At 43.3% G+C, this 57,671-nt stretch carries 51 protein-coding genes and 1 tRNA gene (2 of these 52 cut by a window edge); 38 read left to right on the top strand and 14 right to left on the bottom strand.

Annotated elements, in window-relative coordinates:
* The 4 genes from RO21_RS04640 to RO21_RS04625 all read left to right on the top strand — a co-directional run.
* Positions 1 to 227 carry the 3' portion of a tagatose 1,6-diphosphate aldolase gene (locus RO21_RS04640; RefSeq protein WP_047976624.1) on the top strand. Its footprint begins 712 nt before the window's first position, so 227 of the gene's 939 nt are visible here — the last part of the coding sequence; its start codon lies beyond the left edge, outside the window; it ends in the stop codon at positions 225 to 227.
* Between the two features lie 81 nt (positions 228 to 308).
* A complete protein-coding gene (locus RO21_RS04635) occupies positions 309 to 758 on the top strand; it encodes a hypothetical protein (RefSeq protein WP_053067707.1) in 450 nt (149 codons plus the stop codon).
* Between the two features lie 356 nt (positions 759 to 1,114).
* Positions 1,115 to 2,377, top strand: a complete 1,263-nt coding sequence (gene glyA / locus RO21_RS04630; protein WP_047976623.1) for a serine hydroxymethyltransferase — start codon at positions 1,115 to 1,117, stop codon at positions 2,375 to 2,377.
* 84 nt (positions 2,378 to 2,461) lie between these two features.
* Complete coding sequence (locus tag RO21_RS04625; RefSeq protein WP_047976622.1) at positions 2,462 to 2,731, top strand: DUF1294 domain-containing protein; 270 nt, start codon at positions 2,462 to 2,464, stop codon at positions 2,729 to 2,731.
* A 253-nt stretch (positions 2,732 to 2,984) separates the two neighbouring features.
* On the opposite strand, the gene RO21_RS04620 is transcribed toward RO21_RS04625, so the two are convergent.
* Entirely contained in the window at positions 2,985 to 3,380 is a 396-nt protein-coding gene (locus RO21_RS04620; protein ID WP_047976621.1) for a ClpXP protease specificity-enhancing factor, read from the bottom strand.
* A complete protein-coding gene (locus tag RO21_RS04615) occupies positions 3,380 to 4,021 on the bottom strand; it encodes a glutathione S-transferase N-terminal domain-containing protein (protein ID WP_047976620.1) in 642 nt (213 codons plus the stop codon). The genes RO21_RS04620 and RO21_RS04615 overlap by 1 nt, the downstream gene beginning before the upstream one ends.
* A 207-nt stretch (positions 4,022 to 4,228) precedes the next feature.
* On the opposite strand from RO21_RS04615, the gene RO21_RS04610 reads away from it, so the two are divergent.
* Positions 4,229 to 4,552 (top strand): DUF496 family protein, encoded by a 324-nt coding sequence (locus RO21_RS04610; protein WP_047976619.1) that lies wholly within the window; start codon positions 4,229 to 4,231, stop codon positions 4,550 to 4,552.
* Between the two features lie 69 nt (positions 4,553 to 4,621).
* Here the strand turns inward: RO21_RS04610 and RO21_RS04605 are convergent, their stop codons facing one another.
* The 3 genes from RO21_RS04605 to znuC all read right to left on the bottom strand — a co-directional run bounded on the left by RO21_RS04605 (position 4,622) and on the right by znuC (position 7,128).
* Positions 4,622 to 5,419, bottom strand: coding sequence for a class II glutamine amidotransferase (locus RO21_RS04605; RefSeq protein WP_047976618.1), 798 nt, complete (start codon positions 5,417 to 5,419; stop codon positions 4,622 to 4,624).
* Between the two features lie 117 nt (positions 5,420 to 5,536).
* Positions 5,537 to 6,322 carry a zinc ABC transporter permease subunit ZnuB gene (znuB, locus tag RO21_RS04600; protein ID WP_047976617.1) on the bottom strand — a complete coding sequence of 262 codons (786 nt, stop codon included), beginning with the start codon at positions 6,320 to 6,322 and terminating at the stop codon, positions 5,537 to 5,539.
* Positions 6,323 to 6,336: 14 nt separating this feature from the next.
* Positions 6,337 to 7,128, bottom strand: a complete 792-nt coding sequence (znuC, locus tag RO21_RS04595; RefSeq protein WP_047976616.1) for a zinc ABC transporter ATP-binding protein ZnuC — start codon at positions 7,126 to 7,128, stop codon at positions 6,337 to 6,339.
* A gap of 219 nt (positions 7,129 to 7,347) precedes the next feature.
* Between znuC and mepM the strand changes: the two genes are divergently transcribed.
* The 11 genes from mepM (at position 7,348) to RO21_RS04540 (ending at position 18,939) form a co-directional block, all read left to right on the top strand.
* Positions 7,348 to 8,874, top strand: a complete 1,527-nt coding sequence (gene mepM, locus RO21_RS04590) for a murein DD-endopeptidase MepM (RefSeq protein ID WP_084724246.1) — start codon at positions 7,348 to 7,350, stop codon at positions 8,872 to 8,874.
* A 13-nt stretch (positions 8,875 to 8,887) separates the two neighbouring features.
* On the top strand, positions 8,888 to 9,574 hold the full coding sequence (gene dsbC, locus RO21_RS04585) for a bifunctional protein-disulfide isomerase/oxidoreductase DsbC (protein ID WP_047976614.1): 687 nt from the start codon (positions 8,888 to 8,890) through the stop codon (positions 9,572 to 9,574).
* A 90-nt stretch (positions 9,575 to 9,664) separates the two neighbouring features.
* Positions 9,665 to 11,380, top strand: coding sequence for a single-stranded-DNA-specific exonuclease RecJ (gene recJ, locus RO21_RS04580; RefSeq protein ID WP_047976642.1), 1,716 nt, complete (start codon positions 9,665 to 9,667; stop codon positions 11,378 to 11,380).
* 129 nt (positions 11,381 to 11,509) lie between these two features.
* Positions 11,510 to 12,358: an OmpA family protein gene (locus RO21_RS04575; protein WP_047976613.1), complete on the top strand. Its 849-nt coding sequence runs from the start codon at positions 11,510 to 11,512 to the stop codon at positions 12,356 to 12,358.
* A gap of 81 nt (positions 12,359 to 12,439) precedes the next feature.
* Entirely contained in the window at positions 12,440 to 13,261 is an 822-nt protein-coding gene (locus tag RO21_RS04570) for a pyridoxal phosphatase (protein WP_047976612.1), read from the top strand.
* A 3-nt stretch (positions 13,262 to 13,264) separates the two neighbouring features.
* The gene (locus RO21_RS04565) at positions 13,265 to 13,786 is read left to right on the top strand and encodes a GNAT family N-acetyltransferase (protein WP_047976611.1); all 522 of its coding nucleotides are present in this window, start codon (positions 13,265 to 13,267) and stop codon (positions 13,784 to 13,786) included.
* A gap of 103 nt (positions 13,787 to 13,889) precedes the next feature.
* Positions 13,890 to 14,783, top strand: coding sequence for a 4-hydroxy-tetrahydrodipicolinate synthase (gene dapA / locus RO21_RS04560; protein WP_047976610.1), 894 nt, complete (start codon positions 13,890 to 13,892; stop codon positions 14,781 to 14,783).
* 256 nt (positions 14,784 to 15,039) lie between these two features.
* Positions 15,040 to 15,687, top strand: a complete 648-nt coding sequence (locus tag RO21_RS04555; protein ID WP_047976609.1) for an OmpW/AlkL family protein — start codon at positions 15,040 to 15,042, stop codon at positions 15,685 to 15,687.
* A gap of 63 nt (positions 15,688 to 15,750) precedes the next feature.
* A complete protein-coding gene (locus tag RO21_RS04550; RefSeq protein ID WP_047976608.1) occupies positions 15,751 to 16,305 on the top strand; it encodes a methylated-DNA--[protein]-cysteine S-methyltransferase in 555 nt (184 codons plus the stop codon).
* A gap of 59 nt (positions 16,306 to 16,364) precedes the next feature.
* Positions 16,365 to 17,573, top strand: a complete 1,209-nt coding sequence (metC, locus tag RO21_RS04545; RefSeq protein WP_047976607.1) for a cystathionine beta-lyase — start codon at positions 16,365 to 16,367, stop codon at positions 17,571 to 17,573.
* Between the two features lie 52 nt (positions 17,574 to 17,625).
* Positions 17,626 to 18,939, top strand: coding sequence for an NCS2 family permease (locus tag RO21_RS04540; RefSeq protein WP_047976606.1), 1,314 nt, complete (start codon positions 17,626 to 17,628; stop codon positions 18,937 to 18,939).
* A 93-nt stretch (positions 18,940 to 19,032) separates the two neighbouring features.
* Here the strand turns inward: RO21_RS04540 and purK are convergent, their stop codons facing one another.
* From purK to purE, 3 genes are all read right to left on the bottom strand, one after another.
* Positions 19,033 to 20,121 carry a 5-(carboxyamino)imidazole ribonucleotide synthase gene (gene purK, locus RO21_RS04535; RefSeq protein ID WP_047976605.1) on the bottom strand — a complete coding sequence of 363 codons (1,089 nt, stop codon included), beginning with the start codon at positions 20,119 to 20,121 and terminating at the stop codon, positions 19,033 to 19,035.
* Positions 20,122 to 20,351: 230 nt separating this feature from the next.
* The gene (locus RO21_RS04530) at positions 20,352 to 21,317 is read right to left on the bottom strand and encodes an asparaginase (RefSeq protein ID WP_047976604.1); all 966 of its coding nucleotides are present in this window, start codon (positions 21,315 to 21,317) and stop codon (positions 20,352 to 20,354) included.
* 162 nt (positions 21,318 to 21,479) lie between these two features.
* Positions 21,480 to 21,974: a 5-(carboxyamino)imidazole ribonucleotide mutase gene (gene purE, locus RO21_RS04525; RefSeq protein ID WP_047976603.1), complete on the bottom strand. Its 495-nt coding sequence runs from the start codon at positions 21,972 to 21,974 to the stop codon at positions 21,480 to 21,482.
* A 380-nt stretch (positions 21,975 to 22,354) separates the two neighbouring features.
* Between purE and aceE the strand changes: the two genes are divergently transcribed.
* From aceE to lpdA, 3 genes are all read left to right on the top strand, one after another.
* Positions 22,355 to 25,012 (top strand): pyruvate dehydrogenase (acetyl-transferring), homodimeric type, encoded by a 2,658-nt coding sequence (aceE, locus tag RO21_RS04520; RefSeq protein ID WP_047976602.1) that lies wholly within the window; start codon positions 22,355 to 22,357, stop codon positions 25,010 to 25,012.
* Between the two features lie 56 nt (positions 25,013 to 25,068).
* Positions 25,069 to 26,967 carry a pyruvate dehydrogenase complex dihydrolipoyllysine-residue acetyltransferase gene (gene aceF, locus RO21_RS04515; RefSeq protein WP_047976601.1) on the top strand — a complete coding sequence of 633 codons (1,899 nt, stop codon included), beginning with the start codon at positions 25,069 to 25,071 and terminating at the stop codon, positions 26,965 to 26,967.
* 141 nt (positions 26,968 to 27,108) lie between these two features.
* On the top strand, positions 27,109 to 28,533 hold the full coding sequence (gene lpdA / locus RO21_RS04510) for a dihydrolipoyl dehydrogenase (protein ID WP_047976600.1): 1,425 nt from the start codon (positions 27,109 to 27,111) through the stop codon (positions 28,531 to 28,533).
* Positions 28,534 to 28,568: 35 nt separating this feature from the next.
* On the opposite strand, the gene RO21_RS04505 is transcribed toward lpdA, so the two are convergent.
* Positions 28,569 to 28,979, bottom strand: coding sequence for a hypothetical protein (locus RO21_RS04505; RefSeq protein ID WP_047976599.1), 411 nt, complete (start codon positions 28,977 to 28,979; stop codon positions 28,569 to 28,571).
* A gap of 38 nt (positions 28,980 to 29,017) precedes the next feature.
* Positions 29,018 to 30,691 carry a glutamine--tRNA ligase gene (gene glnS / locus RO21_RS04500; protein ID WP_047976598.1) on the bottom strand — a complete coding sequence of 558 codons (1,674 nt, stop codon included), beginning with the start codon at positions 30,689 to 30,691 and terminating at the stop codon, positions 29,018 to 29,020.
* Between the two features lie 190 nt (positions 30,692 to 30,881).
* Between glnS and glpX the strand changes: the two genes are divergently transcribed.
* From glpX to RO21_RS04415, 17 genes are all read left to right on the top strand, one after another.
* Entirely contained in the window at positions 30,882 to 31,901 is a 1,020-nt protein-coding gene (gene glpX, locus RO21_RS04495; RefSeq protein WP_047976597.1) for a class II fructose-bisphosphatase, read from the top strand.
* A 78-nt stretch (positions 31,902 to 31,979) separates the two neighbouring features.
* Positions 31,980 to 32,056 (top strand) — tRNA-Met (locus tag RO21_RS04490).
* A 194-nt stretch (positions 32,057 to 32,250) separates the two neighbouring features.
* A complete protein-coding gene (gene rimP, locus RO21_RS04485; RefSeq protein WP_047976641.1) occupies positions 32,251 to 32,712 on the top strand; it encodes a ribosome maturation factor RimP in 462 nt (153 codons plus the stop codon).
* Between the two features lie 13 nt (positions 32,713 to 32,725).
* Positions 32,726 to 34,252, top strand: a complete 1,527-nt coding sequence (gene nusA / locus RO21_RS04480; protein ID WP_047976596.1) for a transcription termination factor NusA — start codon at positions 32,726 to 32,728, stop codon at positions 34,250 to 34,252.
* A gap of 19 nt (positions 34,253 to 34,271) precedes the next feature.
* Complete coding sequence (gene infB, locus RO21_RS04475) at positions 34,272 to 36,860, top strand: translation initiation factor IF-2 (protein WP_047976595.1); 2,589 nt, start codon at positions 34,272 to 34,274, stop codon at positions 36,858 to 36,860.
* A gap of 559 nt (positions 36,861 to 37,419) precedes the next feature.
* The gene (gene citC / locus RO21_RS04470) at positions 37,420 to 38,514 is read left to right on the top strand and encodes a [citrate (pro-3S)-lyase] ligase (protein WP_084724245.1); all 1,095 of its coding nucleotides are present in this window, start codon (positions 37,420 to 37,422) and stop codon (positions 38,512 to 38,514) included.
* 33 nt (positions 38,515 to 38,547) lie between these two features.
* Entirely contained in the window at positions 38,548 to 38,835 is a 288-nt protein-coding gene (citD, locus tag RO21_RS04465) for a citrate lyase acyl carrier protein (protein WP_047976594.1), read from the top strand.
* Entirely contained in the window at positions 38,832 to 39,707 is an 876-nt protein-coding gene (gene citE / locus RO21_RS04460) for a citrate (pro-3S)-lyase subunit beta (RefSeq protein WP_173425295.1), read from the top strand. Before citD ends, citE begins: the two co-directional genes overlap by 4 nt.
* 5 nt (positions 39,708 to 39,712) lie before the next feature.
* Positions 39,713 to 41,224: a citrate lyase subunit alpha gene (gene citF, locus RO21_RS04455; protein ID WP_047976592.1), complete on the top strand. Its 1,512-nt coding sequence runs from the start codon at positions 39,713 to 39,715 to the stop codon at positions 41,222 to 41,224.
* A gap of 15 nt (positions 41,225 to 41,239) precedes the next feature.
* Positions 41,240 to 42,631, top strand: coding sequence for a triphosphoribosyl-dephospho-CoA synthase CitG (gene citG, locus RO21_RS04450; protein WP_047976591.1), 1,392 nt, complete (start codon positions 41,240 to 41,242; stop codon positions 42,629 to 42,631).
* A 10-nt stretch (positions 42,632 to 42,641) separates the two neighbouring features.
* On the top strand, positions 42,642 to 44,093 hold the full coding sequence (locus tag RO21_RS04445) for an anion permease (protein ID WP_047976590.1): 1,452 nt from the start codon (positions 42,642 to 42,644) through the stop codon (positions 44,091 to 44,093).
* Positions 44,094 to 44,236: 143 nt separating this feature from the next.
* Positions 44,237 to 46,384, top strand: coding sequence for a type VI secretion system tip protein TssI/VgrG (tssI, locus tag RO21_RS04440; RefSeq protein ID WP_053067706.1), 2,148 nt, complete (start codon positions 44,237 to 44,239; stop codon positions 46,382 to 46,384).
* Position 46,385: 1 nt separating this feature from the next.
* Positions 46,386 to 47,828: a hypothetical protein gene (locus RO21_RS04435; RefSeq protein ID WP_047976589.1), complete on the top strand. Its 1,443-nt coding sequence runs from the start codon at positions 46,386 to 46,388 to the stop codon at positions 47,826 to 47,828.
* A gap of 3 nt (positions 47,829 to 47,831) precedes the next feature.
* Complete coding sequence (locus RO21_RS04430) at positions 47,832 to 48,539, top strand: hypothetical protein (protein WP_047976588.1); 708 nt, start codon at positions 47,832 to 47,834, stop codon at positions 48,537 to 48,539.
* 615 nt (positions 48,540 to 49,154) lie between these two features.
* Positions 49,155 to 49,904: a hypothetical protein gene (locus tag RO21_RS04425; protein WP_157019625.1), complete on the top strand. Its 750-nt coding sequence runs from the start codon at positions 49,155 to 49,157 to the stop codon at positions 49,902 to 49,904.
* A gap of 186 nt (positions 49,905 to 50,090) precedes the next feature.
* A complete protein-coding gene (locus RO21_RS04420; protein ID WP_047976586.1) occupies positions 50,091 to 50,906 on the top strand; it encodes a hypothetical protein in 816 nt (271 codons plus the stop codon).
* The gene (locus RO21_RS04415; RefSeq protein WP_047976585.1) at positions 50,903 to 51,157 is read left to right on the top strand and encodes a hypothetical protein; all 255 of its coding nucleotides are present in this window, start codon (positions 50,903 to 50,905) and stop codon (positions 51,155 to 51,157) included. The genes RO21_RS04420 and RO21_RS04415 overlap by 4 nt, the downstream gene beginning before the upstream one ends.
* A 1,906-nt stretch (positions 51,158 to 53,063) precedes the next feature.
* Here RO21_RS04415 and RO21_RS04400 read toward each other — a convergent pair.
* The gene (locus RO21_RS04400) at positions 53,064 to 53,252 is read right to left on the bottom strand and encodes a hypothetical protein (RefSeq protein ID WP_047976582.1); all 189 of its coding nucleotides are present in this window, start codon (positions 53,250 to 53,252) and stop codon (positions 53,064 to 53,066) included.
* A 59-nt stretch (positions 53,253 to 53,311) separates the two neighbouring features.
* The gene (locus RO21_RS04395) at positions 53,312 to 54,502 is read right to left on the bottom strand and encodes an amino acid aminotransferase (RefSeq protein WP_173425296.1); all 1,191 of its coding nucleotides are present in this window, start codon (positions 54,500 to 54,502) and stop codon (positions 53,312 to 53,314) included.
* Positions 54,503 to 54,722: 220 nt separating this feature from the next.
* Between RO21_RS04395 and accD the strand changes: the two genes are divergently transcribed.
* Positions 54,723 to 55,631 (top strand): acetyl-CoA carboxylase, carboxyltransferase subunit beta, encoded by a 909-nt coding sequence (gene accD / locus RO21_RS04390; RefSeq protein ID WP_047976580.1) that lies wholly within the window; start codon positions 54,723 to 54,725, stop codon positions 55,629 to 55,631.
* Entirely contained in the window at positions 55,631 to 56,926 is a 1,296-nt protein-coding gene (gene folC, locus RO21_RS04385) for a bifunctional tetrahydrofolate synthase/dihydrofolate synthase (protein WP_047976579.1), read from the top strand. Before accD ends, folC begins: the two co-directional genes overlap by 1 nt.
* A 31-nt stretch (positions 56,927 to 56,957) precedes the next feature.
* Here the strand turns inward: folC and ilvN are convergent, their stop codons facing one another.
* On the bottom strand, positions 56,958 to 57,449 hold the full coding sequence (gene ilvN, locus RO21_RS04380) for an acetolactate synthase small subunit (protein WP_047976578.1): 492 nt from the start codon (positions 57,447 to 57,449) through the stop codon (positions 56,958 to 56,960).
* Positions 57,442 to 57,671: the end of an acetolactate synthase 3 large subunit gene (locus RO21_RS04375; protein ID WP_047976577.1), read on the bottom strand. The gene runs 1,492 nt beyond the window's last position; the window shows 230 of its 1,722 coding nt (coding positions 1,493–1,722); its start codon lies beyond the right edge, outside the window — the gene reads right to left on this strand; it ends in the stop codon at positions 57,442 to 57,444. Before RO21_RS04375 ends, ilvN begins: the two co-directional genes overlap by 8 nt.

Below are 57,671 nucleotides of genomic sequence, written 5' to 3'. Positions count from 1 at the left end.
GCGCCGGCGTATCGGCAGAATTGTTCCAACAAACACTAGAATTTGCCCACGCCGCCGGCAGCCGGTTTAACGGTGTATTATGCGGGAGGGCGACTTGGGCAGACGGCGCAACCTGTTACAAAACGCAAGGTGTGAGTGCCGCACAACAATGGCTGGCGACACAGGGCGTGCAAAATATCCGTGAGTTGCTTGCCGTCCTCAAACGCACAGCGACACCGTTAAAATAGCCTTGTACAAGCGGTCGATTTGTCGTGGTTTTTTGCAAAATAGCGATTAAAACCGACCGCTTGTGTAATATGGGGGAGAGAATGAAAGCCATCATTTTCATATTAACCGCAATCTTTGTCTCTATGTGTGGGTTTATATTGCACGTTGCGATAGTGGAGTGGCTCGATCCCTATCTTCAAAGTCAGCTAAGCGATATTCAAACCGTACCGTCTTGGGAGGTGAAATATTTAGCCGCTTTGACCAGTATTGAAACCGGCATAGGAATGACATTCTTATATCTGTTATTAAAGCAGACTTTATCGGGGCGAAGTGTGCTAGTAAGAGGCACAATAATGGCAGTGATTGAATTAGCCATAATGGGGCGGTTAATTCGCCAGCCGTTAATGGATTATGCCATTGGCAATCCGCTCTATATTGCGATATTACAGAATATGAGTAGTTGGATAGTGTGGTGGGTAATGGGCCTTGCGACTACATTAGTGTATGATTTTCTATTCGCCAAATACATTGCCAATAAAATTACTAACTAATTTATAAAAATGAAGATAACCCCTAGTTTGGTTACACTATTTTATCGAAAAATCTATAAGATTATTTGTTACTACTTGACCCTGTAAGCTGAGGGCGTTTTTGATGGAAAATAGGGCTTAGGAATGTTATTGGGGCATCTTATTATTTTTTTATGATTTACTTCACATTTTAAAGACTTCGGACATTGTCGATATAATAGGATAGATTTTTACGTAAAGTAATAATTGAATATTAGTAAACAAATTCATGCAGTGTAGTTTAAATTTTTGCAAAAAACACTACCGGACTTGTAAAAAACTGCGTAAAATGGCAGAGTTTTTTATTACGCAAACGATTACTTATAGGAGAATCCGCAATGTTAAGACGTGATATGAATATCGCAGATTACGATCCCGTATTATGGCAAGCTATTCAGGACGAAAACCGCCGTCAGGAAGAGCATATTGAGCTTATCGCTTCAGAAAACTATGCCAGCCCGCGTGTAATGGAAGCACAGGGATCTCAATTTACGAACAAATATGCGGAAGGCTATCCGGGCAAGCGTTATTACGGTGGTTGTGAATATGCCGATATTGTTGAGCAGCTTGCTATTGATCGTGCAAAAGAATTATTCGGTGCGGACTACGCTAATGTGCAGCCTCATTCGGGATCACAGGCAAATGCAGCCGTCTATATGGCGTTATTAGAGCCGGGCGATACTATTTTAGGAATGAGTCTTGCTCACGGTGGTCATTTAACTCACGGTGCATCCGTGAGCTTCTCCGGCAAAATTTATAAAGCGGCGCAATACGGTATTACCGACGAGGGTTTGATTGATTATGATGCCTTGCGTAAACAAGCCCAAGAAGTGAAGCCAAAAATGATTGTGGGCGGTTTTTCAGCCTATTCGCAAGTGGTAGATTGGGCAAAAATGCGTGAAATTGCCGATGAAGTCGGGGCGTATTTGTTTGTCGATATGGCACACGTTGCCGGTTTAATTGCGGCGGGCGTGTATCCAAGCCCGATTTCCTACGCACACGTTGTAACCACTACAACGCATAAAACGTTGGCAGGTCCCCGTGGCGGTTTGATTTTATCCGCAGCGAAAGATGAAGAACTGTATAAGAAATTACAAAGTGCCGTTTTCCCGGCAGGACAGGGCGGGCCTTTGGTACACGTGATGGCGGCGAAAGCGGTTTGCTTTAAAGAGGCGTTAGAGCCGGAATATAAAACCTACCAAGCGCAAGTCGTAAAAAATGCTAAGGCAATGGTTGAAGTCTTTAAACAACGTGGTTTTGATGTTGTGTCAAACGGCACGGAAAACCATTTATTCTTGGTTAATCTGGTCTCAAAAGGTTTAACGGGTAAAGCGGCGGATGCGGCTTTAGGGCGTGCGAACATTACGGTTAATAAAAATGCAGTGCCAAATGATCCGCAAAAACCGTTTGTCACATCGGGCATTCGTGTCGGTACACCGGCAGTAACTCGCCGTGGCTTTAAAGAAGCTGATGTTGTTGAATTGGCAGGCTGGATGTGCGATGTATTAGACAGTATCGGCAAGGATAACGAAGCTGTTGTAATTGAAGCGACAAAAGCCAAAGTATTAGCAATTTGCCAACGTTTGCCGGTTTATCCATAGTGATTTGCGACTGCAAGCGGTCTGTTTAGACTGATTTTTTGTAAACCCCGATTTACTCGGGGTTTCTTTTTTTAGGGAAAATGAATGTTAATTTTTGTGTGTGGCTATTTGTTAGGGATAAACCTGCTTGGTCTTTATTTAATGTATGCTGATAAGCAGAAATTTCTGAACAAGCATTGGCGTATTCCAGAATCAAATTTATTGTTTATTTGTGCCTGTGGCGGATTTATCGGGATCTATCTTGGAATGAAATATATTAGGCATAAGACGAAGCACTGGCAGTTTCATTTTGCGGTGATTACCTCAGTGCTAGGTTGGCTAGGTTTGGCTATATTTTACGTTTATTTGCAGTAAGCTGTTCGGTTTGTTCAAGCTAAAAAAAAGCCCACAATCAAAAAGCGAGAGTGGGCGGAGGTCTTACCTAAAAGGAAATGAAAAAAACTTGCTACTTTAAATTAAGCATCTAGCGTCTTATCAGACTGGCGTTTACGCATAAAGTTCAAATGGAGTGAAAAAATTTTTATATTTTTTGAAAAAAATTTCTTTTTGGAAATTTTAGACATTTCTTAAACATAAAAAAGCCTATCAGGTGTGATAGGCTAACGGGCTATTTAACTAATTTAAGACGACCACTGCGTTTTTTCGGCTCTTTTATTGAGGTGGCAACTGAACGGGAAGCTGCCTCTTGGTAGTAAGATTCGTCTTGGAACATTACCCCGTCGCCACTTTCCTGGGCGTAGATCGCTTCGGCTGCCCCAAACGGAATATAAATTTGGCGGAGCATTCCGTTAAAGCGGGCTTCAAAGCTAATATAGTCGTCATTTACCACATATTGCCCGATAGAGCGAGGAGAGATATTTAGAATGATCTTTCCATCTCGAATATACTCTTGCGGTACGTCAACATCAGGGTAGTCCGCATTGACAAGCAAGTAAGGGGTATTATCGTTATCAATAATCCATTGGTAATAAGCGTGATAAAGATAGGGGCGTAAAGGTTTCATTAGTCTTTGTCGTCCATTAAGTGTGTCGGAGCGCTGCCGCCGACAGATTGTTTGAAGCTATCCCGATTGAATACACGATTCATATAGGTTTTAACCGCTTTGCTGCCTGCACCGGTAAATTCAACGCCTAAATTGTGCAACTTCCAAAGTAACGGAGCAACGTAACAATCGACCAAGCTGAAATCATCACTTAGGAAGTAGTCTTTATCGGCAAAAACAGGGCCAAGAGATAAAATTTCTTCTCGCAGTTGGTTAAGGGCTTTTTTGGCTTCAGCAGTGGTCGGATCTCGGTCAATAAGATCAATTAAAGTGAACCAATCATTTTGAATGCGGTGCATATTTAGGCGACACTGGGCTCTCAAAACCGGATAAACAGGCATTAGCGGTGGGTGAGGGAATCGCTCGTCCAAATATTCCATAATAATGCGTGCATTAGTGAGAATTAAATCGCGATCTACAAGCGTTGGAATAGTGCCACGTGGATTCACTTCCATTAAATCTTCGGAAATTACATCGGGTAAAATATTTTCAATTTCATACGCAACCCCCTTTTCGGCTAATACAATGCGGACTTGATGGCTATAAATATCGTTTTTAGAAGCAAAAAGTGTTGGTACGGAACGTTTATTTGCGCTCGTCATTGAGATCTCCCTGATTGAAATTACATCGGCTGAATTGGTTAATTTTACCATACCTTATTCCACGAATAACAGTGTTATTTTAGTGCAAGGGTTGCCTAGACTTGATTTGTCGCAATTTGTCTGAAAATTTGTGCATAAACCTTTTGACGTTAGGGGCGAAAACGTCTAGCATTGAGCAAGTTACGATAACCAATTTGAGGATAGAATATGGATACGGCTAAAAAACAATCATTCAAAGATATGTTGGATTATGTGCATCTTTATCGCTTAAAAAACAAATTGTTGAGAGAAACAGCGGATAATGATCGAAAAATTCGGGATAACCAAAAACGGATTTTATTGCTGGATAACCTCAATCAATATATTACAGATGCTATGACGGTAGATGAAATTCGTGCGATTATTGCCAATATGCGTGATGACTACGAAAACCGTGTGGACGATTATATGATTCGCAATGCGGATTTATCCAAAGAGAGACGTGAAATTCGCCGTAAAATGGCAGAACACGCATCGAAAAAAGGCAAATAAGATTTGTAAAAATCAACCTATAACTGACCGCTTACCAAGGACGCATTACGCGTCCTTGGTTTTGAGCGGTTAAACGTGGGGTTGACATTCCGGCAGTGTACCTTCCACTTCAAATAAGGTATCGCCATCTTTAAAAAAGACGAAGCCGCCGTTTTTCATTTTGACCCAATTTTCGTTTTTGGTGAGCGGTTGGGTGGTAATGATTGTAACTTTGTCCGATTCCGTCGTGTATTGGCTGAAATCGATCAGCACATCGTCATCACGCAAGGCTTTGCCAAAAGGGGCTTTGCGACAGACATAATGCAAATTGGTTGAGCAACGGGCGATCATCCAATGTCCGTTAGACAAAATAAAATTAAATACCCCGTGCGCTGCGATTTCGTTGGTGATTTCCATCACTGCATCAAATAGTGCCTGTTCGGACGGCTTTTGAGGGAAACGCTCTTTCAGCTTCGCGACCATACAACAGAAAGCCGCTTCGGAGTCCGTTGTGCCGATAGGCTGGTAATGATTATTCGGGCAGACGCTGACTTCAACAGTGCCATTATGGGCAAATACCCAATTCTCCCCCCAGATTTCACGGATAAAAGGGTGTGTATTTTCCAGATTAACATCGCCTTTTGTTGCCTTGCGGATATGGGCGATCACATTGTAGGACTTGATACGGTATTGATTGACGAGATCTGCCATCGGAGAAGACGCACCGGGGCGGTTATCCCGAAAAATGCGTACACCCTTACCCTCAAAAAACGCAATACCGAATCCATCGGTATGGTGGTCGGTTAAGCCGGCCCGCCGCCGAAATCCTTCAAAGGAAAAGGTAATATCCGTCGGCGTATTACAATTCATTCCTAATAATTGACACATAATAGACTTCTTATTGTAGTTGTAGAGAAAATCACACCGCTTACCTAAACAGCAAGCGGTGTGATTTAAGCGAAAATTTGCAAAAAATTCAAGAGCCTAATTTAGATTTTATTGATCTTAATTATATTCTTTTTTGCATAATGACAGGAAAAACAGTAAGGCGGCACAAACCACTACGGAAGGGCCTGCCGGCGTGTCTTGGAAAGCGGATAATATCAGCCCGCCGCTAATAGATAAACAGCTAAACAGAACGGCGTAAAGTACCATTTGCTCCGGCGTTTTAGCAAAACGTCTGGCAGCGGCGGACGGGATAACTAACAGCGAAGTGATGATCAATGCGCCGACAAATTTCATACTGAGCGCAATGGTTAAAGCGGTGAGCAACATTAGCAGCAAACGTAGGCGTGCAACCTTCAGTCCCTCAATGTGTGCCAGTTCGGGGCTAACGGTAATGCAGAGCAGTTTTTGCCAAAATATTGCCAAGAGGCCGGCAATAATCACTACGCCAATGGCGATAAAGACGACATCGTGAAAATTGATCGCCAGTAAATCGCCGAATAAATAGGACATTAAATCGACTCGCACGTTATCCAGTAAACTAATGGTGATAACCCCAAGGGACAGGCTGCTATGGGCGATAATGCCGAGTAACGTATCAAGGGATTGATTGGCGCGTTGTTCCAACCAAACGAGCGCAATGGCGAGGATAAGCGTCATTGCGATGACTGCAAGGTAAGGATCAAGATGTAGGAAAAGTCCGAGTGCCACCCCCAGTAGTGCGGAATGAGATAGGGTATCACCAAAATACGCCATTTTACGCCAAACGACAAATGCCCCCAGCGGTGCGGTAATCAAAGTTAATAATATGCCCGCCAGCCAAGCGGGAAGCAGAATTTCAAACATAATAAGCCTAAAAACTAATGTTGACAGTTACCACAGCAGACATTACCGTGCAAGTCGTGGTGGTGATTATGGTTATGCGTATAAAACGCTACATTTTTAGCAAATTGGTCGCCAAATAAACGGATAAAATGCGGATCTGCCGAGATCGTTTCCGGCGTGCCGGCGCAGCAGATATGCCGATTGACGCACAAGACTTCGTCCGTATTTGCCATTACGATATTTAAGTCGTGGGAAACCATTAGAATGGCGCAATTTAGCCAGTGGCGTGTTTTATTTAGGAGTTGATAGAGTTCCGTTTGCCCTGTAATATCCACACCCTGCATTGGTTCATCTAAAACAAGCAGTTGCGGTTTTGCTAAAATGGCACGGGCGAGTAACACTCGTTGGAGCTCGCCGCCGGAGAGCTTTTGCATACTGTTTGCTTTCAGATGTGTAATAGAAAATAATGCTAGGGCTTCATCAATGTGAGCAGGCTTAACATTCGGTTTCAGCGACAGAAATTTTGCCACTGTGATTGGGATAGCCTGCTCTAATTGTAATTTTTGCGGCACATAGCCAATGTGTAATCCCGACTGGTGAATGACTTTGCCGCTAGTCGGCGGGAGCAGTTTCAGTAGCACTTTGAGTAAGGTCGATTTGCCTCCACCGTTTGGCCCAACGATGGTGGTAATGCTGTTAGGGTAAATCTTCAAATCAATATTTTGCAACACCGATTGTTCACCGAATATCACGTTGATATTGTCTAAACGGACGAGCGGGGTCGCATTGGTGTGCGAAGAAAGAGGTTTGATTTGCTTAATCTGCATTCTAGTAAAATTTTTAGGGTTAATCGTGCTAAAATTAGCGGATTTTGGCGGGTTTGACAAGAAAGACAGTCGGAATTTTTTAACGGTTTATGTGTCTATCCAACCACGCCACAAGAATTGAATGAAAAAAAGAGAGATTAGGATAATATTTTGCGACACGTTATTTTTGCCAGAGATCGCCGGAAAAAGAAAAATCTCCTCAAGGGGCTGATTTTTTTAATGGCGTTATTCTCGATTTTTATCGGCATTGTGCTGACCATTAAAAATCAGACACCTGATAGTGATCCCCAAAACACGATTGCGCTGGTTGTAAAGCAGGAACAGACCAGCGAAAAAAGCGTAGCGGAGGATAGCGAAGCGTCTAAAGATCTTCAAGCGAATACCGAACCTGTCCAACCGGAGAAAGATAACGGGTTAGCGGCAATTGATCACGGTGAACCGACTTATATTGATATTGAGATCAATGAGGCGGATAACGAAGACGAACATTCTTTGGTACAAGAAGATGCCAATGCAACCTCTTATGAAGATGATTTAACCGAACAAGATGACGAAGTTGGGATTGCAGAGACGCCGCAAGGTGATGAAATTATTGAAGATGCGATTGAACCTGAAGTAACGGAAAAATTATCGGCGGAAGCAGAAAATGCATTAGATGATTTTTTGAATGTGGCGGATCAGGCGATGCGTATCAAAAAACAATTCAGCTACACGGTTACTCGGGGTGATAAGCTCAAAGACGTACTTGAGCAATCGGGGCTGGGGGCTGCAACGGCAAAAGCCTTAGAACGCCGTTTACCGCAATTAACCAATTTACAGGCAGGGCAACAATTCTACTGGATTTTGGATAATCAGGGCGAGTTAGAGTACCTTAACTGGTTGGTCTCGGAAAAAGAAGAAAAAATTCTGGAACGCAAAGCCAAAAATCAATTTGCGGTCAGAACTATTGAAAAGCGGGGTGTTTGGAAACAAGACGTGGTGAGAGGAACACTCAACGGTAATTTTAATGCCAGCTTGAAAGCGGTCGGTCTCTCCCAACGGCAAATTAGCCAACTTGCCAGCGGTTTACAGTGGCAAATTGCCACGAATAAATTGAAAAAAGGGGATAAATTTGCCATTTTGGTCAAACGAGAGTACATCAACGGTAAGGTTACAGGGCTAGGCAATGTGGAAGCAATTCACATCATCAGCGGCAATAAAAGTTATTATGCGATTCAAGCGGATAACGGTCGCTATTATAGCCGCCACGGTGAAACCTTAGGCAAAGGCTTTGCCCGTTACCCACTGCAATTTACACCGAGAGTCTCTTCCTCCTTTAACCCTCGCCGTCTGCACCCGGTTACCCGCCGTGTTGCACCGCATAAAGGGGTGGATTTTGCCGTGCCGACAGGCACGCTGGTGATTGCGCCGGCAGACGGTGTGGTTGAACACGTTGCCTACCAAGCAAACGGGGCGGGGCGTTATATTAAAATTCGCCACGGCGGGCAATATACAACGGTCTATATGCACTTGAGCAAATCCCTTGTGCGTATTGGGCAGAGCGTGAAAAAAGGCGATCGCATCGCTCTATCGGGCAATACGGGGCGTTCAACCGGTGCTCACCTCCACTATGAATTTCACATTAACGGTAATCCCGTCAATCCAATGTCGGTTAAATTGCCGGGAACCGGTTCAGGAATGCAGGGTAATGAACGTAAAGCATTCTTAGCCAAAGCCAAAAATATTGAAGCAAAACTCAAACTTTAACCAAGAGGTTTTTATGAAAAAACAGTTAGCAACTTTTACCGCTCTTTCTCTATTAAGTTTATCGGCACTGGCGGACGATACACGATTACAGAAAACATTAGAGGGAATGGGCGCAACCAACGTTAAAATGAGCGATTCCGTTCTACCCGGTTTTAAAACTGCCGTTTCGGATCAAGGCGTGGTGCAAATTAGCCAAGATGGTCGCTATGTGATTCAAGGGCAAGTTTATGAATTGAAAAATGGTAAAGCGGTGGATATTACCAACCGTGCGTTACTGGCGGAGCTAAATGCTTTAAGCAATGAGATGATTGTCTATCCGGCTAAAAATGAAAAGCACGTTGTTACCGTGTTTATGGATATTACCTGCCATTATTGCCATTTATTGCACACAAAATTGAAAGAATATAATGATCTCGGTATTACGATTCGCTATTTGGCTTTCCCGCGTGGCGGAATGAATACCCAAACAGCGAAGCAAATGGAAGCGATTTGGACGGCGAAAGACACAGTATTTGCCTTAAACGAAGCAGAAAACGGCAATTTACCGAAAGAGGTGAAAACGCCGAATATCGTGAAAAAACATTATGAACTCGGGATTAAATTTGGGGTAACCGGCACGCCGAACATCGTTACCCAAAGCGGTGAGCTTATCGCCGGTTATCTTGAACCGAAACAACTGTTAGCCGCATTAAACGACTAAGTTTGCTTTTGCAAGCGGTCGGTTGTTGCAAAGATTTGACAATTTTCGACCGCTTGTTCCTTTCATTTGTACCATATAATCCATAATGTCGTGAATAAAGTAATCAAACGCCGCCCTTTAGTTTCGTCCGCCAGATTGTCGGAAAATCCGTTGTTGAACCGCATTTATCAAGGACGAGGTATTTCGTCCCCCGCACAGCTCGAGCTTTCGCTGAGCGGTTTGCATCACCCGAAACAGTTAGCCCATATTGATACGGCGACCAATTTGCTTGTTGAGAGTTACCATCGTCAAGATCGGATTGTGATTGTCGGGGATTTTGATGCGGACGGGGCAACCAGTACCGCGTTGGCAATATTGGCATTACGTCAGTTTGGGTTTCAGAATGTCGATTATTTGATCCCCGATCGCTTTTCACAGGGTTACGGTTTAAGCTTGAGCGTGGCGGAAACTGTCTTGGCAAAAGGGGCGGATCTGGTATTAACCGTGGATAATGGGACATCTTCTTTTGAGGGGATTGCTCGTTTAAAGGCCGAAGGGGTTAAAGTGTTAGTTACCGACCATCATTTACCCTCGGACGAGCTGCCGAATGCCGATGCGATTGTTAATCCGAACCTGATTCAGTGCGGTTTTCCGTCCAAATCCCTTGCCGGTGTGGGAGTCATATTTTATGTGATGATGGCATTGCGGGCAGCCTTTCGTGAGCAAGGGCTGTTTAAGGGCAAAGAACCGAATATCGCCGAATTATTGGATTTGGTAGCGCTTGGTACGGTGGCGGACGTGGTTGCACTTGATCATAACAACCGCATTTTAGTGCATCAGGGGATAAGCCGTATCCGTGCGGGTGCTTGCCGGGTAGGGATTCAAGCGCTGGTTGAGGTATCCAAACGGGAACTTGCCAATCTGCTTGCCAGTGATCTTGGCTTTGCGATTGCTCCTCGGCTCAATGCGGCAGGGCGTTTGGAAAATATGGCGTTAGGGGTCGAGCTATTGATTTGTGATAATCTCGCCGTTGCCCGTCAATTAGCTTTAGAGCTAGATGATTTAAACTGCACTCGAAAAGCCTTTGAGCAGGAAATGAAAGCCGAGGCACTCGCCATTTGTGCCAAATTACCGAGCTTAAACCAACACTCACAGGCGCACGGTATCGTGTTATATCAACCCGACTGGCATCAGGGAGTCATCGGGATTTTAGCTTCTCGGATTAAAGATCAGTTTCATCGTCCAGTGATTGCCTTTGCCCAAGAGAGCGAGGAGAGCGAATTGCTGAAAGGATCTGCCCGTTCGATAGCCGGTTTACATATGCGAGATGTGCTGGAAAGGTTGGATACAACGTATCCCGATTTGATCGTGAAATTTGGCGGACACGCAATGGCGGCGGGGCTGACAATTCATCAAGATAATTTTCAACGCTTCCAACAGTTATTTGACGAAGCGATTAACGAACAGGTCGGGCCGGAGCAATTACAGGGCGTTATTTACACCGACGGTGAATTAAGCGGCGAAGAACTGAACTTAGAGACTGCCGAACTTCTGCGACAAGCGGGGCCTTGGGGGCAAAATTTTGCAGAACCGACCTTTGAAGATGAGTTTAAGATTTTGCAACAAAAGCTCTTGTCCGGTAAGCACCTAAAGTTATTGGTGGAGCATCCGCAGGGAATACTGCTTGATGCTCTTTGGTTTAATGTGGATCTACGTTTATTTCCCGATTTATCGATTAAACAGGCAAAATTAGTTTACCGTTTGGATATTAATAACTTTAGGGGAAATCGAACTATCCAACTGTTAATCGAATATTTAGCAGGGTAATTGCATTTATTATTAGAATGTAAAAATTTTTTATTGTATAATAGAAGAAATATATATGCCGTGTTGGCTATATTGCCATCTATTTTTAATCGGTTTTTAGTCTAAAAACTCAATTGAAGGACATTAAAGATGAATAAAACAACTGTTTTTCGTGGTTTACTTTTATCGAGTGTTGCGCTTGCTGTAGCAGCTTGTGGTAACTTAAGCAAGGTATCTGATGAAGGTACAACAGAAAATCCGGTATTCCCAAAAATTTCCGAATCTGAATTTAACCACGAAGGTTCACAATTCGGTTCTTGGCCAAATTGGGAAAACGTTCGTCAGATCGAACGTGGTATGAATAAAGATCAATTATATAACCTAATTGGTCGTCCACATTTTAAAGAAGGCTTATATGCTGTGCGTGAATGGGACTATGCATTCAACTACCGTGAAAATGACGTACATAAAATGTGTCAATTCAAAATTTTATTTGATAAAAATATGAATGCGCAGAGCTTCTTCTGGTATCCGAACGGCTGTAACGGTAATTCATCATTTAACTTAAGTGGTAACTTCTTATTCGATTTCGATAAAGACGTATTAACAGCGAAAGGTAAAGAAGTGGTGGATAGCGTTGCGGTGCAATTAAAAGCGTCTGGTGCGCAACAAGTGAAAATTGCCGGTTACACAGACCGTTTAGGTTCGGTAAACTATAACTTAGATTTATCACAACGTCGTGCCAATATGGTGAAAGCCCGTTTAGCACAACAAGGCGTTACAGCACAAATGGAAGCGGTCGGTTACAGTAAAGCGAACCAAGTCAAAGCGTGTGATGGTGAATCCGGTCAAGCGTTGCGTGATTGCTTACGTCCTAACCGTCGTGTTGAAATTTTTGCTAACGGCGGCGTATTGAAACAAAGCGAAGGCGGTAATGTTGCAGGTCCTAACGGCCCGGCTCCGCTTTACCAAACACCTGCGTACAATACAGGTAAATAATTTACTGATTTAATCTGTTTTGCGTAGTAGAATAGAAAGGGCGATTAACTCGCCCTTTCTTTTTTCGTGATGGAGTATAAAATGTCCTACCAAGCTATCGCATTCGATTTAGACGGCACGCTCTTATCAGGTCAAGGTACAATCCTTGAGGCCAGCAAACAAGCGATCCGAGCAGCCCGCCAGCAGGGATTAAAAGTATTTATTGTAACGGGGCGTCATCATACGGCAGTCCGTCCTTACTATGCCGAACTTGGCTTAGATACGCCGGTGATTTGCTGTAACGGTACCTATCTTTATGATTTTAAACAGGATAAAGTGCTTTTTTCCCGTCCTCTCACCCAGATGCAAGCACAGCATTTAATTGATTCTGCAAAGGCACAAGGCATTCACGTCTCCGTATATATCCGTGATGCAATGACTTACGAAGTGCTGAATGCACATTTCACCAAGTTCCTAAATTGGGTTAATCGCTGCGATGAAGCGGTACGTCCCGATGTCCGCCAAGTTGAAAATTACCAGCAATTTATTGATGAGGGAACAACCATTTGGAAAGTGCTGATTAGCGATCCCGATCTAGAAAAAATGCAAAAATTTGTCGATAACTTACCGCCTGAACAGTTTAGTGCGGAATGGTCTTGGGTTGATCGGGTCGATATTACCGCTCAAGGAAATAGTAAAGGGCAATGTTTGGCAGAGCTGTTAAAATTAGAAGGGATTGACCCTCAAAATGTGATTGCTTTCGGCGATAACTTTAATGATATGAGTATGTTAGAGTTGGTCGGAATGGGCATTGCAATGGGCGGTTCAGAGGACGAGGTGCAACAGAGTGCAAAAATGACGATAGGGTCTAATAATGAAGAAAGCATTGCACAAACGTTAAAGGATTTATTGAAGTTAGGGTAAGCGATGGTAATTCGAAAAGCGATCGAAGCGGATTTCGATGCGATTTTGGCGATTTATAACCAAGCAATTCCAACACATCAGACCACCGGCGATTTGACATTTGCCACCCGAGAGAGCCGCCGAGAATGGTTTGATTTTCACCTCAATAGCGAAAAATATCCGCTTTGGGTGGTCGTAGAAAATGATGATGTGGTCGGCTGGTTCAGTTTCTCGCCGTTTTATGATCGTGCGGGCTTTGCTCATAGTTCGGAGATCAGCCTCTATTTAGACGAGCGGGCAAAAGGCAAAGGCTACGGCTCGAAAATAGTACAATTTATGCAGGACAGAATGCTGGCACACGGCATCAATGTGCTGACAGCCTATGTATTTGAGCTGAATCAAGTCAGCTACCGTTTAATGAAAAAGCACGGCTTTGAATGTTGGGGACGTTTCCCTAATCTGGCAAATATGGGGAAAGACGAGCAAGGTCAGGATAAATGGCGTACCTTATTATTGATGGGCTATCAGAAAGGTATTGAAGGCTGATGTAAGCGGTCGGTTGTGGCAAAAACTTTGCAAAAGGGTGCGAAAGTCCTTGCATATTGATGGGGATTTTTGCAAGCTATCCAAAAATTGAGATATACAGGAGATGATAATGAGAAAACCCCTCTTTTCAGGCAGTATTGTGGCATTGATTACGCCGATGAAAAACGGCGAAATCAATTTTGATGAAATTCAAAAATTAGTGGAATTTCATATCAGTGCCGGCACGCACGCGATTGTGTCAGTAGGCACGACAGGCGAGTCCACCACATTAAGTATTGATGAAAATGTTAAAGTGATCCGAAAGACCGTGGAATTTGCCGCAGGGTGTATCCCGATTATTGCCGGTACCGGCTCGAATGCGACCAGTGAAGCCATTGTAATGACTAAACTACTCTCCGATAGCGGCGTAGCGGGCTGTTTAAGTGTTGTGCCCTACTACAATAAGCCGACTCAAGAAGGAATGTACCAGCATTATAAGGCGATTGCAGAATGTACCGACTTACCGCAAATTCTGTATAACGTACCTAGCCGTACCGGTAGCGACTTGAAACCGGAAACGGTCGGACGCTTGGCGGACATTCCAAACATTGTTGCGATTAAAGAGGCAACGGGGGATTTAAGCCGCCTACCGTTGATTAAGCAATATGCGGGCGAGGACTTTATTTTCTTGAGCGGTGATGATTCCACTGGTTTGGAATCAATGAAACTTGGCGGTCAAGGGGTGATTTCCGTTACCAATAATCTTGCGGCTGTGGATATGGCAAAAATGTGCGAATTAGCGTTAGCAGGGCAATTTGAGGAAGCGGAAAAGATTAACCAACGCTTAATGGGGTTACATACAAATCTGTTTGTCGAAGGTAATCCAATGCCGGTGAAATGGGCAGCGTATAAAATGGGGTTAATCAGTGAGCCGAGCTTGCGTTTGCCGCTGACGGTTTTATCCGAACAATATCAGCCATTGATTACGGCACAATTAGAAAAAGCCGGATTACTTTAAACTATACCTGTAAACGCTCGATGAAAATCGGGCGTTTGGTCTTTAATGGCTGGCTATTGTGTCGGTAGATGAAGGTGGTTTTGTGCTAGATCAAATTTCATAAAATAAAGAAAATCAAAAAATACGATTGATGTGAATAAAATGTCCAAATATTGATATTTATCAAACTCAATGCGTGTTTTTATCCTTACAATATTTACCGTTTAGTAACATTTTGTTGCTTACTTTATTGGTCAATTAAACTAAGGATCTTCAAATGAAAAAATCAGCGTTAGCCGTTCTTTTAGGGAGTGTATTATTAGCAGGTTCAGCAATGGCGCACGAAGCTGGCAGCGCCATTTTCCGTGTGGGCGGTGTGTTTGTGAATGCAAACTCCAGTTCTGAAACTAAAACACCAACTAAAATTAACTTAGAAGTTAATGATAATGCGCAAGTCGGCTTAACGGCGACTTATATGCTTACCGATAATATCGGTGTCGAATTACTAGGTGCTACGCCATTCTCGCATAAAGTGCGTGCCTCTATTCCGGCATTAAATACAGCATTAGGCGATGTGGTAAAAGTGAAACATTTACCGCCAAGCTTGTATGCACAATATTATTTCTTAGATAAAAATGCGGGCGCTCGTCCTTATATTGGTGCAGGTTTAAACTATACCCGTTTCTTTAGTGCCAAATCGTTAAATCCGGCAATTACAGATTTAAAAGTGAAAAAACACTCGTTCGGGCCGGTGGTGAATGCGGGTATTGATATTAAATTAAGCGACAATGTTTCGCTTAATACGGCACTTTGGTACACCCGTATTAAAACTAAAGCGACTTTCAATGCGTTGGGCGGACAACATCAAGTGGATATCAAACTTGACCCAATCGTCTATTTCGCAGGCTTGTCCTATAAATTCTAAGACTTTTATTTAAAAGCAAAGGCGTGTAAACTGAAACACGCCTTTTTCTTTTTGAGGGTCAAAATGCAATCTCCAACCTATTATCAATATTACACGTCTCCTGTGGGCAAATTGCTGTTGCTTGCCCAAGATGTCGGCTTAACCTACATTGAATTTGAGCAAGAACAACTGACCACCGCACTGGATCGCTTTCAAACGGCAACACAGGCAAGCGGTCAGATCCAAGCTATTTTTGAAAAAACCGCAGCGATTTTAGATCGGTATTTCGCCGCTGAAGTTGTCGATTTCGCAGAATTGGATTTTCTTGCCCCGCAAGGCACGCCTTTTCAGCAAGCGGTTTGGCAGCAGCTTCGCCAAATTCCCTATGGGGAAACAACCAGTTACGGCGAAATTGCCCACCGGCTTGGTAAGCCGAATGCAATGCGAGCGGTTGGTGGGGCGGTTGGTCGTAATCCGATTTCGATTTTGATCCCGTGCCACCGTGTGCTAGGCAAAAATCAAAGCCTGACCGGCTTTGGTGGCGGTTTACCGAATAAGCGTTATTTATTGCAATTAGAACATATTCATTATAAAGATCATGGGATTGAATTTGTCAAACCGAAACAGAAAAAGTGGTAAAAAGCGAGGTTTGCAAAATATCGCTTTTATCGCCCCCCTTGCAAGTTAAGGAATATAGAATGACACAACATCACACACTTCAAACTAAACTTGTCCACGCCGGACGCAACCCACGCTATACTCAAGGTGCAGTAAACAGCGTCATTCAACGCGCGTCTTCGCTAGTGTTTTCGAGTGTAGCAGAGAAAAAAAATGCAACCCGCAACCGGGCTAAACAAGCTCTGTTTTACGGCAGACGTGGCACGCTCACACATTTTGCATTGCAAGATGCAATGTGCGAATTGGAAAACGGTGCGGGTTGTTATCTCTATCCGTGCGGGGCGGCGGCGGTGAGTAATGCGATTCTCGCTTTCGTTGAACAAGGCGATCATATTCTAATGAGCGGTTCGGCATACGAGCCAAGCCAAGAATTTTGCAATGTCATTTTGAAGAAATTGGGGGTGGAAACGACCTTTTATGATCCAATGCTCAGCGAAACGGCATTTGCCGGCTTGATTACCCCGCAGACGAAAGTCTTATTTTTGGAATCGCCGAGTTCTTTAACAATGGAAGTGCCGGATATTCCGATGTTAGTGCGGACCGCACGGGCGATTAACCCCGATATGGTGATTATGATTGATAATACGTGGAGCGGCGGGGTGTTGTTTCCCGCACTAAAGTTCGGTATTGATATTTCCATTCAAGCGGGAACGAAATATTTAGTCGGACATTCCGATGCAATGATTGGCACGGCAGTGTCTAATGCTCGTTGTTGGGATCAACTGCGGGAACACTCTTACCTAATGGGGCAAATGGTCGATGCGGACACCGCTTATTTAGCTGCTCGTGGCTTGCGGACATTAGCCGTACGCCTTCAGCAACACCAAGAGAGTGCTTTGAGGGTTGCCCAATGGCTTGCCGAGCGTCCCGAAGTCAAAGCGGTTTATCACCCGGCACTGCCGAGCTGCCCGGGGCATTACGCTTTCGAACGGGATTTTCTAGGATCAAGCGGTCTGTTTTCCTTTGAACTTTGCAAAACGTTGAGCGAGGCGGAGTTAGCGGCGTTCTTAGATCATTTTGAACTTTTTACAATGGCATATTCTTGGGGCGGGTTTGAATCTCTGATTTTAGCCAATCAGCCTAACGAGATCGCCCGTATTCGTCCGGCAGTGGCTCGCCAGGTAAGCGGTACGTTGATCCGAGTGCATATCGGCTTAGAAGCAGTGGACGATCTGATTGCGGATTTAGCCAACGGATTGGCAAGGATAGATTGGCAATCGTTTGCGTAAGCCTTAACGGTTAAGCTAAAATAAGCCCCTTACTTATTATTAAGGGGCTTTTATGTCGGTGTTATCTTATTTTCAACTGCAACAACGCGGCTCAAACTTTCGCCAAGAAGTCATTGCCGGTTTGACAACGTTTTTGGCGATGGTCTATTCGGTCATTGTTGTGCCAAATATGCTTAAGGAAGCCGGCTTTCCGGCAGAATCCGTGTTTATTGCAACCTGCTTGGTGGCAGGATTAGGCTCTATTTTGATCGGGCTTTGGGCGAACGTGCCAATGGCAATCGGCTGCGCCATTTCCCTTACGGCATTTACCGCATTTAGTTTAGTCTTAGGGCAAGGTATAAGTGTGCCGGTAGCCCTTGGTGCAATCTTCCTAATGGGGGTTGTGTTTACCCTCGTTTCAATTACCGGTATCCGAAGCTGGATTTTGCGTAACCTGCCTGCCAGCATTGCACACGGGGCAGGGATCGGTATCGGGCTGTTTTTGTTGTTGATTGCGGCGAACGGCGTTGGGTTGGTTGTCGGTAATCAAGCCGGCTTGCCCGTTAAAATGGGCGATTTCACCGCCTTTCCGGTGGTAATGTCGTTGTTAGGCTTAGCCGCGATTATCGGGCTAGAGCGTCTCAAGATCAAAGGTGCAATCCTTTGGGTAATTATTGCGATTACGATGATTGGTTTACTGTTTGACCCAAATGTCCGTTTTAACGGGCAGATGTTTAAATTGCCGTCCTTTGGTGAACAGAGCCAATTCTTGAATTTGGATATTATGGGCGCACTCAATACGGCTATTTTACCAGTGGTGTTTGCCTTGGTGATGACAGCGATTTTTGATGCGACCGGTACAATTCGTGCCGTTGCCGCTCAGGCGGAATTATTAGATAAGGACGAGCAGATCATCAATGGTGATAAGGCACTGACATCCGATTCCCTTAGTAGCATTTTTTCCGGTTTGTTCGGTACAGCACCGGCGGCAGTGTATATTGAGTCGGCTGCGGGAACAGCAGTTGGCGGCAAAACCGGCTTAACGGCAATCGTGGTCGGCGTACTTTTTCTATTGATGCTCTTTTTTCAACCGCTTGCTTTTTTAGTACCGAATTACGCCACCGCTCCTGCATTAATGTATGTGGGCTTACTGATGTTGAGTGATGTGGCAAAATTGGATTTTGATGATTTTGTTGGGGCAATGGCAGGCTTAATTTGCGCCGTATTTATCGTACTGACAGCGAATATTGTTACGGGCATTATGCTGGGGTTTGCCAGTTTAGTGATTGGGCGTGTTATTGCCGGTGAATTTAAGCAATTAAACGTCGGCACGGTAATTATTGCGATTGTATTAGTGGCGTTTTATGCACTAGGCTATGCCATTTGATCCGTTTTTAAGTCTAAATAAACAGGGGGAACAAATGTTCCCCTTATTTTTTGGATTGCACCTCAATTCCCTTAAAAAAACAAGGTGATTGCGTTAGACAAGTTTATTGATCGCCCAATCTAAACCGCTTTGGAAATCGTGGCTAAGATGCGGGCTAAGTTGGCGGAGTGCGTTGATCAGCACCGTTTTATCCTGATGACATAAGTTGATATGACCGAGTTTTCTGCCTGCTCGGACTTCCTTCCCGTACCAATGGAGCTGGCTGAAAGGGGTATTTAACCACGCGGGATTATGCTCAATGCCGATTAAATTCACCATTACGCTAGAGGCAATCGGGGTGAGTGCCGGAGTCGGCAGATCCAGTAATGCCCGCAGATGTAATTCAAACTGGCTGATAGTGCAACCCAGTTGTGTCCAATGTCCGCTATTGTGTACCCGTGGGGCAAGTTCATTAATCAGCAGTTTATCACCCACCACAAAACATTCCATTGCCATTACGCCGACATATTCCAATTCTTGCATAATGGCGGCGAGCATTTTTTCCGCCTGTTGTTGAAATTCACGTTGGTGAGGAAGTGTAATATCCATTACACTGTAACGCAAAATACCGTTTTGTTGCAAATTATGGGTAACAGGGTAAAAACGGGTTTCACCGTTGCGGAAGCGTGCGCCGACCAATGATACTTCAGCGTCAAACGGAATAAATTTTTCCGCAATCACGTCGCCGAACAGATCGGGGGTAATTTGGGCAATATTATCTTGAGTGATGATCCATTGCCCCCGCCCGTCATAGCCGCCGGTACGGCGTTTTACCACCACTTTTTCACCGATATTGTCAAAAATCTGTTGCCACTGGGTTGGACTTTCAACTAATTGCCACGGCGAAGTCGCCAATCCAAGCTGGTCAAGCAATGCTTTTTGGGTATAGCGATCGGCTAAACGCCCGAATACCGAGAGATTGACGAAATTTTGGTGATGACTGAGCAAGGTGGTGAGCGGGGTATCCGCCCAGCGTTCAATTTCAGCGGTAATTAAGCAGTCGTGTTCTAATTCAATGACCGGATCATCAAAAGCTAGGGGCTGAACCTGAATATCTAACGGCGCGCCGGCGTAACGGAGCATTCTGCCGAGCTGCCCGTTGCCAAGCACATAAATTGGAGGGTAAATTGCACTTTTTTGCATAAAAAATCTCTTTAAGGCTAACAAGCGGTTGGTTTCGGCACGCTTTTTTCAAATGTATTATGTCGCTGTTGCTCAAACTGCTTTTTCATCAAACCGTAGCGGACATATATGCTTTATACGGTAGTAATTGCTATTCTTGAACCACGCAGTGTGTTCCTAATCTATGAAGCAATTTTAGCTTTGGCGATATAATGTCGTAAATTTTGCTACGAAACTGACCGCCTGTTCGGTTAAAAATAATCGGCTAACGGTTTATTGAGCTGCTGATTAAGCAGCACTAAGAGTTTAATGCGGGCTTTTTGACCGCTTAAACCGGTAGTAAAAATCACACCTTGTTGCTTGAGCTGCTTACCGCCGCCGAGGTAGTCATACACATCTTGGGTTACGCCGTTAAACGCACGGGAAACTAACACCACCGGAATATTGGCATTTAAGAGCGCTGCCACGCCGGCTAGGCAGGTTGGCGGTAAATTGCCCGCCCCGAGTGCTTCAATTACCACACCGTCGCATTGGCTCAACGCCAACTGCTCAAGCAGGAAACTGTCCATTCCGACATAGGCTTTGACTAACTGAACGTTGGCTTTTTCGATTTTAGCGATCGGGTAGCGTTCATATTGGTCAAGATGCTGAAAATAAATGACCCGATTTTTTGCCACCAAACCGCAAGGACCGAAGGTCGGCGTTTGAAAGGTCGCCACATTGGTGGTATGGGTTTTGGTAACAAATTTAGCATTATGGATTTCATCATTCATTACCACCATCACACCTTTGCCTTGGCTTTCGGGGCTGAGTGCGACCAAAATCGCACTTTGCAGGTTGATCAACCCGTCTGCACCTAATTCATTACTGGAACGCATCGCCCCGGTCAGCACCACCGGCACATCAACATTCAAGGCAAGATCCAGGAAATAAGCGGTTTCCTCTAAGGTATCTGTACCGTGCGTAATCACTACGCCGTCAAAGCCTTGCTCGTTTACGCCTTTTTCAATACGGGCTTTGAGTAGCTGCCAATGGCTTTGGGTGATATGGGGGGACGGTACGTTAAGCAACGCCTCTTGATAAAGCTCGGCAGGGTGGCTAAGTTTTTCAAGGGCGGCGAGCAACGGATTTTTGGCTGAAGGCGACACTTTGCCGTCTTCGCCTTCGCTCATAGAAATTGTGCCGCCGGTATGTAAAATAAGCAGTTTTTTATTCATATTGCTGAAATGTGAAGTTACAAGCGGGCAGTTCCAAGCCATTTTTTACGAAATGCTGTCGCAGTGGGATAAACCTCTACGCATTAGCGATGACATATCTGTATTTATACATCATCGCATTTAATTGCACACTATCCGTTGCAACTGACCGCTTGTCGCAAGTTAATCACGGGGATCGGGATTATCTAATACGCTTTGCGTTTGTGCTTGACGGAACTGGTGAAGCTTTTGCGCTAATTCCGGCTGAAATGCCGCTAAAATCTGAGCTGCCAATAAGCCTGCATTTGCCGCTCCCGCCGGCCCGATTGCCAGTGTGCCGACCGGAATGCCTTTCGGCATTTGGACAATCGAGTAGAGGCTGTCCACACCGCTCAGCATTGAACTTTTTACCGGTACGCCCAGCACCGGTACGATCGTTTTGGCGGCAATCATTCCCGGTAAGTGCGCCGCACCGCCTGCGCCGGCGATAATCACTTTATAGCCGTTTTTTTCGGCATTTTCAGCAAACGAAAAGAGTTTATCGGGGGTACGATGTGCAGATACCACTTCCGTATGATAGGGTAAACCAAATTGTTCAAGGATATTTACCGCTTCGGACATTGTTGCCCAGTCGCTTTTTGACCCCATTACAATTGCAATTTCAGGTTTTGTTGTCATTTTTTAACCTTTCAGGTATGTTCGAAAAAATCGGTTGAAAGCATAGCATAAAAGGCAAACGGTTGCTTTAAAAAATTATGTGAGCCGATTAACATTTCTATTGGGGAAAAATGGACAAAAAAGGCGGTTTTTGTTATCTTGCCACTTAAATTTATCTACAAATTTTCAACATTTTTGAAGGTTTGGGTAAAAGCCTTTAAAAATCAATTAGATAAAATGAAACTTTAGATAAGGATAGAGATGAGATATTTGTCCTTTCATCGTTTTTTTGATCTAAAACAAGGTATGCAAACCTGTTTGTGTTTAAAGTTTCAGCGGTTGGCAAAATTATTTACAATTTTGTAATGTTTTATTCACTCATAAAAGTAAAGGAAAAAGCTATGTCAGAAATTTTACGTAATGATGTAGATCCAATCGAAACTAACGATTGGTTGCTTTCAATTGATTCATTAATTCGTGAAGAGGGCGTAGAAAGAGCGCAATACATTATTGAGCAAGTGATGCAGCAAGCTCGCGGTCAAGGTGTTGCAGTTCAATCAGGCACTACAACAGATTATGTAAATACGATTTCTGTTGCCGAACAACCGGCATATCCGGGCGATTTAAATCTTGAACGCCGTATCCGTTCGGCTGTACGTTGGAATGCAATTGCAGCGGTATTGCGTAGCCAGAAAAAAGATTTAGATTTGGGCGGTCATATTTCAACCTACCAATCCGCAGCGACAATGTATGAAGTGTGCTTCAACCATTTCTTCAAAGCGGCAACCGAGAAAAACGGCGGTGATTTAGTCTTTTTCCAAGGCCACGCAGCACCGGGTATGTACGGTCGTGCTTATTTGGAGGGTCGTATTACCGAAGAGCAAATGGATAATTTCCGCCAAGAAGTACACGGTAAAGGGATCTCATCTTACCCTCACCCAAAATTGATGCCGGAATTTTGGCAGTTCTCAACCGTTTCAATGGGGTTAGGACCGGTAAATGCCATTTATCAAGCCCGCTTCTTGAAATACTTAGAGCATCGTGGCTTAAAAGATACTTCAGATCAAAAAGTCTATGCGTTCTTAGGGGACGGCGAAATGGACGAGATCGAATCCAAAGGGGCATTATCCTTTGCCGGCCGTGAGAAATTAAACAACCTCATTTTTACTATCAGTTGTAACCTACAACGTTTAGACGGGCCGGTAAACGGTAACGGTAAGATCGTTCAAGAGCTTGAAGGCTTGTTTAACGGTGCGGGTTGGGAAGTCATCAAAGTATTGTGGAGCAGCAAATGGGATAAACTCTTTGCGAAAGACACAACGGGCAAATTAACCCAGTTGATGATGGAAGTGGTGGACGGTGATTACCTCACCTTCAAATCGAAAGACGGTGCTTATGTGCGCGAACACTTCTTTGGTCGTTATCCTGAAACGGCGGCATTAGTTGCGGATATGACGGATGATGAAATTTGGGCGTTGAGCCGTGGCGGTCACGATCCGATGAAAATGTATGCGGCATACGCAAGAGCGCAAAAATCCGATAAACCGGTGGTGATCTTAGCGCAAATGGTGAAAGGTTATAAAATTCCGGAAGCGGAAAGTAAAAATACGGCTCACCAATCGAAAAAAATGTCAATCGAAAGCCTAAAAGGTTTCCGTGATTACTTTGAATTGCCATTGACGGACGAGCAAGTTGAGAATTTAGAATACGTTAAATTCCCTGAAGGCAGCCCTGAATACAATTATTTACACGGTCAGCGTAAAGCTTTAAACGGTTATTTACCTGCACGTTCACCAAAATTCACTACTGAATATCAAGTGCCTGCATTATCTGAATTTAGTGCATTATTAGAGGCTCAACCACGTGGTATTTCAACCACAATGGCATTCACCCGTGTTTTAAATACCTTATTAAAAGATAAAAATATCGGCAAAACCATTGTACCGATTATTGCGGACGAAGCCCGTACGTTCGGTATGGAAGGTTTATTCCGTCAAATCGGGATTTATAACCCGTTCGGTCAAAACTATGTGCCGTCAGATCGTGATTTAGTGGCTTACTACCGTGAAGCGAAAGACGGTCAAGTGCTACAAGAAGGGATCAATGAATTGGGTGCAACGGCATCTTGGGTTGCGGCGGCAACATCTTATTCTGTAAACAACCAGCCGATGATTCCGTTCTTCATCTACTACTCAATGTTTGGTTTCCAACGTGTAGGCGATATGATGTGGTTAGCTGGCGACCAATTAGCCCGTGGCTTTATGATCGGCGGTACGTCGGGTCGTACAACCCTCAACGGTGAAGGGTTACAACACGAAGACGGACACAGCCATATTCAAGCAGGGGTTATTCCAAACTGTGTTACTTTCGATCCGGCATTTGCCTTTGAAGTGGCAGTGATTGTACAAGACGGTATTGAGCGTATGTACGGTGAGAAACAAGAAGACGTATTCTACTATATCACCACATTGAACGAAATCTACGATCAACCGGCAATGCCTGAAGGGGCGGAAGAAGGTATCCGTAAAGGTATCTATAAATTTGAAACCGTAGAAGGTAAAGGTAAAGGCGCAGTACAGCTATTAAGTTCAGGGGCGATTATGCGTCATGTGCGTGAAGCGGCGCAAATCCTTGCGAACGACTACGGCATTACGTCCGATGTATATAGTGTAACATCATTCAACGAAGTGGCGCGTGATGGTGCGGATGTTGCCCGTTGGAACTTATTACACCCGACCGAAACGCCGAAAGTGCCTTATGTTGCACAAGTAATGAACGGTAATCCGGTAGTGGCTGCGACAGACTATATGAAACTCTACGCCGATCAAATCCGTGCGTTCTTACCAACCACAAACTACCACGTGTTAGGTACAGACGGCTTCGGTCGTTCAGACAGCCGTGCCAACTTGCGTGAGCACTTTGAGGTAGATGCCCGTTATGTTGTGGTGGCAGCCTTAGCGCAGTTAGCAAAAGAGGGTACGGTTGAAACCAAAGTGGTCGCAGAAGCCATTGCGAAATTCGGCTTAAATGTAGATCGCATCAACCCATTATACGCATAATTAAAATCCCCCTTACCCCTTTGGCAACAGAGGGGTAACTTACAGAGGAAAACAAAATGTCAAAACAAATTCAAGTGCCGGATATTGGCAGCGATGAAGTTACCGTAACCGAAGTAATGGTGAAAGTGGGCGACACCATTACTGTTGATCAATCTATTATCAATGTCGAAGGCGATAAAGCCTCAATGGAAGTGCCAGCACCGGAAGCGGGCGTGGTTAAAGAAATTTTAGTGAATGTTGGTGATAAAGTCTCTACCGGTTCACCAATGTTGGTATTAGACGCAGAAGGAGTGGCTCCTGCTCCGGTAGCTGAAGCGGCACAGCCGCAAGCGGTTGCTTCTGCACCAAGTTCTGCAACTGCCGTTGTTGATGTGAACGTGCCGGATATTGGTAGCGATGAAGTCAATGTAACCGAAATTATGGTGAAAGTGGGCGATAAAGTTGAGGTTGACCAGTCGATCATCAATGTCGAAGGTGATAAAGCATCAATGGAAGTGCCTGCGCCAATTGCCGGAGTGGTAAAAGAGATTTTAATCAATGTCGGCGATAAAGTGGCGACCGGTAAATTGATTATGAAATTTGAAGTGGCGGGCGCAACACCTGCAGCGGCAGAGGTGGCAACATCGGCAGTAGCGGCTTCAGCGCCTGCGGCTGCTTCCGTACAAGATGTGAATGTACCGGATATCGGCGGTGATGAAGTTAATGTAACCGAAATTATGGTGAAAGTAGGCGATAAGGTTGAAGTTGATCAATCAATCATCAATGTCGAAGGTGATAAAGCGTCAATGGAAGTGCCAGCACCAATCGCCGGTGTGGTAAAAGAGATTTTAATCAATGTTGGCGATAAAGTTACGACCGGTAAATTGATTATGAAATTTGAAGTGGCGGGAGCGGCACCGGCTGTAACTGCGTCAGCGCCTGCTACCGAAGCAGCACCGGCTCAGACTGCAGCACCTGCACCAGCGGGTAATGTGTCCGGCTTAAGCCAAGATCAAGTTACCGCAAGTGCGACCTATGCCCACGCAACACCGGTTATTCGCCGCCTAGCCCGTGAATTTGGGGTAAACCTTGATAAAGTAAAAGGTTCTGGCCGTAAAGGGCGTATTGTTAAAGAAGATATTCAAGCCTATGTGAAAAATGCGGTACAGGTGTTTGAGGAAGTGAAATCCGGCAAAGCACCGGCAGGTTCAGGTGTGGCAAATGGCGCAGGCTTAGGCTTGTTACCGTGGCCGAAAGTCGATTTCAGCAAATTTGGTGAAACCGAAGAAGTCGAGTTAGGTCGTATCCAGAAAATTTCCGGTGCGAACTTGCATCGTAACTGGGTAATGATCCCGCACGTTACCCAATGGGATAAAGCCGATATTACCGCGCTTGAGCAATTCCGTAAGGATCAAAACGCACTACTGGAAAAAACCAAACAAGATGTTAAGGTAACGCCGTTAGTCTTCATTATGAAAGCGGTGGCGAAAGCGTTAGAAGAGTTCCCACGTTTCAACAGCTCATTGTCTGAAGACGGTCAGCGTTTAACCTTGAAAAAATACGTCAATATCGGCGTTGCGGTCGATACACCGAACGGCTTAGTCGTGCCGGTATTTAAAAATGTGAACAAAAAAGGCATTATCGAACTTTCCCGTGAATTATCGGAAATTTCGAAAAAAGCCCGTGCGGGTAAATTAACCGCATCGGATATGCAAGGCGGTTGTTTCACCATTTCCAGCCTCGGCGGTATCGGCGGTACACACTTTACGCCGATTGTAAATGCACCGGAAGTGGCTATCTTAGGTGTGTCTAAGTCTGAAATGACACCGGTGTGGAACGGTAAAGAATTTACCCCTCGCTTAATGTTACCATTATCACTTTCTTACGATCACCGTGTGATTGATGGGGCAGACGGGGCAAGATTTATTACCTACATCAACGGGGTACTTTCGGATATTCGCCGTTTAGTAATGTAATCGCAAGCGGTGGGATACTTGCAAATTTTTGCAAAAATCTCACCGCTTATTGTTAATTCTGTGATCTCTATCTCGTTATCAGAATGTTAAAAATGCTAAAATGGCAACGTTTAAACGAGATGAATTCTTCCAGAGGTAAAAATGAGCAAAGAAATTAAAACCCAAGTGGTTGTACTTGGTGCCGGCCCGGCAGGTTATTCAGCGGCATTTCGTTGTGCCGATTTAGGCTTAGAAACGGTTCTTGTTGAGCGTTATTCTACTCTTGGCGGCGTATGCTTGAACGTGGGTTGTATCCCGTCAAAAGCATTGCTACACGTGGCGAAAATCATCGAAGAAGCCAAACACGCCGAGCATAACGGTATTACATTTGGCGAGCCTAAAATTGATTTAGACAAAGTGCGTGCCGGTAAAGAAGCGGTGGTGGCAAAATTAACCGGTGGATTAGCCGGTATGGCAAAAGCCCGCAAAGTAACTGTGGTGGAAGGTCTAGCGGCATTTACCGATCCGCACACCTTAGTTGCCCGTGATCGTGATGGTAATCCGACCACAATCAAATTTGACAATGCGATTATTGCGGCAGGTTCTCGACCAATCCAATTGCCGTTTATTCCGCACGAAGATCCGCGTATTTGGGATTCAACCGATGCGTTAAAACTAAAAGAAGTACCGAAAAAATTACTCATTATGGGCGGCGGTATTATCGGGCTTGAAATGGGAACAGTTTACGAAGCATTAGGTTCGGAAGTGGAAGTGGTTGAAATGTTTGACCAAGTAATTCCTGCTGCGGATAAAGATGTCGTTCAAATCTTCACAAAACTCATTGAGAAAAAATTCAAATTAATGCTTGAAACAAAAGTTACCGCCGTTGAAGCGAAAGACGATGGTATCTATGTTTCAATGGAAGGCAAAGCCTGTAACGATACAAAACGTTATGACGCTGTGTTAGTGGCGATTGGCCGTGTGCCTAACGGCAAATTGCTTGATGCGGGCAAAGCGGGCGTTGAAGTGGATGAGCGTGGCTTTATCAATGTCGATAAGCAAATGCGTACCAATGTTCCGCACATTTTTGCGATCGGCGATATTGTCGGTCAGCCGATGTTAGCGCATAAAGGTGTTCACGAAGGACACGTTGCGGCGGAAGTGATTGCGGGTAAAAAACACTATTTCGATCCGAAAGTGATCCCATCTATCGCCTATACAGAGCCGGAAGTGGCGTGGGTCGGTAAAACCGAGAAAGAGTGTAAGCAAGAAGGCTTAAACTACGAAGTGGCGAAGTTCCCTTGGGCAGCATCAGGTCGTGCGATTGCTTCCGAATGTGCGGACGGTATGACGAAGTTAATCTTCGATAAAGATACTCACCGTATTCTCGGCGGGGCGATTGTCGGTACAAACGGCGGTGAATTGCTCGGTGAAATCGGCTTGGCGATTGAAATGGGCTGCGATGCGGAAGACATTGCTCTGACGATTCACGCTCACCCGACCTTGCACGAGTCGGTCGGTTTAGCGGCGGAAGTATTTGAAGGCTCAATCACCGATTTACCAAATCCAAAAGCGAAGAAAAAATAATTCTACGCTACTAAAAAGGCTACCTTAGGGTAGCCTTATTTTTTATCTCTTAATGCTTTTATCCTCTCTTGCCTCTTTTTCTCTGTTTTATATTTCTGCTCTTCATTCAATTTTTGTTGATATTGGCGCTCTTTATAGCGGATAAACGCTTTTATTTGTTGTTCTCTTTCCGCTTTTTTCTTACCTAATGCATTGATTAAAGGAGCATAGTCGGGATCTCTATACCAGAATCTGTTCCGAAAAATATGTGCTTCTGCTTTAAGTGGTGGCAGATTGCTTGCCCAAAAAACGAAAAATGGTCCTAAGCCAAAGGGAAATAAGGCGGCAAAAGAGAGTAGCCATTTGAACCATAACCGTTCGTCAGAATGCCAAATTGTCCAAAAAGAGAAAAGGACAGAAGGAATCAGTAAATAGTAAAGTAAATCGGATTGTTGCATTGTAGTCATAAAAAACCTCCCAAAAGGGAGGATTTTGTCTTAAGAAATTAGAACGCCACGCTTTCTTTTAAGCTGACGGTGAGATTAAACACAAGGTTATCCGCAGAGCCGTCTTTGCTATCCAAACAGAAATAGCCTTCACGCTCAAACTGGTAACCTTGTTCGGCTTTTGCATTGGCAAGGCTGACTTCCACAAAACCGTGCTTCACCACTAAGGAATTTGGATTGACAACCGCATAAATATCTTCTTCTGCGCCCGGATTTGCCACCGTGAACAGGCGATCGTAGAGGCGAAATTCCGCCGGCTTGTTGTGTGAGGCGGAAACCCAATGAATGACGCCTTTCACCTTGCGACCGTCCGCCGGATTTTTGCCTAAGGTCTCCGGATCGTATGTGCAGAAAATGGTGGTGATCCGACCACTTGCATCTTTTTCCACCCGCTCGGCTTTAATCACATAAGCATTGCGTAGGCGAACTTCTTTACCTAACACTAAGCGTTTATATTGTTTGTTGGCTTCTTCACGGAAATCGGCTTCATCAATATAAAGTTCACGGGTAAACGGCAGTTGGCGTGTGCCGAGTTCTTCACGGTTAGGGTGATTTGGTGCGTTGAGCCATTCTTCGCCTTGGAAGTTTTCAATTACGACTTTTACCGGATTGATAACCGCCATTGCCCGTGGTGCGTTAGTGTTGAGGTCATCACGAATACAGGCTTCAAGCGCACTGTATTCCACCACATTATCCTGTTTAGTTACCCCGATTCTGCGGGCAAACTCACGTAAGGAGGAAGGGGTATAACCGCGGCGGCGTAAGCCGGAAATGGTCGGCATACGCGGGTCGTTCCAACCGTCCACAATACCGTCTTGTACTAATTTTAACAGTTTACGTTTAGAGGTGAGTGTGCCTTCTAAATTGAGGCGTGAAAATTCATACTGATGCGGCAGCGGGCGTTCAATGCTGATATTTTCCAACACCCAGTCGTATAAACGGCGGTTATCTTGGAACTCAAGGGTGCAGAGCGAGTGGGTGATCCGCTCGATCGCATCGGAAATACAGTGGGTAAAATCGTACATCGGGTAGATGCACCATTTATCGCCGGTTTGGTGGTGGCTGGCAAATTTAATCCGATATAAGACCGGATCGCGCATTACCATAAACGGCGATGCCATATCAATTTTAGCTCGCAGACTGGCTTTGCCTTCCGCAAATTCACCGTTTTTCATTTTCTCAAATAACGCCAAATTTTCTTCCACACTGCGATCACGATAAGGGCTGTTTTTGCCGGCTTCGGTTAATGTGCCGCGGTATTCGCGCATCTCTTCCGGCGAGAGTTCGTCCACATAGGCCAAGCCTTTTTTGATTAACTCAATCGCATAGCCGTAAAGTTGGTCAAAATAGTCGGAGGCATAGCGCAATTCTGCCCATTTAAACCCAAGCCATTCCACATCTTGTTTAATGGATTCAACATATTCCACATCTTCTTTGACCGGATTGGTATCATCAAACCGTAAATTACATAACCCTTGGTAATCTTCCGCAATGCCAAAATTTAAGCAGATGGATTTTGCGTGGCCAATGTGTAAATAGCCGTTCGGTTCAGGCGGGAAACGGGTATAAACGTTTTGGTGTTTTCCGGTAGCTAAATCTTCATCAATAATATGGGTAATAAAGTTGGCACGCATATCGGCGTGTTCAGGGGTCAATATCTCTGAATTGCTCATAGGGATTCCATTATCAGTAAAAATAACTCGCTATTCTACACGGTATTCGGCTTAACTTCAAAAGGTTAGCCGTACGATCACATTGACGAGATAAGGTTTAGGCAATACAATGCCGTCCCGCACACTGCTTGCCGAGACAAGCGGTTAGTTTATCCTGAATTTTTGCAACTCACCTCAAAAGGAAGCCAATATGAAACGATCCCTCTCCATTGAATTTTCTCGTGTTACTGAAGCCGCCGCACTTGCCGCTTTTGCTTGGCTGGGCAGAGGCAATAAAAATGCTGCCGATGATGCCGCCGTTAAGGCAATGCGTTTTCTGCTCAATCAAATGGAAATTCAAGGGGAAGTCGTGATTGGCGAAGGGGAAATTGACCAAGCGCCGATGCTTTACATTGGCGAGAAAATCGGACTATTCCGCCCTGAAGATGAAGAAGTCAGTATTGCCGTTGATCCGATTGACGGCACACGAATGACGGCAATGGGGCAGGCAAATGCGCTGTCCGTATTGGCTGCGGGCGGTAAAAACACCTTTTTACAAGCCCCCTATATGTATATGGAAAAATTGGTGGTCGGCAATGAAGCGAAAGGAATGATCGATCTCAATTTGCCGATTGAGCAAAACCTGCGTCGTGTCGCATCGAAAAAGGGCAAATTGCTGTCGCAACTGACAGTTGCAGTATTGGATAAACCCCGTCATCACGCCGTGATCGCTGAAATGCAACAGTTAGGGGTCAGAGTAATGGCAATTCCCGATGGCGATGTGGCAGCCGCGGTGCAATGTTGTTTACCGGAAGGCGATTTAGATCTGCTCTATGGCATTGGCGGTGCGCCGGAAGGGGTCATTGCAGCGGCTGCCGTAAGAGCGTTAGGCGGCGATATGCAGGCTCGTTTAATCCCTCGCAATCAGGTAAAAGGCAATACGCTGGAGAATTTTGCATTCGCCGAAAAAGAGATTGCCCGCTGTGAAGCCTTAAATGTGCCGATCAATACCGTCTTAACATTGGAAGATCTGGTACGGGACGATAATCTCGTCTTTTCGGCAACGGGCATTACCACCGGCGATTTGCTCAAAGGTATTCAGCGTAAAGGCAACCTTGCGACAACGGAAACCTTGTTGATTCGGGGACGTTCCCGCACGATTCGTAAAATCCAATCTTCCCACTATCTCGATCGCAAAGACGCGGATTTATATCAGTTGATAAATGCTTAAAAAGACAGCAACTGTGATCTAAATCACAAAAAACAGTTGCATACTTTTTTTTTAGTCTTTATAATGCACCACATCAGACGCGGGGTGGAGCAGCTTGGTAGCTCGTCGGGCTCATAACCCGAAGGTCGTTGGTTCAAATCCGGCCCCCGCAACCAGTTTTAAGGCTCATCGTTCTGTTTAGGACGGTGAGTTTTGTTTTATCCGATTTTCTTTTTGCGGAAAATTGCATAAAACAAACCGCTTGAAAGCCTCAACTGTGTTTGGGGCTTTTTTGTGGCTCATAGTCAGCTTTGTTGTTTTAAGAGGACTTTTAAAGTCCTTTTTTTATATCTGTTAAATGGAGGTTTGCTTGGCAACTTTAGAACAAAAATTACAAACTCTGGTACAAGATTCCATTGACGCAATGGGATTTGAGCTAGTAGGGATTGAATGTCAGCGTGCCGGTCGTTTTATGACGGTTCGCCTTTATATTGATAAAGAAGGCGGCGTAACCATTGAGGATTGTAGTGATGTCAGCCGTCAGGTCAGTGCTATTTTTGATGTCGAAGATCCGATTGCGGATAAATATAATCTTGAGGTGTCATCACCGGGGTTAGATCGCCCGCTATTTACATTGGCGCACTATCAACGCTTTATCGGGCGTGAAGTGGTAATTCATTTACGCCTACCGATGTTTGATCGTCGCAAATGGCAAGGGGAGCTAGTCAGCGTTGAAGGGGAGTTTATCAGCCTCAATGTCGAAGGCAACGTGCAAACCTTTGCTTTTAGTAACATTCAAAAAGCTAATTTAATTCCAGTTTTTAATTTCTAAGGATATTAAACGAATGAGTAAAGAGATTTTATTAGCCGCTGAAGCGGTATCAAATGAAAAATTATTGCCGAAAGAAGCGATTTTTGAAGCACTCGAAACCGCACTTGCCATTTCAACCAAAAAGCGTGCAGCGGCGGATCGGGAAGATCGCAAAGTCAGCAGCGGCATTGATATTGATGTGCGAGTGGTGATAGACCGTAAAACCGGTGAATTTACCACCTTCCGCCGCTGGTTAGTGGTGGAGAAAGTGAATAGCCACACCCGCGAAATTACGTTGGAAGCGGCGCAATTTGAAGATCCGAATATTCAACTCGGTGATTTTATTGAAGATGAAATTGAGTCCATTGCGTTCGACCGTATTACAATGCAAACGGCTCGTCAAGTCATCAGCACGAAAATTCGTGAAGCCGAACGTAATAAAATGATCGATGAGTTTCGCTCGGAAGAAGGCAAAATTGTTACAGCGACAGTGAAAAAAGTCTCCCGTGAAAGTATTATTTTAGAATTAGCCGGCAAGAGTGAAATTAAAGCGGAAGCGGTGATTTACCGTGAAGATATGTTGCCGCGCGAGAATTTCCGTCCGGGCGACCGCGTGCGCGGCGTGTTATACCAAATTAAGCCGGAATCAAAAGGGGCGCAATTATTCGTTACCCGTGCGAAGCCGGTGATGTTGGAAGAGTTGTTCAAATTGGAAGTGCCGGAAATCGGGGAAGAACTGATTGAAATCAAAGGCGCAGCACGTGATCCGGGTTCAAGAGCCAAAATTGCGGTGAAAAGCAACGATAAACGTATCGATCCCGTTGGCGCGTGCGTGGGTATGCGGGGCGCTCGTGTACAAGCGATCAGTAATGAATTAGGCGGCGAGCGGGTTGATATTGTATTGTGGGACGATAATCCGGCACAATTTGTGATCAATGCAATGGCACCGGCGGACGTGAGTTCGATTGTAGTCGATGAAGATAATCACTCAATGGATCTAGCGGTGGAAGCGACAGCCCTTGCTCAAGCGATCGGGCGTAACGGTCAAAACGTACGCTTGGCAACCCAATTAACCGGTTGGACATTAAATGTAATGACCACCGAAGAACTGGAGAAAAAACATCAAGCCGAAGATAACAAAGTGATCAATTTATTCATCAACAGCTTAGAAATTGATGAAGAATTTGCACAATTACTGATTGATGAAGGCTTTACCAGCCTTGAAGAGTTGGCATATGTGCCAATGGATGAATTGACGGCGATTGACGGCTTAGAAGACGAAGATTTAGTCGAAGAACTGCAAACCCGTGCGAAAAATGTATTGACCGCACAGGCGTTAGCTGAAGAAGAAGCCTTAAAACAGGCGGATATTGAAGAGCAATTATTAAACCTTGAAGGAATGGATCGCCACATCGCCTTCAAACTTGCCGAAAAACAGATTACTACCCTTGAAGAGCTTGCAGAACAAGGGGTGGACGACTTAGCCGATATTGAAGAACTGAGTGCGGAAAAAGCCGGTGAATTGATTATGGCGGCACGTCAAATCTGTTGGTTTAGTTAAGCAGTAGGGAGAACAGAGAATGAGTGATAACGAAATTAAATTAGATGCGCCGAAAAAGCTCAGTTTGCAGCGTCGTACCAAAACAACGGTGAGCGGCACAACCGCGGGCGGTAAAGCGAAAGCGGTGCAGGTTGAAGTGCGTAAATCCCGCAAAGTCGATACGGAAGCCGCTAAAAGAGCAGCGGAAGAAGCTAAATTAAAAGCTAAAGCAGAGGCGGAAGCAAAAGAGAGAGCGGAAAAAGAAGCCGCAGAGAAAGCCGCTCAAGCGGAAGCTGAGGCAAAAGCGAAAGCCGAAGCCGAAAAACAGGCACAACAAGCGGTCGAATCAGCGAAGAAAATTGCACCGCCGGTAATGCCGAATAAAGCGAAAACCGACAAACCGAAAGCAGACGCGGCTAAACCTGCGGTGAAAGTGGAAAAAGTCGTGGATGCGGAAAAAGAGGCGAAGAAAAAAGAAGAGGCCGAATTACGCCGTAAACAAGACGAATTGGCTCGCCAAAAAGCCGAAATGGACGCAAAACGTGCCGCAGAAAATGCCCGCCGTTTAGCTGAAATTGAGCGTGAGGAAAGCCAATCGTACAGTGATGATTTCGAAGATGACCGCTTTACCTCCAGTTATGCCCGTGAAGCAGAGCGTGATTCCGAACGGCGCAGCGAAGGCAACCGTAGTCGCAGTAGCAAACCGGCGGTAGCCAAAGCGAAAAAAGGCGGCAGAGATGAAGAGAGCGGCAGCAAAAACGAACGCCAGTCTGATCGCCGTAATCAAAAAGATTTGAAAGGTAAGGGCAAGCATAAATCAGGCAAAAAAGGCAGTGCATTACAGCAAGGCTTTACCAAACCCGCCGCACCGGTCAGCCGTGATGTCGTGATTGGGGAAACCATTACCGTTGCCGATTTGGCAAATAAAATGGCAGTGAAAGCAACTGAAATCATCAAAACAATGATGAAGATGGGCGAAATGGTAACGATCAACCAAGTGATCGACCAAGAAACTGCACAACTGGTTGCCGAAGAAATGGGGCATAAAGTTATTCTGCGTAAAGAGAACGAGTTAGAAGAAGCGGTATTGGGCGATCGTGATACCGATGCGGAAAAAGTAACCCGTGCGCCGGTGGTAACGATTATGGGGCACGTTGACCACGGTAAAACCTCCTTACTCGACTATATCCGTAAAGCGAAAGTGGCGGCAGGCGAAGCGGGCGGGATTACCCAGCATATCGGTGCTTACCACGTTGAAACCGATGACGGTAAGATGATTACCTTCTTGGATACGCCGGGACACGCCGCCTTTACCTCAATGCGTGCCCGTGGTGCGAAAGCAACGGATATCGTGGTGCTGGTAGTCGCAGCCGATGACGGTGTAATGCCGCAAACCATTGAAGCGATTCAACACGCCAAAGCGGCAAATGTGCCGTTAGTGGTAGCGGTAAATAAAATTGATAAACCGGAAGCGAATCCGGATCGGGTTGAAACAGAATTGTTACAACACGATGTGGTGGCAGAAAAATTTGGTGGTGAAGCACAATTTGTTTACGTTTCGGCGAAAAAAGGGACGGGCGTTGATGAGCTATTAGACGCTATTCTGTTGCAATCGGAAGTCTTAGAGCTTACCGCAGTGAAAGAAGGAATGGCAACCGGCGTAGTGATTGAATCTTACCTCGACAAAGGTCGTGGCCCGGTTGCGACAATCTTGGTGCAATCCGGTACGCTGAATAAAGGCGATATTGTTTTATGCGGCTTTGAGTACGGTCGTGTGCGTGCAATGCGTGATGAAAACGGCAAAGAGATCGAGTCTGCCGGCCCGTCTATTCCGGTCGAAGTGTTAGGCTTATCCGGTGTACCGGCTGCCGGTGATGAAGCAACTGTTGTGCGTGATGAGAAAAAAGCCCGTGAGGTTGCCCTTTATCGCCAAGGTAAATTCCGTGAAGTGAAATTGGCACGTCAGCAAAAAGCGAAATTGGAAAATATGTTTACCAATATGGCAGAGGGCGATGTCGCAGAATTGAACGTAATCGTGAAAGCGGACGTTCAAGGCTCGGTGGAAGCGATTGTTCAAGCGTTACACGAACTCTCAACGGACGAAGTCAAAGTCAAAGTAGTTGGTTCAGGCGTAGGCGGAATTACCGAAACCGATGCGACCCTTGCCGCAGCCTCCAATGCGATTGTGGTCGGCTTTAACGTGCGTGCCGATGCCTCTGCCCGCCGCATCATTGAAAATGAAAATATTGATCTGCGTTATTATTCCATTATTTATGAACTGCTTAACGAGATCAAAGCGGCAATGAGCGGTATGTTACAGCCTGAATTTAAACAAGAAATTATCGGCTTGGCAGAAGTGCGTGATGTATTCCGTCATCCGAAATTTGGTGCAATCGCCGGTTGTATGGTTACCGAAGGCTTGGTGAAACGGAATAATCCAATCCGTGTATTACGTGACAACGTAGTGATTTTTGAGGGTGAACTCGAATCGCTACGCCGCTTTAAAGATGACGTAGGCGAAGTGCGTAACGGTATGGAATGCGGTATCGGTGTGAAAAACTACAACGATGTCAAAGTCGGCGACCAAATCGAAGTCTTTGAAGTGGTGGAAATCAAACGCACGATCTAGTTCTGTGTAGTAATGTAAATAAGGCGAGCCTTTTGGGGTTCGCCTTTTTTATTGCCAAAATCTCCCCCAACCCCTCTTTTTCAAAGAGGGGAGTTTACTTTTTCCTAAAGACTAATCCTCTCTTTCGTAAAGAGGGAGGATCAAGTCCCCCTTTGAAAAAGGGGGATTTAGGGAGATTACAAAAATCAGGGACAGGCGAGATTTTAAAATCCAATTCAATAAAACGGACAGTAGTTATAAATAGCTGGAGCAAAAACACTAAAAAACAATGCTGTTTTTGGAGTGATGTAAAGAGGGCGGTTCGCCCTCTTTTTTTATGCTAAAACAAGCGGGCTGTTCAGTGCTATTTTTTGCAAATTAACCGTTGTTATCATTAAAAAGTAAGAGAAAGGTTATGATTTTTATCAACTTTTTTGTTGGAGTAACAGTAGCATAACATTTGGGTGAAAGGATTTTGATCTGCATCAAATAAGGCGAATTTGTTCAAAATTTCGGGTGAAAATTCAGTAAAATAGGCTTGGAATTTATAATTATTTTGTTTTTAAAAATTATTCAAACGATGTATTTTGAACGTATTTTTGCGCATAATCGTACACATTTAACGGCGATTGAAGCCTTTCTCTCGGAAAATCAATTAAGCCTCGACACTCAAATCGAAGTGTTTGTGGTGACGTATAATCATCAAGATCAGATCATTGCCTGCGGCGGTTTAGCCGGCAATATTATCAAATGTGTGGCGATTGCGCCGGCTTGCCGTGGTGAAGGCGTTGCCCTGACCCTTGCCACTGAGTTAATCAATCTCGCCTATGAATTAGAGCGACCAAATCTGTTTATTTACACCAAACCTGAATACGAAGCCTTATTTAAAGCGTGCGGTTTTTATACGATTGCCGATGCTCGTCCGAATGTGGTATTGCTTGAGAACAGTGCAAATCGTTTAAAAAAACAGTGCAAAAAATGGCGGGCAATGGCGGTGAAAGGTGAGAAAATCGGCGCAATTGTGATGAATGCCAACCCGTTTACCCTTGGGCATCGCTATTTAATCGAACAAGCACTTGCACAGTGCGATCATCTGCATTTATTTGTGGTGGGCGAAAATGCCTCCCAACTCTCTTATCAAGACCGCTTTGATCTCGTGAAACAGGGCATCAGTGATCTCTCCCGTATTACCTTGCATCAAGGCTCGGACTATATTATTTCCCGTGCGACTTTTCCTCACTATTTTTTAAAAGATAAAGGCTTGGCGGACGATCTCTATTTGGAATTGGATCTCAAAATTTTCCGCCAATACATTGCCCCCGCATTAAATATTACCCACCGTTTTGTCGGCACAGAGCCGTTATGTCAGGTAACGGCGGCGTATAACCACAAAATGCACCAATGGCTCGACAGTGGCAAGTTATCTAGCCCTAAAATTCAAGTGGTGGAATTGGCTCGTAAGCAGTACCAAGATCAGCCGATTTCCGCCTCAAAAGTGCGGAAATTGTGGGGGGAGCAGAATTGGTCGGAGCTTGCCCATTATGTATTGGAAAGTACCTTCCGCTACCTTGAACAAAATGCGCCGTCATTGGCAAGCAAAGGGTATCAAATGCAGAAATTCTGCCCTCGCTTGCGTGAAATGGCTGCCCGCAGCGGACACCATCTTCCCCAATAAACCCCTTTCTATTTTGAGCGATAAAGGAAACTTATGAAGATTAGCAAAATTGCATTAGCCGGCACATTGGAGTCGAGCGATGCACTGGTGCGTATCGCACCGGCAGACAGTGTTGAAATTGAAATCAACAGTTCGGTAGGCAAACAGTTTGGTGATGCGATTATCGCCACCGTGCAAGCGGTGCTTTCCGAGCTAAATATTACCAAAGTGCAAGTAAATATTGAGGACAAAGGCGCACTCGACTGCGTACTGCGGGCAAGACTAAAAGCGGCACTGTTACGGGCAAGCGACGAAGCGGTCGAATGGGAGAAAATGCTATGAAATTAAGACGCAGTATGTTGTTTGTGCCGGGTTCAAATGCGGCGATGATCAGCAACAGTTTTATCTACCAACCCGATGCGATTATGTTCGATTTGGAAGATGCGGTGGCGTTGAAGGAAAAAGATAGCGCCAGAATGTTGGTCGCACACGCACTGCAACACCCGCTTTATCAGGCAATGGAAACGGTTGTGCGGGTCAATCCCCTTGATTCCGAATTTGGCTTAGCCGATCTCAATGCGGTTGTGCGTGCTGGTGTCGATGTGGTGAGAATGCCGAAAACCGATACGGCAGATGACGTGATCGCAATGGATAACGCCATTACCGAGATTGAACAACGCTGTGGGCGGGCAATCGGTAGCACCAAATTACTGGCAGCGATCGAATCCCCTCTCGGCATTACGCAGGCAAACCAAATTGCGTTTGCCTCGCCACGCTTAATCGGCATTGCATTAGGGGCGGAAGATTATGTGCGTAATCTCAAAACCGAACGCTCGGCGGACGGTATTGAGTTACTGTTTGCCCGTTGCAGCATTTTACAAGCAGCACGAGCCGCCGGCATTCAAGCCTTCGATACCGTATATTCCAACGCCAATAGTGAAGAGGGCTTTTTGCAAGAGGCTCGCTTGATCAAACAACTCGGTTTTGACGGTAAGTCGTTAATTAACCCACGCCAGATCGAGCTGATCCACAATTTATTTGCCCCGACTCAAAAAGAGGTTGACCACGCCCTCAAAATCATCAATGCGGCACAAGTGGCAGAGGAACAAGGCTTAGGGGTAGTCTCTTTAAACGGCAAAATGATTGATGCCCCGATTATTGAACGGGCAAGATTAGTATTGGAACGGTCAAAATCCGGTATTCGTGAGGAGTAACAGAAATGAAAACGAGAGAACAACGCATCGCGGATTTTGCAAAAAACGGTACGGATCTCACCGCTTACCAAGCAGTCCCGAAAGCCGAAGCACTATTGAAAACCCGAAAAGATCGCAAATTGTGCCAAACTTTAGAGGAAGCGATAACCCGAAGCGGTTTGAAAGACGGAATGACCGTGTCTTTCCACCACGCATTCCGTGGCGGCGATTTTATCGTCAATATGGTGATGGCGAAAATTGCCGAAATGGGCTTTAAGGATTTGATTTTAGCGTCCAGCTCCCTGATCGATACCCACGCGCCGTTGATTGAACATATCAAAAACGGTGTGGTGCGCAAAATCTATTCGTCAGGATTACGAGGTGAACTTGCCGATGAAATTTCTAAAGGATTGATGAGCGAACCGGTGAATATCCATTCCCACGGCGGGCGGGTGCATTTAGTCAAAAGCGGTGAAATCAAAATTGACGTTGCGTTTTTAGGCGTGCCGGCGTGCGATGAATTTGGTAATGCCAACGGTTTTAGCGGCAAAAGCAAATGCGGTTCGCTCGGCTATGCCAAAGTGAATGCCGAGTTTGCCGACAAAGTGGTGCTATTGACGGAAGAGTTGGTTGCCTATCCACACCACCCAGCCAGTATTGCACAGGATCAGGTCGATCTGATCGTGCAGGTCGAGCAAGTGGGCGACCCGAAAAAAATTGGCGGCGGGGCAACCCGAATGACGACTAACCCTCGTGAATTATTGATCGCCCGCAAAGCCGCCGATGTAATTTTTGCCTCCGGCTACTTTAAAGACGGCTTTTCATTGCAAACCGGCTCAGGCGGTGCAGCGCTGGCGGTAACGCGTTTTCTTGAAGATAAAATGCGTGCTAAAAATATCACTGCCTCATTTGCGTTAGGCGGCATCACCGCCAGTATGGTGGCATTGCACGAAGCGGGGCTTATCAAAAAACTGATTGATGTGCAGAGTTTCGACAAAGATGCAGCGGAATCGCTGGAACGCAATCCGAATCACCTTGAAGTGTCGGCAAACCAATATGCTAATTTCAGCTCGAAAGGCGCATCGGTCGAGCGTTTGGACGTAGTGATTTTAAGTGCGTTAGAAATCGATACCCAATTTAACGTCAATGTGCTGACAGGTTCGGACGGCGTTATCCGTGGTGCATCGGGCGGGCATTGTGATACGGCGGCATCGGCGCAGGTGGCGATTATCGTTGCGCCACTGGTGCGGGGACGGATTCCAACCGTGGTGGACAATGTGATTACCTGCGTAACACCGGGCGAAAATATTGATGTGCTGGTTACGGATCACGGCGTGGCGGTTAATCCGAAACGACCGGATTTAATTGAGGCACTGACCCAAGCGAATATTCCCCTGTTCACCATCGAACAATTATGTGAACGGGCATATCAACTGACCGGTAAGCCGAAACCGATCGCCTTTACCGACAGACCGGTGGCAGTGGTGCGTTATCGGGACGGTTCAATCATTGATACAGTTTACCAAGTGGCAGAGTAGCGGACGGCAAGCGGTATGATCTCGGCAGATTTTTGCAAAACCGTTTCGCTGGCGGGAGCAACCGTCAGCCTTGACGCGTTACTTGCCGCCCGTGAGCAGAGGGCAGCGTTGCAGCAGCAATGCATTGCGGATTTCCGTCTGCCCGTATTGTCGGTAACGTTACTGGCAGTCGGCGCAGTGAAGAAAAACGGCTTGCTTGATACGATTTTTGCACACTGTTTGCAGGAATTAACCGCTTGTTTCGCCAAGCTAGGCGTTACGCCACGAGCCGAATTTATCCGCCCGCTGACCACAGGACACGAAGCGTTATTTGTTCTGCCTATCGCCGCCGATACACTCAAGCAGGCGATGATGATGTTGGAAGCACGTTCGCCGCTGAGTCGCCTATGGGATCTGGACGTATTTGACGAACAGGGCAGACTATTGAGCCGTAGCGACTTTGGCGGTTCGCCCCGCCGTTGTTTAGTCTGCGAGCGAGATGCCAAGATCTGTGCCAGAGAGCGAACCCATTCTACCGAGGCGATTTTAGCGGAAATGCAGAAACGGGTATTGGCGGAAACTATTGCCGATTTAGCCCGCCAAGCCTTGCTGGACGAAGTTTACCTGACCCCAAAGCCGGGCTTGGTTGATCGCCGAAATAACGGCTCGCACCGTGATATGAACGTGCAAACATTCGAGCGGAGCGCCGAAGCCCTTCGCCCCTATTTTGCCGACTGTGTTCGGATCGGCTTGGATCGTCTCGATCTCCCACCGTTGCAACTTTTCGCGACAATCCGACCGCTTGGGCAACAAGCCGAGCAGGCAATGTGGCGGGCAACGGGCGGGGTGAACACCCATAAAGGCGCTATTTTTGCATTCGGCTTAGTCTGTACGGCACTAGGGCGTTTACTCGGGCAAGGTCATTACTGTGCGGAGAATTGGCTGACGCAGTTATGCGATGGTGTGGCAGAGATGACGAAGGGCGTTTGTCGAGAATTGGAGATGACGGCTGAAAATCAGCCGCTTACCGCAGGGATGCGACTTTTTCGGCAATTCGGATTAACCGGCGCACGAGGTGAAGCGGAAAAGGGTTTTCCACTCGTGCGGCAGGCTTGGACATTTTGGCAAAATTTACCGAACATTGACGATGAACACCGTTTGCGGCTAACGCTGCTATTTCTGATGGCTCACAACCAAGATACCAACGTAGTGCACCGTGGCGGTTTAGCTGGCTTGACCTTTGTGCAACAGCAAGCGCAGCAGATTTTAGCCGATACTCAACGGCAGGATAAAGAGACTCTCATTGCAAAATTAACGGCATTCGATACCGCTTGCATTCAGCGGAATTTAAGCAGCGGCGGCAGTGCGGATCTGCTCGGTTTAACTTGGTTTTTTATTTTATTGGACAGAATTTTATTCACTTTTTAGAGGTTATTTTATGGCTTTATCGAAAGTCCAAAAATTAGCGATACTGGTTGCCATTCCGGTGATCGTGTTTTTATTGCCGGCACCAGAGGGGCTTTCTCTGATTGCGTGGCGTTTATTCGGTTTATATTTAGCGACCATTGTGGGATTGGTGCTGAAACCCTACGGTGAGCCGGTGATTTTATTAGCAGCGGTGGCAGCTTCGGCGGCGGTAATCGGCAATACGGACGGGGCGACCACATTGGTGAAAGTCAGCCAAACCTTAGCCGGTTATCAATCCGGTACAACTTGGCTAATCTTTACCGCCTTTACGTTAAGTTCCGCTTTTGTGATTACCGGATTAGGCAAACGGATTGCTTACCATATGATTGCGGCAATGGGCAGTACGACCTTACGTTTAGGTTATGTTACGATGTTTTTGGATCTGCTGTTATCGCCGGCAACGCCGTCTAATACGGCCCGTGCAGGGGGAATCGTGTTCCCGATTATCAACAGTGTAGCGGTGGCATTGGGGTCTGATCCGGAACAAAGCCCAAAAAAAGCAGGGCGCTATTTGCTATTGAATGTGTATATGGTGGTGAAAACCACGAGTTACATTTTCCTCACCGCAATGGCACCGAATGCGTTGGCGTTATCGCTAATGGCACCGATTTTGGGCTTTAATCTCAACTGGGTACAGTGGTTTTTAGCCGCCTCTGTGCCGGGGTTACTCTGCTTATTTTTAATTCCGCTCGTCTGCTACTTCATCTGCCCGCCGGAAATGAAAACCGTTGATAACAAAGAGATAGCCCGCAAAGGCTTGGAAGAACTTGGGCCGATGACCTTCCGTGAAAAAGCGTTAGCCGTGTTGTTCGTGGTTGCATTACTATGCTGGATTTTTGCTGACGTGTTGAATGTGAATGCAACTACCGTGGCGTTAGCGATAATGGTGCTGTGCATTGTGTTAAACATTGTCTCTTGGGACGATGTCCGCAAAAATAAAGCCGGCTGGGATACACTGATTTGGTACGGCGGGATCATCGGAATGTCGGGGATTTTAGATAAAGCCGGCTTCTTCAAATGGTTGGCTGATGTATTGGGACAAGCGTTAAATTTCGGCGATCACGGCAATATTGCCTTATTAGCAATTTTGGTGGCAAGTGTCGCAGTGCGTTACTTATTTGCTTCTGGCGGCGCTTATGTGGCAGCGATGGTGCCGGTATTTGCAACTGTCGGTAAAGTAACCGGTGCGCCTGTCGAACTGCTGGCACTAGGACTGCTATTCTCTAATTCCTACGGTGGCTCGGTAACGCACTATGGCGGCGGCCCCGGCCCTATTACCTTTGGTGCAGGCTATAACGACATCAAATCGTGGTGGACAGCCGGCGCAATCGTTGCCTTCGGCAGCTTGATTATCCACTGCACATTAGGCATTGTTTGGTGGGAATTACTCTTTAGCCTTGATTGGCTACCGCTCGCCAAATAACAGATTAAAGGTTGAAAGGCACACTTGGTGTGCCTTTTTATTATGCAAAAAAATTTTATTAAATTTAAAGAAAAGTGATTGGAAAATAGACGGGCTTTCAGTATGATTTGGTTGCTTTAGTATCTTGGCTAAAAGGACACTCAATGAACCGCTCTCATCTTATTTCAGAAACACTTTCCGGTTATTCCTCTGGGGGATTACAATTTACGTTTGAAGTAAAAGGCTTGCCTGCAGATTTCTTTTCGGTGGTGAGGTTTGATTACCAAGAACGTTATAATGAATTATATGAGTTGGACGTTCTGTTATCCGCCCCGATATCGCAAAAAGTGGCTTTAGCGGAATTATTGGATAGTGCAGCAGCATTGAAAATATGGCGTTCGGGTCGGTTACAACAGCGAATTAGCGGTATGACAATCTTTGCTGAACAAGGCGATAGCGGCTTTCACCGCACATACTACCGCATAAAGCTTGCGCCTTATCTCTATCGCTTAAGCCTACGGCATAATAGCCGGATTTTTCAATTAAAAGATGTGCGGGAGATTATCAGCATCATATTAAAAGAGCATAAGCTACCGCATTTTGCCTTTGCCTTAGAGGGAGATAAGCACCCGAAGCGTGAGTTTTGTGTGCAATATCGAGAAACAGATTTGGCGTTCTTGCAACGCCTGATCGGTGAAACGGGGATATTTTTCTATTTTGAGCAGGAAGCAAGCGGTCGGGAAACGGTGGTATTTTGCGATCGGTGGGAAAAACTGCAAGTCGGTGCGGCACCAGATTTACCTTATAATCCCCATCAACGCTCTGCCACGGAATCCTCCCATATTTCCACGTTCAAGTTTGCCCACCAATTACGCCCCCACCGAGTTGAGTTTAAAGATTACAGTTTTAAACACCCACGTTGGTTAGCCAATTATCAGGCGGAGAAACGTGATTATTACGAAGGATTAAAGGCAGGTTACAGCCACTACGATTATCCGGGCAGATATAAAGATAAACAGGGGGCTTACTATGCCGCCACTCGATTGGACAGTTTACGGCGTGATGCGAATATCGGTCAGGGCGAAAGTAACAGCTTGGCAGTTCGGGTGGGGCAGTTGTTTAAGTTATCCGCTCATCCGCAGGGCGAATTAAATACCTACTGGCAGCCGATAAAGATACAGTGTCGGGGCGAACAGGCACAGAGTTTAGAGGAAGATGCTCCGTTTGGTCGTGGTCAGGACGGGAGTTATTTGACGACGGTGTTTGATTTTATTCCGAGAGCACAAAATTATCGGGGTAACTTTCCTCAAAAACCATATATCAGCGGTCCGCAGACAGCCGTTGTAGTAGGGCCGGAAGGGGAAGAGATTTTTACAGACAATTACGGTCGGGTAAAAGTCCAATTTCACTGGGACAGAGAGGGGCAACATAACGACCGCAGCTCGTGTTGGATACGGGTAGCGAGTGATTGGGCAGGGGCAGGCTGGGGAATGCTCTCGCTACCGCGCATCGGACAAGAGGTGGTGGTGAGTTTCCAAGAGGGCGATCCGGACCAACCGATGATTACGGGCAGGGTCTATAATGCCTTACAGCAACCGCCGGGTCATTTACCGACAAGCCGCACCCAGATGTATATCAAATCCAAAACGTATAGAGGGAAAGGGTATAACAGCATTATGTTTGATGATGCGACCAATGACGAATTATTTGATATGCACGCTGAGCGGGATATGGCAATATTAGTCAAACACGATCAACGTAACCGGATAAAAAACGACCGGAGTTTAACGGTGGACGGAAGCCAAACAACTACAATAGGTCGGGGTAGAACCACACAAATTACCACCGGAAATGAGCTAAAAACAGTCTTAGCAGGAAATGATATGGAAACGGTCAGCCTACTAAAAAGTATCATTGCTAAAGAGATTGCCCAATATGCCCAAGATCGGATTGAATTGGAGGTGGGAGAGCAGACCTCAATCACGCTGGATAACGAGAAAATTTTATTGCGGTTCGGTCAATCGACGATATTGATGAACGGAGAGGGGATATGGTTAGATGCGGTGCATATTGGAATGCAGGAGAAAGATATTGAATTGGAGGAGAATGCTAGTTTATATGAAGATAAAAGTATAGATTTACAGTATGTTGATATTTATGGCAATTCTCCGAAAGGGGAAAGTATCCTATTTGCTTCACCTAAAACAGGTAAACAGTATTCCGTTCAAACAGATGATACTGGCAAGGTAAATTTGGAAGATATTGCTCTAAATTTTTTTACAGCAACGCAAATTAATCGAGAAGATAAATAAAATGACAACAAAAAATCAACAGCAAATTCCACCAAGACAGCAAGAAACACGTTGTATCTATCTGCCTGGAGAACCGGTAGATAAACTGGTAAGAGGGTGTAATTATCAGATCGTGTTAGGTGCAGTACAGGAGATCGTGTTTAATTTTAATAGCCAAATCTGGAGCGATTTAAGCGTAGATATTTTACCAAGCCAAAAGGGAGATCAAGATTTCCGATTAAATGCGGTTTATGATGTTAAGCAGAAGAAATTAATCAGTGGAGGGTTTGCTATATCCAATCGAGGTGTTCCTTATCATATAAAAGTCAGTCGTTATTTTGACGGTACATTTGTTGTAAAATCTAAAGACATTGAAATTGGGCGTTATCGCGTGCCTCCGTCATCTCAAGATACCGATGAATACGATAAACCTGCTGTGTGGTTAGATCCACTTTATGTTGGTTTTTCGGATTTGGAAGATTTAAATGCTTACTATCAACTGTTTAAGCAACATCAAGAAGCCTCATATAATTGGTTGCAAGGTTTGGATCAATTTCATTACTCAAATGTGCTTAAGCCACCGTATTTGCCTAATGAGATTAAACATAGTTTTGATGAATTATGGACAAGCAATGGTATGCAATGCGTAAAAAATGAAGCGAAAGAAGTGATTGTATTATTAGTCTTAGAAGAAAAATCTCATTTTGAGTATAGAATGGAAGATCCCTTTGCGGAAGCGTCTTATAAATTTCATCGAAATGCTATCCAGAAAGCTGAGAAACCTAAAACACTTAAAGTCGCAGAATTAGAAGAATATCTGAGTGAAAAAGACTTTAATGAGTTGATAAGTTATGTTGCTATGTATAATAATCAATATAGTGATGAGTGGGTAGTAGGGAGTACGACAGCAAGTTATATGATAGAGAATAAACATTGGTTAAATGCACTTAATCGGACAGTTGAAGTAAAATGGATAAAAGGTTATTTGGCAATCGTCTTTAAGGGGTATAATCCTCCATTTGGTTTTACTCATGCAGGTTTAGCCCATATAAAATTAAAAGGCATTACAGGCGGTATTCATTTAACAAAAGATATAAAGAGGGTTTGGATATCGGCACAAAATGTTATTCACCCTAAAGCAGTTTTAAAAGATACCATATCAGGTAAGTTAGCCAAGTTGGGATTAGTACTTGATTTTATTGGAGATTATGAAACGGTAATGCTAGATGAGGAAGGGAGCCGTAATATTGCTGAATTAATTGGGCGAATAGGAATTAGTTTTGGCGGAGCTATAGCTACTACTGTCATTAGTAATATTTCATTAACACTAATAATGAGATTAATCCCAACAGGAATAATAATACCGGTTATTGGAATTATTATCTTTTCTGGATTAGTTATAATTGGTACAGCATATTTTATATCTAAAGGCTCTAGTATAATTAAAGACAGTATATGGAAGTAAATTATGAAAGGTAAAAATAATATTATTTTAATAAAATATCAATATGATGAAGGTTTCTATATCACATTGTTTTTTTCTGTTTTTTTATTATTGCTAGCTCAACTTGGATTTATTATTATAGCTAGCGATCCTAATAACAGAATATTAATGTTCGGAGGGGGAGGAATTTTAATAGAAATTATTTTTTTCATATTTCTCTATGTTAAGAATAATAAGATAAAGGCTGATAAAAAATTTATACGGTTAATGATATTTCACTCAATATCAATAAACTTTGGGATCATTTGTTTTTTTATAGTTCATCCTGCATTTATTATTGCATTATTTAAATATAAAGAATTATATATTTTATTTTTTATTCAAGTTTTATTTTACTTTATAGTTGCTGCTATATACACATCTAATATCAATTTTTTAAATGTTATTAAGAATAGCTATCGATTTTGGATTAAAGGAGATAAAAGTAAAAGGTATAGAATTATTTTTTTTCATAAAGATACTTTGCCTAGCTTTATTAAGCCATTTTCACTATTACCTGCTATATTGCTAATTTTATTATATTTTACTACTTTTATAAATAGAGCAGGAAAAGAAGCCGAGTATTATATGGTTTTATCCGCTATATCTTTTAGTGCTTTTATGCTATATGGATATATGTGCTATATTATTTTATTAATGAGATATTTTTTATATAAAAGAAAATTTAGATGATTTTTTGAAAGAGAGCTTAAGTGTCTATAATTAGGTGGTATCATAAAACTCTTTTCTTGGATTTCAAAGGGAAATAAATTTTATTTTATGAAAATAAAATTTGCTATTTTATTTATTGTTATATTCTTTATTTATATATTAAGAAATTTAATAATGAATATACTACTGATTGCCGATAGAACAAGTAATAGTGGCTATATACCTGATCGGAGTAATACTTTAACATTTTTTTGTAACAAAACTTGATGAGGGTTCAGGGCAGTATTGGAGGTATAGTAAAGATGATAAATATTACTATTTCTTCTTACTATGGTAAGAAAATACCTATTTCTACATAGGAGAAGAAAATAAATGTACAGGGTTTGATAAACTGGATTTTAATACTTGATGTTCTGCGATAAAAATGAAACAAAGCAAGTAATTATAGTTTATAAATTAGCTGTGCAAATTTTTTCTAATGCATTAATAGAGGGTTTTTATATAAAATACTACTAACTATTGATTTAATTCAGTGAGATAGAAAATATAGAGTTCTTCCTTTCAATGAAAATCTGTGGAAAAAATTATTAAAGGAAAGAGTGAGTACGATCCTTATTTTTATGCGAAAAATAAAAAATGATAAAATTTTTAATTGCTTTTATTATAATATTATTTTCTATTCTGGTGAGAGGAGAAAATTTAATGGACTTGAAAAAGATACAAAATAATGAAAAATATCAATTTTATATGAACGTCAATGATATCTATAAAAATGATTATTTTGTGTTAAATTTAATAAAGTTTATAAACCTTAATATTCAAATACTTAGCCTAGAGAAAAGTATAGATGAGTTAAATAAGGAGAAAAATATAATTTTTGAATTTCATCTTTCAAAGATTACTTCAAAACCAATTTTAATGGGAACTATGGATTATGTTATTATTATATCTTATCCTTCGGACGAAAAAAAAGGTACATTTTTTTCATATGATAGTTGGATAAGCAGAGAGGCTGAAAATAAACCTTGGAATAAGGTTGGTATTTATGGGTATTATGAAGAATACGATAAATATCAAGATTTTGGCTATTTTAAAAAAGAAGATTTTGAAGCATTAGGCTTGATCTTTAAACAAAAGAAATTATTAAAATATTTGGACGAAAAAGAATGGCTAAAATATACAGATTCCGGATATAAACATTTTAATCAAGATACATATGATAAAATTAGTAGGCAAGCCTATGCGATTTATGAATTTGAAACGGAAAGAAACGGTCATAAGCTGATATTAAGCTTTACAGTTGGAAGAGAAAAATATAATGAAAATCCTATAGGGGACGATTTACCTTATGAATGGTCGCAACTTTTTATTGAGAGAATTGATTAAGAAAAAAGTACTAGTAAGGCGGTATTTATATTTAAGGAAATAAGATTATATGTCTCCTTTCACTAATTTTTTGTAACTTCATCTCTCAAGAGAAATATTACTACTTCTTTTCTTCCCATAGGAAAAAGAATTTTATCTAAAGATAAGATCAATTTACCTAATACTTTAAAAGGGATAATTACTGGTTTGTCAACAATTGAAATAACATTAGATATTATAGGAATTACTATTGCTGTTAAGGTATGGTTATTTCAAAATTATCTAATAACAATAAAGAATTATTGCATAAGGTTTTTGAATAAAATGAAAAAAATAATATTACTTAGTCCCGATATAAAAATATCTATCTACGCATATCCTTTATTTATTATATGGATAGCTATTTCGGTTGATCAAATTATCACTTACAATTCTCTTTTAAATATAGACTGGAAATTTATAAGTATCTATGTATTATTTGAGGTAATGCTATTTTTGGGTGGGATAGTACTTATAAAAAGCTTACAAAAAAGCAACTATATATTGGCAATGTTTTTTAGATCTATATTTTTCAATATAGGTTCAGTTTTTTTATTTCCGCTTTTTCCATATGTATTAATTGAAGTGATTAAAAATTATTACTTTTTTTATTTTTTTATTTCTTTTCTAGGGTTCATTGTGATAACTGCATTTATTTATACATATAATAAAAATGTGAATGAAATAGCTCTAAGAAGCCTCCATCATTGGAAAGTAGAAGAAAAGAAAGAAAATCAAATTTTATTTTTAGATTTTGAATCATTTCCTAAACCATTAAATAATAATTTTTTTTGGGCTTTACTTTATGTAATTGCTTCTATTTCAATATTTTATTTTTTTATATCTCGATATTCTCCAGAAAAATTTGTATATTTTTCATTTGGGTTATCTATAATCTTACTTACAACCTCTTATAGTCAGGTTTGTTATTTTTTTCTTTTAATAAAATATTATTTATATAATTCCTCTAAATCAGGTAAATGATAATTTTAGTTCTTGATTTTATTGGAGATTATGAAACGGTAATGCTAGATGAGGAAGGGAGCCGTGATATTGCTGAATTAATTGGGCGAATAGGAATGAGTTTTGGCGTCGCAGTTATAACTAAAATTGCTAGTGAAATTTCACTAACCTCAATAATATTAATGGCAAGTAAGCTACCTAAACATCCAGCAATAATGTTAGTATTTTTTGCTGGAGCAGTAGTAATTTATACTGCATATAAAATATGCTAATAAGTCTAATGAACTTAAGGATCGTATGTGGAAGAACAGAAATTAATAGTATTAAATCAATATAAAAACAATTCAAATATTAAATTTTCTATAATAATGTTTACTATACTTATCTGTTATCAAGCAAGTTTTCTATTTGAGGAAGTTATCCTAACCCATCAGAACAAAATATATATTTTCATTTTATGACCTTATTTGAATTTGCTTTTTTCTTTATCCACAGAAAAATTTATTCTAAAGTAGATAAGGTTATTAGTTTAATCTTGCAATCTACAATTTTTAATATTGGCTCTAGTTCTTTTTTAATTTTTTACCCTGTATTTATTAAAGTGTATATTGAATATAAGTATCTTTTTCTTTTATTCTTATTTGCATTAGCTATAATTTTTTGTATATCAATTGCATTTTCTATAAAGTTAGATGTATCTACTATTATAAATAATAGTATTGATATTTGGTTTAATAAAAAGAAAATAAGGTATAATGTTATCTTTTTCTATAAGGATACTATCCCTAAATATATATACTTTATTGCTATTATTATATATATGTTAATATTATCTTTACTTCTTATATCATTTTTTTATAGATCAAATATAGAGGCAATGTATTATTTTTCTCAAGCTATATTATTACTTAATGCAATACTTTTTTACTCTGATTTCTGTTACATTATTTTATCCATAAAATATTTTTATCTAAACAAAGAACGGTAGTTGTAGATTGTCAATTATTACTGGATTTTTTAATAGGTATAATTATCTCAAGTATAGTTTTATTATTTTGAGGAGTACTAGTTGTAATACTAACTTCATTTGTAAATTTGTAATATATAATATTAGTGAGAATATCAAAGAAAAAATTTGGAGGTAATATGGCAAATAATATCGTGTTACTTAATTACAGAAAGCATAAAGAGCCTAAAATTACAGCGTTGTTTGGATTTATTCTACTTTTCTTTATTCAATCTGGAGTATTTATATATTCTGAACTGAATATGAGTTTTATAACAAAATTAAAATATATATTTTGTTTCGTTTTATTTCAGTTATTCTATTTTTTCATCCGATATAGGTTATCAATTACAGTTAAAAAATGGGTTGTATTAAGCTTTTATTATTCGACAATATTTAACCTAGGCTGTACTTTTATAATAATATTTACTCCCATTTTTATTATAATATATTTATTATATCCATACCTATTCTTTTTCTTTTTTATCTTTATATTATTTTTCTTTATGGTAGCTTATATTTACACTCAAAAAATCAATATAGAAGATGTTATTAATTTAAGTTTCAATGTATGGGTAGAGAATAGAGAATAGAGAATAGAGAATAGAGAATAGAGAATAGAGAATAGAGAATAGAAAAGTATTATACTATTGGTTTCTATTTTGAAACAATACCTTCTTTCATAAAACCATTTTATTTAATTCCCTACGTGATAGGCATAGCATTTCTATCTATATCTTTTTTCTATAGAAATAATAGTGAAATATATATGTTTTTTTATTCTTTAGCTTGTCTTTTATTTGTTTCCATATTGCTTTATTCTGATATGTGTTATATGTTGTTAGCTAAAAGATATTTTAAAAGATGAATTATGAAAATTGTATATAAGAAAAAGGAATAAACAGACAATGAAAGGTTTATATTATTCTTAAAATAATAGATAGAGAGTACTATATTTTATGAAAAATAAATACATTCAGTATATTTTGTTGTTTATATTTTTTACCATACCTTTTACTAATATTTTTGGGAACTTTGTTTCTCTAGTTGAAGGAGATGGTTTTATACCGGATAAAAGTAATATATTTAACTTTTCTGTAATCTTGTTTGATGAAGGTTCTGGTGGATATTGGAGATATGGTGAAGATGATAAATATTACTATTTCTTCTCACTATGGGAAGAAAAGTTCAAATGCCTCTTGTTGTGCTTGATCTTGTTTCATTTTTTGTTGGGTGAGGCGCATTTTGCCGATAGCGTCTTTATCTGCTATGGCATCTGTGATTTGGCTATTCAGTCCGGTGGACGATTCGCTGCTACAAGCGGTCAGAAAGAGCGGAAAAATAGCAAACAGGCGTTTCATATTTCTTCCTTTTAAGAGGATAAAAAATGGCTGATTGTATCAGCCATTTTTGTTAAGAGTTAGAGTACTTTGACAATCGCTTCACAAAGGGCGTCAATGTTGTCATTTGTGATACCGGCGACATTGATTCTGCCGGAACGTACCGCATAGATCGCAAATTCATCTTTAAGGCGATCGACTTGCTCAGGGGTTAAGCCGCTGAATGAGAACATTCCGTTTTGGGCAATGATAAAATCGAAGTTTTGGGTTGCCCCTTTTTCTTTAAGAAGTTGAACGAATTTTGCCCGCATTTCTTTAATACGATTACGCATTTCGGCAAGCTCGTCAATCCAAGAGGCTTTGAGTTGCGGATCGGCTAATACGGTTGCAACGGCACTTGCCCCGTGAGATGACGGGTTAGAGTAGAGCACACGGATAATCGATTTCACTTGGCTGAACGCATTGTTCGCCACTTCGGCATTCTCGGCAACTAACGTAAACGCCCCGACACGCTCGTTGTATAACCCGAAGTTTTTGGAGTAAGAACTGGCAACCAGCACTTCAGCGTGGTTTTGAACGAAAGTGCGTAAGCCGTAGGCATCTTCTTCTAAGCCGTTAGCAAAGCCTTGATAGGCGAAATCAAAGAGCGGCAGCCAACCTTTTTCCGCCGACATTTTCGCAAGGGTTTTCCATTGTTCAGGGGTTGGGTCGATACCGGTCGGGTTATGGCAGCAGCCGTGGAATAAGACCACATCGCCTTTGCCGGCTTGGTTTAAATCGGCAAGCAGGTTGTCCCAATCCAATGCTTTAGTCTCTTTATTGTAGTAACGATATTCTTTGATGTTGATCCCGACGGCGTTAAAAATAGCATTGTGGTTTGGCCACGTTGGGGTCGAAATCCAGACTTTTTGCGCGTTGGTTTGCCGTTTGATAAATTCGGCGGCAATGCGTAACGCCCCTGTTCCGCCCAAACTTTGAGCGGTTTTCGCCCGTCCTTGCTTAATTACATCCGCCCCTTCGCCGAAAAGTAAGGCTTGGGTTTGAGTGTTAAAATCGGCGATACCGTCAATGGTGAGGTAGTTTTTGGTCTTTTCATCGGCAAGTAAACGGGTTTCCGCTTCTTTTACCGCTTTAACAATCGGCGTTTGCCCGTTGGCATCTTTATACACGCCGATACCTAAATTGATTTTCTCGGCACGACTTTCTGCTTTAAACGCTTCGCCTAAACCGAGAATCGGATCAGCCGGTGCCGCTTGGATATGGTTAAACATAGACATTGTGTTCCTCATAACTGTGGAGTGTAGAAAAATGGTGAATTTATACGGCGATTTTGGCTTTTTAGCAAGGGGCAAGCGGTCGGATCGGGCAGAAATTTTGTAAAAATGTGAGTTAGTTATCAGAGCAGTTACCGATTTACGCTTTTTTCTATTAAATCAACGCATTTTATGCTTTAATAGACGCAATTTTCTCAACACAAAATTAGGTGTAAAAATGAGCTGGATTGAAAAAATTTTAGGAAAAACCTCGTCTTCAAGCAGCGGAAAATCAAAAATTCCGGAAGGCGTTTGGACGAAATGCACACATTGCGAGCAGGTATTGTATAGCGAAGAATTAAAACGCAATATGCAGGTTTGTCCGAAATGCGATCACCATATGCGCATTGATGTGCGTTCTCGTTTATTGAATTTGCTGGATACGGATACCGCCGAAGAGTTAGCCGCTGATCTTGAGCCGCAAGATGTGTTGAAATTCCGTGATTTAAAGAAATATAAAGATCGGTTAAGCGCCGCTCAAAAACAGACAGGTGAAAAAGATGCCTTTTTGGTGATGTCCGGTAAATTATTCGATATGCCGGTGGTTGTCGGGGCGTTTAATTTTGAATTTATGGGCGGATCGATGGGATCGGTTGTCGGGGCAAAATTCGTGAAAGCGGCTGAAAAAGCCCTTGAAGATAATATCCCGTTTATCTGTTTTTCCGCATCGGGCGGGGCGAGAATGCAGGAAGCATTGTTTTCACTGATGCAAATGGCGAAAACCAGTGCAATTTTAGCCAAAATGCGTGAAAAGGGTGTGCCGTTTATTTCGGTATTGACCGATCCGACCCTAGGCGGTGTATCAGCCAGTTTGGCAATGTTGGGCGATATTAACATTGCCGAGCCAAAAGCGCTTATCGGCTTTGCCGGCCCTCGTGTGATTGAGCAAACCGTGAGGGAAAAATTGCCGGAAGGGTTTCAACGCAGTGAATTTTTATTGGAAAAAGGGGCGATTGATATGATCGTTCACCGCAAAGAGATGCGTGATACCCTCGCTCGCTTGTTGGCAAAATTAACCCGTCAAACCACGCCGTTTAAAACGGGTGAATTGATTGATGCCGAAATTGAAGTGGAAGATCCAGCCTAATGTCCGTTTTAATCTCCCCAAAAGCCACGGATTCTTTGGAAACGTGGCTTTCCTATTTAGAAAAAAGCCACTTCAAACCGATTGATATGGGCTTAGAACGCATTCGCCTTGTCGCTGAACAGTTGGATTTATTAAAACCTGCACCTTATGTGATTACCGTTGCCGGCACAAACGGTAAAGGCTCAACCTGTAAATTGCTCGAAACCGCATTGTTGAAAGCGGGAAAGCGGGTCGGCGTGTATTCTTCGCCTCATTTAATACACTACAACGAGCGGGTGCGGGTTCAAGGGGAAATGGTCAGCGATAAAATCTTGGTACGCACCTTTCACCATATTGAACAGCACAAAACCGCCTCACTCACTTATTTTGAATTTGGTACTTTGGCGGCATTGGATATTTTCCGCCGTGCCGAGTTAGATGTGGTTATTTTAGAGGTCGGCTTAGGCGGGCGGTTAGATGCGACTAATATTGTTGAGCCGAGTTTGGCAATCATCACCTCGATTGATATTGATCATATCGAATTTTTGGGCGATAACCGTGAGGCTATCGGGCGGGAAAAAGCCGGTATTTTCCGTCCTGATATTCCGGTGGTGATCGGCGAGCCGGATTGTCCCGATTCGGTATTGGAATACGCAAAATCGTTAAATTGTAACGTTTTTCAACGTGATCTAGATTGGCAATTTTCGCTACTATCCGACAGCTTGCAGTGGCAATCTGCCCAACATCACTTTGAATTACCGCTACCGCAAATCCCTGCGCCTAACGTTGCGACTGCCGTGGCAGCATTGACCCAGTTACCCTTTGCCGTAGATCAAGCGGTCATAAAGGAAGCCGTTTTTGCAACGGAAATGGTTGGTCGTTTTCAACGCTTAACCGAGCGTGATTTTGCAAAATTCAGCGGGAAACGACCGCTTGCACAGGTGATTGTTGATGTGGGGCATAATCCGCACGCCGCCCGTTATTTAGCCGAGCGTTTACAGGCACAGACTTTGCAAGGTAAGGTTTACGCTTTATTCAGTGTGCTGGTCGATAAAGATTTGTCGGGCATTGTCGAGCCGTTAGATAAACGGATTGACGAGTGGCATTGTGCCGGTTTGAGCGGTGTTCGGGGGCAAAGCGGTGAGGCAGTATTGGCAAAGCTCACGGCAAAATTGCCGCAAGCAACAGCGGTCGGCTATCCTGATATGGCTACCGCAGCACAAGTGCTGTTTGGTCGGGTGGGAGAGCAGGATACAGTGATTGTTTTCGGCTCGTTCCATACGGTTGCCGATTTTTTGTTATATTTGGAAAGATAGTCAAATCCCCGATGTATCGGGGATTTTTTGTTTATAGGCAGTTTTTCTCGCCACGGGACAGGCTGATTACGCCGGATCGCACTATTTCGATGATAGTGGTTTCCGCTTTGACCGTCTCGATAAAGGCATTGAGTTTTTCACTCGTCCCTGCCAGTTGGACGGTGTATTGTTTCGGGGTAATATCAACAATCTGCCCACGGAAAATATCTACAATCCGTTTCACTTCGTCCCGCGAGCTGCCGACCGCACGCACTTTGAGCAACAACACTTCACGTTCAACGTGTTCGCAATAACTCAAATTGATTACTTTAAACACGTCAATGAGTTTATGTAATTGCTTTTCAATCTGTTCTAGAACCTGTTCGTCCCCTTGAGCGACAAGCGTCATTCTCGATAGGCTCGGATCGTCCGTTGGGGCAACGGTAAGGCTTTCAATATTAAAACCACGTTGGGAGAAAAGCCCGATAACTCGGGAGAGCGCTCCCGATTCATTTTCTAATAAGACCGATAATGTTCTACGCATCTGTTCGCTCCGTTTTGCTCAACATCATATCTTTCATTGATTCACCCCGAATTTGCATAGGGTAAACGTGTTCGGTTTCGTCCACACGAATATCGACAAACACTAATTTGTCTTTAATCGCAAAGGCTTGGGCAAGTTTGCTTTCAAGCTCGGCAGGGTGGTCGATTTGAATGCCAACGTGTCCGTATGCTTCCGCCAATTTAACGAAATCCGGCAACGAGT

Origin of the sequence: Muribacter muris, assembly GCF_001038205.1 — a bacterium.
Taxonomy (GTDB): Bacteria; Pseudomonadota; Gammaproteobacteria; order Enterobacterales; family Pasteurellaceae; genus Muribacter; species Muribacter muris.
Note: the sequence above shows the minus strand (reverse complement) of the source record. Positions and strands in the feature narration are given on the sequence as shown.

Bases quoted from the DNA above. Each gene is read 5' to 3' on its own strand.
- citF (WP_047976592.1), top strand. From the start codon at position 39,713: ATGAAAACGAGAGAACAACGCATCGCGGATTTTGCAAAAAACGGTACG.
- RO21_RS04555 (WP_047976609.1), top strand. From the start codon at position 15,040: ATGAAAAAATCAGCGTTAGCCGTTCTTTTAGGGAGTGTATTATTAGCA.
- RO21_RS04615 (WP_047976620.1), bottom strand. From the start codon at position 4,021: ATGACGAGCGCAAATAAACGTTCCGTACCAACACTTTTTGCTTCTAAA.
- purE (WP_047976603.1), bottom strand. From the start codon at position 21,974: ATGACAACAAAACCTGAAATTGCAATTGTAATGGGGTCAAAAAGCGAC.
- purK (WP_047976605.1), bottom strand. From the start codon at position 20,121: ATGCAAAAAAGTGCAATTTACCCTCCAATTTATGTGCTTGGCAACGGG.
- RO21_RS04540 (WP_047976606.1), top strand. From the start codon at position 17,626: ATGTCGGTGTTATCTTATTTTCAACTGCAACAACGCGGCTCAAACTTT.
- metC (WP_047976607.1), top strand. From the start codon at position 16,365: ATGACACAACATCACACACTTCAAACTAAACTTGTCCACGCCGGACGC.
- RO21_RS04505 (WP_047976599.1), bottom strand. From the start codon at position 28,979: ATGACTACAATGCAACAATCCGATTTACTTTACTATTTACTGATTCCT.
- aceF (WP_047976601.1), top strand. From the start codon at position 25,069: ATGTCAAAACAAATTCAAGTGCCGGATATTGGCAGCGATGAAGTTACC.
- znuB (WP_047976617.1), bottom strand. From the start codon at position 6,322: ATGTTTGAAATTCTGCTTCCCGCTTGGCTGGCGGGCATATTATTAACT.
- citE (WP_173425295.1), top strand. From the start codon at position 38,832: ATGAAATTAAGACGCAGTATGTTGTTTGTGCCGGGTTCAAATGCGGCG.
- glnS (WP_047976598.1), bottom strand. From the start codon at position 30,691: ATGAGCAATTCAGAGATATTGACCCCTGAACACGCCGATATGCGTGCC.
- lpdA (WP_047976600.1), top strand. From the start codon at position 27,109: ATGAGCAAAGAAATTAAAACCCAAGTGGTTGTACTTGGTGCCGGCCCG.
- mepM (WP_084724246.1), top strand. From the start codon at position 7,348: ATGGCGTTATTCTCGATTTTTATCGGCATTGTGCTGACCATTAAAAAT.
- glpX (WP_047976597.1), top strand. From the start codon at position 30,882: ATGAAACGATCCCTCTCCATTGAATTTTCTCGTGTTACTGAAGCCGCC.
- znuC (WP_047976616.1), bottom strand. From the start codon at position 7,128: ATGCAGATTAAGCAAATCAAACCTCTTTCTTCGCACACCAATGCGACC.
- RO21_RS04530 (WP_047976604.1), bottom strand. From the start codon at position 21,317: ATGAATAAAAAACTGCTTATTTTACATACCGGCGGCACAATTTCTATG.
- RO21_RS04435 (WP_047976589.1), top strand. From the start codon at position 46,386: ATGACAACAAAAAATCAACAGCAAATTCCACCAAGACAGCAAGAAACA.
- RO21_RS04550 (WP_047976608.1), top strand. From the start codon at position 15,751: ATGCAATCTCCAACCTATTATCAATATTACACGTCTCCTGTGGGCAAA.
- glyA (WP_047976623.1), top strand. From the start codon at position 1,115: ATGTTAAGACGTGATATGAATATCGCAGATTACGATCCCGTATTATGG.
- RO21_RS04635 (WP_053067707.1), top strand. From the start codon at position 309: ATGAAAGCCATCATTTTCATATTAACCGCAATCTTTGTCTCTATGTGT.
- accD (WP_047976580.1), top strand. From the start codon at position 54,723: ATGAGCTGGATTGAAAAAATTTTAGGAAAAACCTCGTCTTCAAGCAGC.
- RO21_RS04575 (WP_047976613.1), top strand. From the start codon at position 11,510: ATGAATAAAACAACTGTTTTTCGTGGTTTACTTTTATCGAGTGTTGCG.
- RO21_RS04610 (WP_047976619.1), top strand. From the start codon at position 4,229: ATGGATACGGCTAAAAAACAATCATTCAAAGATATGTTGGATTATGTG.
- RO21_RS04425 (WP_157019625.1), top strand. From the start codon at position 49,155: ATGATAAAATTTTTAATTGCTTTTATTATAATATTATTTTCTATTCTG.
- dapA (WP_047976610.1), top strand. From the start codon at position 13,890: ATGATAATGAGAAAACCCCTCTTTTCAGGCAGTATTGTGGCATTGATT.
- citC (WP_084724245.1), top strand. From the start codon at position 37,420: ATGTATTTTGAACGTATTTTTGCGCATAATCGTACACATTTAACGGCG.
- RO21_RS04620 (WP_047976621.1), bottom strand. From the start codon at position 3,380: ATGAAACCTTTACGCCCCTATCTTTATCACGCTTATTACCAATGGATT.
- RO21_RS04625 (WP_047976622.1), top strand. From the start codon at position 2,462: ATGTTAATTTTTGTGTGTGGCTATTTGTTAGGGATAAACCTGCTTGGT.
- citG (WP_047976591.1), top strand. From the start codon at position 41,240: ATGATCTCGGCAGATTTTTGCAAAACCGTTTCGCTGGCGGGAGCAACC.
- tssI (WP_053067706.1), top strand. From the start codon at position 44,237: ATGAACCGCTCTCATCTTATTTCAGAAACACTTTCCGGTTATTCCTCT.
- aceE (WP_047976602.1), top strand. From the start codon at position 22,355: ATGTCAGAAATTTTACGTAATGATGTAGATCCAATCGAAACTAACGAT.
- RO21_RS04565 (WP_047976611.1), top strand. From the start codon at position 13,265: ATGGTAATTCGAAAAGCGATCGAAGCGGATTTCGATGCGATTTTGGCG.
- nusA (WP_047976596.1), top strand. From the start codon at position 32,726: ATGAGTAAAGAGATTTTATTAGCCGCTGAAGCGGTATCAAATGAAAAA.
- RO21_RS04400 (WP_047976582.1), bottom strand. From the start codon at position 53,252: ATGAAACGCCTGTTTGCTATTTTTCCGCTCTTTCTGACCGCTTGTAGC.
- folC (WP_047976579.1), top strand. From the start codon at position 55,631: ATGTCCGTTTTAATCTCCCCAAAAGCCACGGATTCTTTGGAAACGTGG.
- RO21_RS04605 (WP_047976618.1), bottom strand. From the start codon at position 5,419: ATGTGTCAATTATTAGGAATGAATTGTAATACGCCGACGGATATTACC.
- RO21_RS04445 (WP_047976590.1), top strand. From the start codon at position 42,642: ATGGCTTTATCGAAAGTCCAAAAATTAGCGATACTGGTTGCCATTCCG.
- citD (WP_047976594.1), top strand. From the start codon at position 38,548: ATGAAGATTAGCAAAATTGCATTAGCCGGCACATTGGAGTCGAGCGAT.
- infB (WP_047976595.1), top strand. From the start codon at position 34,272: ATGAGTGATAACGAAATTAAATTAGATGCGCCGAAAAAGCTCAGTTTG.
- dsbC (WP_047976614.1), top strand. From the start codon at position 8,888: ATGAAAAAACAGTTAGCAACTTTTACCGCTCTTTCTCTATTAAGTTTA.
- ilvN (WP_047976578.1), bottom strand. From the start codon at position 57,449: ATGCGTAGAACATTATCGGTCTTATTAGAAAATGAATCGGGAGCGCTC.
- RO21_RS04430 (WP_047976588.1), top strand. From the start codon at position 47,832: ATGAAAGGTAAAAATAATATTATTTTAATAAAATATCAATATGATGAA.
- RO21_RS04395 (WP_173425296.1), bottom strand. From the start codon at position 54,502: ATGTTTAACCATATCCAAGCGGCACCGGCTGATCCGATTCTCGGTTTA.
- RO21_RS04415 (WP_047976585.1), top strand. From the start codon at position 50,903: ATGATAATTTTAGTTCTTGATTTTATTGGAGATTATGAAACGGTAATG.
- RO21_RS04570 (WP_047976612.1), top strand. From the start codon at position 12,440: ATGTCCTACCAAGCTATCGCATTCGATTTAGACGGCACGCTCTTATCA.